The organism is Methylobacterium crusticola (assembly GCF_003574465.1).
GTDB lineage: Bacteria > Pseudomonadota > Alphaproteobacteria > Rhizobiales > Beijerinckiaceae > Methylobacterium > Methylobacterium crusticola.
Map to the genome: position 1 here is coordinate 1 of NZ_QOWC01000045.1, position 45,216 is coordinate 45,216.

Here is a 45,216-nt window from a genome sequence, read left to right on the forward strand (position 1 = left end):
CGCGGGGGCGCCCCGGTTTGACGGACCGCACCGCGTCGGGCCAAGTCCCGGCGACCGTTCGTCGTCCGCGCGGGCCGCGGCCGGAGGAGGCCGCGCTCCGCCGGGAACCACGCCGGAAAGGCCGGGGAAGCCATGGACCCTCGCGTGAGCCTGATCACCCTCGGCGTGACCGACCTCGCCCGCGCCGCGGCGTTCTACGAGGCCCTGGGCTGGCCCCGGCGGGTGCGCGCGGCGGAGGGCGTCGCGTTCTTCCAGCTCGGCGGCCTCGGCCTGTCGCTCTACCCGCGCGACGCGATGGCCCGCGACGCCGGCGTGCCCGCCGGCCCGCCGGGCGCGCAGGCCTTCACCCTGGCCTACAACGCCCGCAGCCGCCGCGAGGTCGACCTCGTGCTCGCGGCGGCCGCGGCCGCCGGCGCCCGGATCACCCGGGCCGCCCAGGATGCGGCCTGGGGCGGCTACCACGGCCACTTCGCGGATCCGGAGGGGTTCCTGTGGGAGGTCGCCTGGAATCCCGGCTTCGCCCTCGCGGCCGACGGCTGCCTGACCCTGCCCGACTGAGGCCGCGGCCCCGGCCGGCTCGGGCGCCCGGCGCGCTCACGGGTGCAGGGACGCGCCTTTCGTCGCCCGGTCGACCTCCTTGCGCGGCCCCCGCAGGGCGAGCCCGACGAGGTCGGGCGCGTCCGCCGGCTCGGCCCGGAAGGCGGCGCGGTTGGCGGCGTCGTGGCCGGTGGCGAACATCGCCCGGACGTAGACGGCGCGGGTCAGGTCGCGCGCGATCCCGGCGGCGTAGGCGCGCCGCAGGTCCTCGGGCCCGGCCGCGAAGACCAGCATGGGCTGGCCCAGCAGCCGGGCGTGCCGGCGGCCGGCCGCGTCCTCGTAGGGCTCGCCCAGGGCCTCGGGCGCCGCCGCGGCGATGCCGGTGGCGAGGAAGGCCGTGACGTTGAGCTTCTGCCAGACCGCCAGGTCCTCCAGGACCAGGATGGCCACCTTCGTGTCGAACACCATGACGTCGCTCCCTGACCCAGCGGAGTGTCAGGCCGGGCGGGGGCCGGTGTCTGGAACGCCCGTGCAGCAGGCGCGGTAGGCCGCGGGCGTGAGGCCGTAGGCGCGGCGGAACCAGCGGCCGAGATGGCTCTGGTCGGCGAACCCGCAGGCGGCCGCCACCGCGGCGGGGCGCTCCCCGGCGGCGAGCCGGCGGCGGGCCTGGACCAGCCGGGTCTGCACCAGGAAGGCGTGCGGCGAGGTGCCGTAGGCCGCCCGGAAGGCCCGGGCGAGCTGGAAGCGGTCCGCCGCGCCCGCGCACCGCGCCAGCGCGTCGGCGCCGATGTCCCGCGCGGGATCGTCCTGGAGCCGCTCGCGCGCCCGGCGCGCCACGGTGGCGTCGCCCGCCTGCGGCCGCGGCCGCAGGGGGCGGCCGAGATGCGGCCGCAGGCCGGCCAGCACCGCGTCGAGCGCCGCATCGCGGGCGAGCCGGCCCTCGGGCTCGGCCAGCACCGCGCGGGCGGCCCGGATGGCGGCCCCGAGCCCTGGGTCGTCCGCCAGGGTGCTGCGGAAGCCCGGATCCCCGTCGGGCCCGCCGGCGAGCCCGGCCCGCATCCAGGCGCCGGGCAGGTAGAGCATGCTGTAGGCGAAGCCTCCGGGATCGCCGGCCCGGCCGTCATGGGCCTCCTGCGGCTCGATCAGGATGACCCGGCCGGGCTGGCTGACCCGGCGGGCGCCGCGGCAGAAGAAGTCCTGGAGGCCCCGCTCCGTGACCCCGACCAGCCACTCGTCGTGACGGTGCAGGTCGTAGGCGTGCCCGCCGAAGCGGGCCCGGATCGCCTCGACGCCGCTGCCGTCCCGCACCAGGAGCACGCGGTCCCGCGGCGCCGGCACCGGTCCGCCTCACGCGCTCTTCGGGAAGGCGACGACGGTGTCGTCGCTCGCCGGCCCCCGCATCACCTCCGCGATCATCTCCGCGAGGGCGGCCTGGTCGAACGGCTTGCTCAGGCGCGGCAGCGCCGGCGCGGTCCCGCCCGCCAGCTCGGCGTAGCCGGTCGCCAGGATCACCCGCTGCCCGGGCCGCTCCGCCGCTATGCGCTCGGCGAGCTGCGCGCCGGTCATCTCCGGCATGGCCTGGTCCGTGACGACGAGGTCGAGCGTGCGCGCCCGCCGCAGCAGCTCGAGGGCCTCCTGGCCCGAGCGGGCCTCGATCACCCGGTGGCCGAGATCCTCCAGCATCGCGGCGGTGTTCTCGAGCACGAGCGGGTCGTCGTCGACCACGAGGACGATGAGCGACGGGAGCGCCCGGGCCGCGGCGGGCCGCCGGGGCGGGCCCTCCTCCCGGATCGCGCCCGCCTCGGCCACGGGCAGCCAGATCTCGGCCGTCGTGCCGGCATCCCTCCGGCTCCTCAGCACGAGGCGGCCCCGCGACTGCGCGGCGAGGCCCTGCACCATCGGCAGGCCGAGCCCGGTCCCCTTGCCGACGCCCTTCGTGGTGAAGAACGGCTCCTGGGCCTTGGCCAGGGTCGCCTCGTCCATCCCGCAGCCGCTGTCCGTGACCGACAGGCAGACGAAGCGGTCCTGCGGCAGCCCGCACCCCGCCTCGCCCCCGGCGCCCTCCCGCGCCGCCACCGCGATGGCGCCGCCCTCCGGCATGGCGTCCCGGGCGTTCACCACGAGGTTCAGGAGCGCCAGCTCGAGCTGGTGGGCGTCCACCAGCGCCGGCGGCAGGCCGAGGGGGAAGCGCGTCTCGATCCGCACCCCCGGGCCGATCGAGCGCTGCAGGAGGTCGGTCATGCCGCGCACGAGGGAGGGCAGGTCGACGGCCTCGGGGGTGAGCTCCTGGCGCCGCGCGAAGGCCAGCATGCGCTGCGTCAGGGCGGCGCCGCGCTGGGCGCCCTGGATCGCGTTCTCGACCAGCCGCACGAGCTTCGGGTCGTCGGGCAGCCGCCGGCGCAGCAGCTCCAGGCTGCCGAGCACCGCCATGAGCAGGTTGTTGAAGTCGTGCGCCACGCCCCCGGTGAGCTGCCCGATCGCCTCCATCTTCTGGGCCTGCGCGAGGGCGGACTGCGCCTGCTCCAGCGCCTCCTGGGCGCGCCTGCGCTCGGTGATGTCGCGGGTGACCTTGGCGAAGCCGACGAGCCGCCCCTCCTCGCCGATGATCGGGTCGACGACGACGCTCGCCCAGAACCGGGTGCCGTCCCGGCGCACGCGCCAGCCCTCGCCCGCGAACTTGCCCTCGCGGGCCGCCGTCGCCAGCGCCCGCGCCGGCAGGCCGGCCGCGCGGTCCTCGTCGGTGTAGAAGCGCGAGAAGTGACGGCCGACGATCTGCTCGGCCTCGTAGCCCTTGATGCGGCGCGCGCCCTCGTTCCAGTTCGCGACGATCCCGGCGGGATCGAGCATGTAGATCGCGTAGTCGGTCACGCTCTGGAGGAGCAGCCGGTAGCGCTCCTCGCTCTGGCGCAGGGCGGCGGCCTCCCGGGCGGCCCGCAGCGAGAGGCGGCGGTCGACCACGGCGGCCGCGAAGGCCAGGAGCAGGACCAGGAAGGTCGTGGCCGCGACCCAGGCCGCTAGCCTGTCCGGGTTCATGCCGGCGGCGGCGGAGGGCCGCGGCGCGGCGTGGGGCGCGAACCCGGCGCCCTGCATCGCCGCGTAGTGCATCCCCGCGATGGCGAGGCCCATGGCGACCGAGGCGGCGAGGCGCACCCCGGGGCCCGTGGTCCGGAGCGCGAGCCAGATCGCCACGGTGGCGGCCGCGATGGCGATCACGACCGAGACGACGACCCAGCCGGCGTCGTGATGCAGGTCGGCCGGCATCCGCATCGCCGCCATGCCGGTGTAGTGCATGGCGACGATCCCGAGCCCCGTCACGAGGCCGCTCACCGCGATGGCGCCGGGACCGGCCTCGGACCGGCCGGCGATCAGGAGCCCCGCGGCCGTGACGGCGACGGGCAGGCTGAGGGACAGGAGCGTCAGGCCGACATCGTAGCGGATGTCGGTCCCCGGCAGGCTGAAGGCCAGCATCGCCACGAAGTGCATGGCCCAGACGCCGCCGCCGAGGACGAGGGCCGCCGCGACGAGCCAGGCCCCGCGCACCCACCCCGACGCGGCGCGCATGCGGCCCGCGAGATCGAGGGAGACCCAGGAGGTCCCGGTCGCGATCAGGACGGAGAGCACGACCAGCGTTGCATCGTGGACGCCGCCATGCCCCATGCGCGTTCCCCCGGTCGATCACGCGGTCGCCGCAGCCGGATCGACGTTTCGATCGCCTTTGTTAACATTCCCTGTCGCCGGCGGCAGGTCCCGGACCGGAGGCCGGACCGCGAGCGCGCCCGTCGCCCTCGCCGGGTGCCGGTCCGGGGGCGCGGGGGAAGGGTCGTTGGCCGGTGGCGGACGGGGGCCGGCGCGCCTCCCCGGCCGGATGCCGTCCCGCCGGCCCGGGCCCGCCGGAGGGCGCCCGGGCCCGACGGGCGGTCACGCCGGGATCAGTAGGGATAGCCGTAATAGGGCGCCGGCACGCGGCCGTAGGGGTAGCCGACGGGCCGGCGGTCGGGCCCGTAGGCGCGCAGGTAGGGGTCGTATCGCGGCGCCCGGTAATTGCCGTTGTTCACGCCCGCCGACCGGTCGTTGCCGCTCAGCGCCGCGTACGGGGAGAGCCCGCTGCCGCTGTCGCTGTTGCGGGCGAGGGCCCCGCCGGCCGTCCCGCCGATGAGCGCCGCCGCGAGGGACGCCCCGATCACTGTCGCTCTCATGGTCATCTCCTGTCCCGGCCGGACGGCCGGGTTTCACGACGAACGGCGCCGCTTCGCCGAGGTTCCGTGGCGGCGTCGCGCCCGTCCGGCACCGGCGCCACCCGCTCGGGTCCCGGCGGGGGCCGGCCCCTTCGTGACGGGGGCAGCCGGCGCCGCGCCGGCAAGTCCCGGGCAACTCACGGCAAGTCGCGGGCAGGCCGGCAGGTCACGGACGGGCCGGCATCACCGGGCATGCCGGCGCCGGAGCGGGCCGGGCCCCCGCCCGGCAAGCACGCGGAAGGCCCGACCCGCCGCCTCGCTGCTGTCTTGAGGTGGGCAGCAGGTCGACGCCGCAGCTTGGCACGGCCGCGATCCGCGCGAGCGGCGCGCGCCTACCGCCTTGGGCGCAGGCGCGGCGCACACAAAAGGCGTAGGTGAGGGCGCGGGGCCGATCACGCCTCTTCCAGATGGTCCAAGATACGGGCATCCGGGACCCGAGTTGCCATCCGGATCGTCTCAGATCGGGACTCGGCCTCGTCCGTAATGCGCCTCGCGAAACCGAGGACGCTGCGCGCGGCGGCGCGGGCATTGGAGGCACGCAACTCCGCCTTCGGCATCCCGTCCCGCAGCGCCACGAAGGCCAGCGCCTTCAATTGCCGCGCGTTGGCAATGGCCCGGACGCGCAATTTCGCAATCTCGCTCGGCGAGCGGACAACCGTCAGGTAATCCTCCGGGGACGGGTGCATCTGCTTCATCCTGGGGCGTATGCCACAATCTATCCCGAATTAGGACAGATCACCACCACATTTGCTACGGCGACGCGAATCGCGTGCCCGGCCCGCTCCGGTGCGCCGCCCGGGGCGCGGCCCCGGCGGTTTCACCCGCGCGCCGATTCGTGCTCAATGCAGCGGCGCGGCGGCGCGCGCGGGCCTGCTTCCGAGGAGCTGACGCCAGTGCTTCGAAAAGCGCCCGGAGAGACCGACGAGGGCGCCGCGCTCGCACGCCTCGACGCGGAGATCGCCGTCGCCCGCGAGCGCATCGCCCGGCAGCTCGCGGCGATCGAGCTCAAGGAGCGGCAGGGCCTGGCGACGATGGACGAGAAGGCCGTCCTGCGCCAGATGCGCGTCACGCTGGACCTCGCCTGCGCCTACCACGCCATCATCGCCCTCACCCGGGAGTGAGCGGGCGCCGGGCCCGGAGCGCGGCCGGGCTACTCCGCCGCGGCGCCGTCGTCGTCCATCCCGGCCGGCGCGAGCCGGACCCAGGCGTCGAGCATCCAGCCGATGCCGCGCCCCGCGAGCACGACGAACACCAGGGATCCGGCGACGTGGAGGAAGAGGTTCGTGTTCGCCATGGCTCTGCTCGCATCCGGGCGGCCAGCAGACGGCCGAACCCGGCCGAGTCGCCAGTGCCAGGCTGCAACAGGCCGCGGGCCCGTCGGGGCCGCCCTGGAGGCGGCCGGGCGGATCGGCCGGGTGTGTTGCATGTCCGGGTCGGCCCCCCGCCTGCCGGGCGCCCGCCGGCCGGGCCGGCCAAGCGTTGCTTGTCACGGCTGCCGCCCTGGCCGATCATCACCCGGCGGACCGATTCGTCCGTCACCCGCGAACTGGTTCGTCCGTCACCCGGGCGGACCGGATCGTCCGTCACCCGCGGCGCGCCGCGCGCCCGACCCACGGTCCACGATGGCGATTGTTCTTCCCACGGCGCACCACCGCATCGTCGAGGTCGAGATCGAGTCGACCCGCGCCGAGGCGCTGCTGACGAGGGTCCGGCAGATGTTCGACCGGGTCGAGCTGCGCCAGGGCGAGCACTGGTCGTTCCAGGTCCTGGTGAAGGGCCAGCGCACGGTGCTGTTCTTCCGGATGTGCCGCGCCGACTTCGCGGACCTCCTGCGCAAGGCGATCCCGCTCCTCGCGAGGCCGGCGGATCTCCCGGCCAGGGGGTAGGGCGGGGCGCGCCGGCGCCCGGCCTCAGGCGAAGGCCGCCCGCAGGTAGGCCTGGACGAAGCCCGGCATCCGGGCGGGGTCGATGTCCCGGGGGCCGCGCACGGTGAGGATCCCGGCGAGCTCCGGCTCGGCCTCGGCCGCGAGGTGGGCGTCCACCCGCGCCAGCACCGTCGCGGCGTCGTCGGGCAGCGCCACCGGCTTCAGGAAGGCCGTGAGCCCCCCGTCGCGCACGACGACCCAGCCCGCGTCCGGGGCCCCGGTCGCGACGAGGCCGGTCTCCTCGCGCAGCTCGCGCAAGGCGCTCGCCGCGAGGTCGACGGTGCCGTCCGGCGCCACGTCGGCGTGGTCCGGCGTGCCGCACGGGAAGTAGACCTGGCCGGCGCTGGCGGTGTGCCGGTTCATCACGCCGAGCAGGTAGGCGCCGTCGGCCGTGCGCGGCACCGCCGCCGCGAAGGCGTTGGAGACACTCGGGTCCGGGAAGCCGAGATCCTTGAACGCCGTCAGGACGGCGTAGTCGGTCTCGAACAGCCAGGCGTGCAGGGTGCCGTCCGCCAGCGCCTGCCCGCTCATCATCAGCACCCGGCCGTTGAACATCGCGGGCCGCGCCGCGCGCCGCGCCGCCCAGTGGGCGTCGATCCGGGGGCGGTTCTCCCGGGCCCAGGCCCAGTCGTGGTCCCGCAGGGCGGCGGTGACCCGCGGCACCCGTGTGAGCGTCGCCGGCGCCATCAGACCCGGATCTCGCCCTCGGACACCACCACGGCGCTGCCGCCGATCTCGGCCGAGCGCAGGGCGCCCTCCGCGATGACGAGCTGCAGGGCGATCTCGCTCGGCCGGCCCATCTCGTAGCCCTGGGCCACCAGGACGTCGTGCGTGCCCGAGCCGAGGGGCTCGAACTGCATCAGGGCGCCCGCGAAGGCCGCGACGGCCCCGCCGGTGGCCGGGTCCTCCGGGATCCCGGCGCCGGGCGCGAACATGCGCGCCCGGAAGGAATGGGCCGGGTCCTCGGTCTCCCGGGTGTAGAGGAACACCTTGGCGCCGGGCCCGAAGGCGGCCTCCAGGGCCTCGGCGCCGGCGCGCGCCCGCCCGAGGGCGGCGAGCGTGCGCAGCGGCACGAAGTGGAAGGGCGTGCCGGCGCTGTGGCGGCTCGGGCGGTGGCGGTCGAAGCCGACTTCGCCCGGCGCGAGCCCGAGGGCGGCGGCCACCGACGCGGCGTCCGGCTCCTCGCCCTCGCCCCAGACCTCCGGCAGCCGCGGCAGGCGGAAGCGGGCCCGCCCGCGCCCGTCCCCGGTCTCGACCACGCACGGCACCGTGCCGACCGCCTCCTCGAGCCCGAACGCGATGGCGTCGGCCGCCCCGGCGCGCCGGTCGTGCAGGGCGAGCAGCACGGCGGTGCCCACCGTCGGGTGCCCCGCGAAGGCGAGCTCCTGCACGGGCGTGAAGATGCGCAGGCGCGCCCGGTGCCGTGCCTCGGCGGGCGGCAGCACGAACACCGTCTCGGAGAGGTTGAACTCCCGGGCGACCGCCTGCATGGCGCCGTCGTCCAGCCCCTCGGCCTCGAGCACCACCGCGAGCGGGTTGCCCGCGAGGGGGCGCTCGGTGAAGACGTCGAGGGTGACGAAGCGGCGTGCGGGCATCGTGTCGTCCTCTTGGGCAGGGGCCATTCGGGCAGGGGCCACTCGGGCAGGGGCCACTCGGGCAGGGGCCGCTCGGGAAGGGGCCGCTCGGGCGGGGGCCTGCTGCGACGCAGCACGGATCGGGCCAGCCGCGCAAGCCCCGGGGTCAGACCGCCTCGACCGGGAAGGTCCGGCTCGGCGACACGAACTCGTCCTGGGCCGCGACCGTCAGGATCTCGCGCGAGCCGGCCTCCGCGGTGCGGCGCAGCAGGCCGAACACCGAGGCCGCGGCGGCCCCGAGCGCCTCGCCCGCCGAGCGGCTGCGGGCGTAGTGGACCAGGAACAGGGCGGCCGTGGCGTCGCCCGCCCCGTTGACGCTGAGCGAGAGCCGCGGCGTGCGCAGGCGCCAGACGGTGCCGCCCTCGGCGGCCAGCATGTCGATGCTGTCGGGCGGCGTCTCGGCGGTGTGGAGCGAGGTCACCAGCACCACCCGCGGTCCCGTCGCCTGCACGGCCGCGACCGCGCGCTTGGCGTCCGCCAGGGTGCGGCTCGGCGTGCCCGCCAGGTAGTCGAGTTCGAACTGGTTCGGGGTGATCAGGTCGGCGGCCGGCACCGCCCGGTCGCGCATGAATTCCGGCACGCCCGGGCGCACGAACACGCCGCGGCCGACATCCCCGATGACCGGATCGCAGCAGTAGAGCGCCGCCGGGTTGGCCGCCCGCACCCGCGCCACCGCCGCCAGGATGGCGCCGCCGATGTCGGCCGAGCCCATGTAGCCGGACAGGACCCCGTCGCAGGAGGGCAGCACGCCGCGCTCGGCGATGCCCTCGACCAGTTCCTCGATCGCCGCGCCGTCGAACACCCGGCCGCGCCAGGCGCCGTAGCCCGTGTGGTTCGAGAACTGCACGGTGTGGATCGGCCAGACCTCGACGCCCAGGCGCTGCATCGGGAACACCGCCGAGGTGTTGCCGACATGCCCGTAGGCGACGTGGGACTGGATCGACAGGACGTTCATCGCGGGGCACCTCGACGGATCGCGCCGGTCCACGATCCCTAGAGCGATTTGCCGCGCGGAGGAAACCGGTTCGTCGCCGCCACGGCGACACCGCGGGGGCACGGCGACACGATCGAAGGCCCGGGGCCGCTCCGAGCGACGCGGGCCGGCGGGCGCGGCGATTGCGCGGGCGGACCGCTTGCCCCGCGCCCTGCGCCGCCCACATGTCGCGGAGGCTGACGCGGTCAAGGTTCCATGGATTTCGAGACGCTGCGCACGACGGTCCTGGACTTCCTGCGCGACCACCAGGCCTGGGCACCCGCCGTCACCGGGATCATCGCGTTCTGCGAATCCCTCGCGGTGCTGTCGCTGCTCGTCCCGGCGACCGTGATCCTGCTCGGCATCGGGGCCTTGATCGGGGCCGGCGGGCTGCCCTTCTGGCCGGTGATGCTCGGCGCCGCCCTCGGGGCGATCCTCGGGGACTGGCTCTCCTACGAGATCGGCCGCTACTTCCAGGAGGGCACCAAGCGGATCTGGCCGCTCACCCGCTACCCCGGGATGGTCGAGAAGGGCGAGGCGTTCTGCCGGCGCTGGGGGGCCTGGGGCATCTTCCTCGGCCGGTTCGTGGGCCCGGCCCGGGCGGTGGTGCCCCTGGTCGCCGGCGTGGCCGCGCTGCCCCGGCTGCCGTTCCAGGTCGCCAACCTCACCTCGGCCTTCGTCTGGGCCTTCGTCTGGCTCGCCCCGGGGGCGGGCCTCCTCGGCGTCCTGCGCCCGTCCTAGGGGCCGGGATCGCGGCCCGGCCCGGGCGCCGCCGCCGCGGCGGCCCCGGCCTGGGCGCCCTGCCGCGGCCGTGGGCCGGGGGCCTGGTCCCTCACCCCATGGCGCGCTTGATGAAGCGGTCCTCGACGGTGGCGGCGAGGTCGATCCGGGCGCCCTGCAGTTCCGGATCGAGGGTGCGGACGAGGTCGAGCACGCTCGCCATGCCCTCCTGCGTGGAGATGCCGGTGCGGGAGTAACTCTCGAGCGAATTCTTCACTGCCTGCACGTAGAGCGCGCGGTCGCCGAAATGGTAGGCCGGCGGGACCGTGTCGGCGATCTCCTCCGGGGTCGCGGAGGCCAGCCACTTCAGCGACTTGGCGAAGGCGTTGACGACCCGCTGGGTCGCCGCGGCGTGGTGCTCGATCCAGTCCTGCTTGGTGTAGACCACGGCCGCCGGGTTGGGGCCGCCGAACAGCGCCCGGGTGCCGGCCTCCGTGCGGGTGTCGACCAGCACCGCGATGTCGCCGTCCGCCTCCAGCTTGGCGATCACCGGGTCGAGGTGGGAGACCGCGTCGATCTCGCCCTTCTTCATCGCCGCGATGGCGCCGGCGCCGCCCCCGATGCCGATGAGGGCGGCGTCCGTCGCCTTCAGGCCGGCCTTGATCATCGCGTACTGCACCGCGAGGGCCGTCGAGGAGCCCGGCGCCGTGACGCCGATCTTCCGGCCCTTGAGGTCGGCCGCCGACTTCACGGTGCCGGCGAGGTCCTTGCGCACCGCGATCACGATGGCGGGATAGCGGCCGAGCTCGCACACCGCCCGCACGTCCTGGCCCTTGGCCTGCATCCGGATCGTGTGCTCGTAGGCGCCCGTGACCACGTCCACCGAGCCGCCGATCAGGGCCTGGAGCGAGCGCGCGCCGCCGCCGAAATCGTTGATGTCGGCCTCGACGCCCTCCTCCTTGAAGTAGCCCTTCCGCTCCGCGATGGTCAGCGGCAGGTAGTAGAGCAGGGGCTTGCCGCCGACGCCGATCCGGATCTTGACGGTCTCGGCCGCGCGGGCCGGGGCGGGGCCGAGGGCGAGCGCCGCGGCGGCGCCGGCGAGGAAGCTGCGGCGTTCCATCTCAGGGGGTTCCTCTCGTTTCTGGGATTCCGGCGGTCGACCGGATCCCGGGGGGCTCCGGGCCGCCGGGCCGGCTCCCTAGCCCGGGCCGCCCGAGGCCTGCGGGCGCCAGACCAGGAGCCGGTTCTCGATCAGGGTGACGACCGTGTCGATGACGATCACGAACACGGTGAGGATCAGCATGCCGGCGAACACGCCCGTGACGTCGAACACGCTCTCGGCCTCGTGGATCTTGTAGCCGAGCCCCGCCGAGGAGCCGAGATACTCCCCCACCACGGCGCCGACCAGCGCGAAGCCGACCGCGGTGTGCAGCGAGGAGAACATCCAGGTGAGCGCCGAGGGCCAGTAGACGTGCCGCAGGAGCCCGCGCTCGTTCATGCCGAGCATGCGGGCGTTGTTCAGCACCACCGGGCTCACCTCGCGCACGCCCTGGTAGACGTTGAAGAACACGATGAAGAACACGAGCGTGAAGCCGAGCGCCACCTTCGACCAGATGCCGAGCCCGAACCAGAGCGCGAAGATCGGCGCCAGCACCACGCGGGGCAGGGCGTTGGCGGCCTTGATGTAGGGGTCGAACACCGCGGCGAGCAGGGCGTTGCGGGCGAACAGGAAGCCGAACGCGATCCCGCCCGCGGCCCCCGTCACGAAGGCCAGCACGGTCTCCTGCAGGGTGATCCAGAGGTGGCCCCAGATCTCCGGGTTCGTCATCTCGGCCCAGGTCCGCGCCAGCACCGCGACCGGGGTCGAGAAGAAGAACTGGATCTGCTTGGGCGCGCCGAGCACGGGATAGACGGTGAGCACGTGCCAGACCGCGAAGCCGGCGAGGCCGACGAGGATCTGGAGCGCGAGCAGGCCGAGGCGGTTCACGGGCGGGTCTCCGGGGTGGGGGCGGCGCGGCGCGGGCTCACGCCGGCCCGCTCGCGTAGGCGCGCGAGACCTCGACCCTGAGGCACGCCCAGATCTCCTTGTAGAGGGCGTGGAAGAGCGGCTCGAGGCGGATCTCGCTGATGTCGCGCGGGCGGGGCAGCGGCACCGGGTACGCGCCGACGATCCGGGCCGCCGGACCGGCCGAGAGCACGATCACCCGGTCGGCGAGCGCGATCGCCTCCTCGAGGTCGTGGGTGACGAACATCACGGCCTTGCGGTTGGCCGCCCACAGCTCCAGCAGCAGGTTGCCCATGATCTGCCGGGTCTGCGCGTCGAGGGGCCCGAAGGGCTCGTCCATCAGCAGGATCTCGGGATCGCGGATCAGCATCTGGGCCAGCGCCACGCGCTTGCGCTGCCCGCCCGAGAGCATGTGGGGGTAGCGGTCGACGAAGGCCGAGAGCCCGACCCGGGCGAGCCAGTCCCGGGCCCGGCTCAGGGCCTCGCGGCGCGGGACGCCCTGCGGCTCCAGCGCCACCGCGACGTTGTCGAGGGCGGTCTTCCACGGCATCAGGGCGTCGGCCTGGAAGAGGTAGCCGGCCCGGCCGTTGAGGCCCGTGAGGGCGGCGTCGAACACCGCGACCTGCCCGGCCGCCGGCTTGAGCAGGCCGGCGGCGGCGTTGAGCAGCGTCGACTTGCCTGAGCCCGTGGGCCCGACCACGGCGACGAACTCGCCCGGCATCACCCCGAGGTCGATGCCCTCGACCGCGACGTAGCGCTCGCCCCCCTTCAGGCTGAACGCGATGGCGACGCCGTCGAGCCGCACCGCGGTGGCGTCCCGCGCGACCGCCGTCCCCCCGACGAGGCGGACGCCCCGGCCGTCCTTGCGGCCGCCCTTGCGTCCCTCGGCGAAGCCCTGCTGGCTCATGCCGTGCTCTCCTCCCGCGCCGGCCGTCGGGCGTCGCGGCGCTGTTCTCAAGCCGTTGCGCCGACGGACCGGTTCCGCCGGCGCGCCCGTGCCGGCCGGCGCCGGGCGCCGGGACGGCGGCCGGGTGCCGGCGCGGCGCCGAATGTCTGCGAGCGGACGCGGGAGATCAACCGGTTCCTTCGCGGCGGGACGCCGCTCCGCCTCGCCCGGCCGCCCGCCCGGGCCCGCTCCCGCGGGGCGCGAGGCCGCGCCAGAGGTGCCAGGCGACGAGGCCGAGGGGCAGGCTCAGGGTCGCCCACGACACCACCCAGCCGGTGCCCTCGAAGAACAGGGCGCTCGCGAGCCCGACCAGGGTGGCCGCGCCGACGAGGAGCGGCGCCCCGAACACCGTCCGCCAGGTGGCGGGGCGCCGGGCGCGCGCGGACGCCGCGCGCCGGGCGCTCATGCGGAGGCGGCGCCGGCCGCCGGGACGGCCCGCGCCGGCGCCGGCCGGCGCCGCCGCGACCACCAGAGGTAGAGGCCGCTGCCCAGGACCACGATGGTGACGAGGTCGAGGAGCGCCCAGATCACCTTCATGGGCATCCCGCCGTAATCGCCGAAATGCAGCGGCTGGGAGACCAGGAGCGTGGTGAGGTACCAGGGCAGGCGGCTCGTGTCGGCGACGGCGCCGGTCTCCCCGTCGAGGAGCACCGGCTGGAGCAGCCGCGCCGTGAAGGGCGCGGTGCCGCGCAGGAAGACCCCGTAATGGTGGGAGGTGGAGAACGGCGTGCCCGGGAAGGCGATGAAGCCCGGCGTCATCCCGGGCGCCGCCTCCCTGGCCCGCGCCACCGCGGCGTCCAGGGAGGCGAGGCGCGCCGGCGCCGGCCCCGCGTGGGCGGCGATCATCCGGCCGAGCTCCGTCGCCTTCCAGTGGTTGATCATCGGCTCGGACAGGGTGTTGATCACCCCGGTCGCCCCCACCACGGTGAGCCAGGCCACCGTGACGATGCCGAGGAGGTTGTGGAGGTCGAGCCACACCACCCGGCGCGCCCGCTCGGGCCGGACGGTCCCGAACGGCAGCCGCCGGGTGAAGGGCCAGTACAGCACCGCCCCGGACACGATCGCCGCGACGAGGAGCGTGCCCATCGCCCCCAGGAACAGCTTGCCGGGCAGCCTGGCGTACAGGTCGACGTGGAGCCGCAGCATCACCCCCATGAAGGCGCTGCCGGGCGGCCCGAGGCGCCGCGCGGTGTTGGCGTCGTAGACCGAGCTGACGGAGGCGTTCGGGTGCGAGCCCGCGGCGTCGTTGAGGATCACGAACACCGCGTCGGGCTCGTGCAGGTCCCAGCCGAGGTACTGGATCACCTTGCCGGGATGGTCGGCGAGGGCCGCCGCCGCGATGCGGTCGGTCGAGGCCCGGGCCTGCCCGGGCCGCACGGCGGCGGGACCCGCGCTCGCGCCGACCCACTCGTCGATCTCGTGCTGGAAGATCAGCGGCAGGCCGGTCAGGCACAGGAGCAGCATGAACAGGGTCGAGACGAGGCTCGTCCACTTGTGCACGAAGGCCCAGGCGCGGATGCGCGACGCGGTCATCCCCGGGCGGTCCTCAGGCGGCGGCGCCCGGGCGGGCGGCGATGCCCCCCGGGTCCTCGACGCGGGGGGCTGCGGGGCCCGCGGCCTCGTCGCACGGGGCGGGGGCTGCGGCCGGCGTAGATTTGAATCGTCCCAAAGTATTGATTTTCCAGCGATTTGCCGCCGACTGCTACGGCCGGCCGGGGCGTCGCGCAAGAGTTCTCGCGCAAGGGCTGCCGTGCAAGGAGCCGGGTCCCGCGCAAAGACCGCCGGCGCCCCGCTCCGGACCCGCGACCGACGGACGCCCCCGATCCCCGCGACGCCTCCCGCAGGTGACAATTCCGGCGCGACCTGCTCCGATGCCGTTCCCGATTCGGTCCCGCGCCACCCCCGATTCCGCGATCTCCACAGCCTTGTCCGCCGCCGTCGCCCTCTCGCTGCCCCTCGACCGCCGCCAGTCGCCGACCGCCCTCGGCGTGCAGCGCGGGGTCCGGCGCCTGTTCGCCGCGCTCGGGCACGTCACGATCCCCGAATTCACCCTGGCCAACGGGCGGCGGGCCGACCTGATCGCGCTCGGCCCGTGCGGCAAGCTGACGATCATCGAGATCAAGTCCAGCGTCGCCGACTTCCGGGCCGACCGGAAATGGCCGGATTACCGCGACTTCTGCGACCGCTTCTACTTCGCGGTGCCGGAGAGCCTGCCCACCGCGATCCTGCCCGAGGATACGGGCCTCATCGTCGCCGACGCGTTCGCGGCCGCGATCCTGCGCGACCCGCCCGAGCACCCCCTCGCCGGCGCCCGCCGCAAGGCCGTGACCCTGCGCTTCGCCCACGCGGCGGCGGGCCTGCTGCACGCGCTCGCCGATCCGGGCTCGATCCGCGAGGGAAGCCTCTGAGGGGGCCGCCCGGACGGGCCGCAGGGCGGGGACCCCGCGGCACCCCGCCGGCCCGCGGCCTCACAGGCCTCTCGCCCGCGCGGTGACCAGCGCCACGAAGGCCTCCACCACGGCCCGCGCCTCCGCGGGCCGGCTCACGAGGCTCATCTCGGCGAAGGGCCCCCCGCCGGCGATCGGCCGGTAGGTCACCCCTTGCGTGCGGATGTGGCTCATCGAGGCGGGCACGATGGAGATGCCGATGCCCGCCGCGATCAGGTTCACGGTCGAGGCCATCTGCGGCGCCTCCTGGCCGACCACGGGGCTGAAGCCCGCGTCCCGGCAGGCGCCGACGATGGAATCGTAGAGGCCGCGGCCGTTGCGGCGCGGGTAGAGGATGAAGGTCTCGCCCGCGAGCGCGGCGAGCGGCAGGGCCGCCTCCGGCCCCGCCAGCCGGTGGCCGGCCGGCAGGGCCACCACCATCGGCTCCCGGAAGAGCAGGTGCCGCGTCAGGTGCCCGGTCTCGCCCTCGGCGGGGCGCAGGAAGGCGACGTCGAGGCGGCGCAGCCGGAACAGCTCGAGGAGGTTGGCGGTGTTGTCCTCCAGGAGGTTCACCTCGACGTCCGGCGAGGCGGCGCGGTAGTCGCGGATCGTCCCGGTCACGAAGGGGTTGAAGGACGCCGAGGCGGTGAAGCCGATCCGGATCGAGCCGATCTCGCCCCGGGCCGCCCGCCGGGCGCTGACCAGCGCGGTCTCGGTCATCGCCAGGATCTCGCGGGCGTCGCGGGCGAGCCGCTGCCCGGCCTCGGTCAGGCTGACGCTGCGGGCCGAGCGCTGGAACAGGGGCGCGCCGACCTCGCGCTCGAGCTGCTGGATCTGCTGGCTCAGGGGCGGCTGGGCGATGCCGAGCCGGGCCGCGGCCCGGGTGAAGTGGAGCTCTTCCGCCACCGCCAGGAAGTAGCGCAGGTGCCGCAGTTCCATATGCTCAACGTCTCGACCACGGCAGAACTATATATTGGACAGCCGCCGCGCGCGACCGCATGATCGCCGCGATGCCGGCCGGAAGCGCCGGCGTCGCGGCCAGGCTCCCACGCCACCCTTCAGAGGAGCCGGCCGCAGCGCGAGCGCGAGGGAGGAATGCTCATGCCCGGGACAGGTCGTGGCGGCAGAGATGCCGGTGTCTGGACGCGGCGCGAGGCGCTGGCGGGAGCCGGCGCGACGGCGGGCAGCCTGCTGCTCTCCGGCCGCCCCGCGCAGGCGCAGGGCCAGAAGCCCGCCGAGATCAAGGTCGGCATCGCCACCTACCTGTCGGGCCCCGCCAGCGTGTTCGGCGTGCCGGGCCGCCAGACCGCCGAGATGCTGTTCGACGAGATCAACGCCGCCGGCGGCATCGCCGGGGTCAAGGTCCGGCCGATCTTCGTCGACGAGGGCCCGGGCGTCGACCACTTCGTCGGCGAGTACCGCCGCCTCGTGCAGAGCGAGGGCGTCCACCTGCTGTTCGCGGCGATCTCGTCGGCCGATTGCATCGCCTGCGCGCCCCTCTCGGACGAGCTGAAGCGCCCGACCCTGCTGTGGGATTGCGGCACCCAGCGGATCTTCGAGGAGAACCGCTACACCTACGCGTTCCGCACCCAGGCCAACGCCACGCCCGAGATCCTCTCGGCGCTGCTCTACCTCCTGAGGGCGAAGCCCGACTTCAAGTCGATCGCGGTCATCAACCAGGACTACGCCTGGGGGCGCGATTCCTGGGACATCTTCCGCACCGCCATGAACACCCTGAAGCCCGGGGTGAAGGTCGCGGCCGAGCTGTTCCCCCGCTTCGGCGCCACCGACTTCTCGACCGAGATCACCCGCGTGCTGGCCCTGCGGCCCGACGTGGTGCTGTCGACCTCCTGGGGCGGCGACCTCGACGCCCTGATCCGCCAGGCCTCCGACCGCAAGCTGTTCGAGCGCGCGACCTTCGTGATGCCGCTCGCCGAATCCTCGCTCCAGCGGGTGGGCAAGGCCCTGCCGCCCGGCCACATCGTGGGCGCCCGCGGCGACCACTGGTTCCTGCACCCGGCTCCCGCCGACCCCGAGCGCCTGAAGCGCTTCACCGAGAGCTACCGCAGCCGCTTCAACGCCTACCCGATCTATCCCTGCTTCCACATGGCCCAGGCCGTCTCGGCCATGAAGGCGGGCCTCGAGAAGGCGGTGGCCGCCAAGGGCGGCGGCTGGCCGACCGACGCCGAGCTCGCGGCCGCCTTCCGGGGGCTGGAATTCCCCTCGCCGACCGCGAGCGTGCGCATCCGCGAGGACGGGCAGGGCCTCGAGAACCAGATCATCGGCACGACGCTGCACAGCGAGCGCTACCCCTTCCCGGTGCTCACCGACATGGTGGTGTTCCCGGCCGAGACCGTGACCACGCCCGTCGGCCAGAAGAGCGCCGACTGGCTCAAGACGCTGACGCCCGAGATGGTGGCGAGGCTGCCCCAGGCGCTGGCGTTCCGGTAGCGGGCGGGCGGGCGCGATGTCCTGGCTCTCCGAGAACGGGCTCCTCGTCGGCCTCGCGCTCCTCGACGGCCTGTCCTACGCGGCGGCGGTGTTCATGGTCGCGGTGGGGCTGAACCTCGTGTTCGGCGTGCTGCGGGTGCTGAACGTCGCCCACGGCAGCCTCTACGCCATCGGCGGCTACGCGGCGGCCTCGCTCGGGCTGTTCGTCGCGTCGCTCGGGGCGCCGCCCTGGGCCGGCCTGCCGGTCCTGCTCGCGGCGGCGGTCCTCGTGGGGGCGATCCTCGGGCCGCTGATCGAGCGGCTGCTGCTGCGGCGCATGCAGGACCGGGAGCCGGTGCTCCAGCTCCTCGTCACCTTCGCGCTGTTCATGATCCTGGAGGATCTCCAGAAGCTCGTCTGGGGCGTGCAGCCGGTGGTGTTCGACGCGCCGCTGAAGTGGCTCGGCACCGTCGACGTGCCGTTCGGGACCGACGTGATCCCGTTCACCGCCTACCAGCTCTACGTGCTGCCCGGGGTGGCCCTGGCGACGCTCGCGGGCCTCGCCTACGTGCTGCGCTTCACCCTCGTCGGCCGCATGGTGGTGGCCGTGACGGTGGACCGCGAGGCGGCCCGCGCCCTCGGCATCGACGCCGCCAAGGTCACGCTCCTGACCTTCACGGCGGGCGCGGCGCTGGCGGCCCTCGGCGGCGCGCTCGCGGCCCCGACCGTGTCCCTGGTGCCGGGGGTCGGCGCCTCCACCATCGTGCTGTCCTTCGCGGTCGTGGCGACGGCGGGGCTCGGGCAGGTCGAGGGCGCGGCGGTGGCCGCCCTCCTGATCGGCCTCGGGCGCTCCTTCGCGGTCTACGTCGCGCCCGAGTTCGAGGTGGTGGTGCCCTACGCCATCATGGTGGCGGTGCTGCTGTTTCGCCCGCAAGGGCTGTTCGGCGTCGCGGAGACCCGGCGGATATGAGGGGCGGCCCGGCGCCCCCCGAGGAGGCACGATGACCCGCCTGGGCGAAACCCTCCTGGCCCTCGCCGGGGCCGCGGCGGTCCTGGCGCTGGCCTACGCGGTGCCGTGGCTGCGCTTCGTGCTCACCATCGCGCTCGCCAAGGGCCTGGCGGTCCTCGGCATCCTGCTCCTGCTGCGGGCCGGCCAGGTCAGCTTCGGGCACGCGCTCTACCTCGCGCTCGCCGCCTACGGGATCGCCTTCGGGACGATGGCGGTGCCCGAGGCCCTCGTGCTGATCCCGGGCGCGGCCCTGCTCTCCGGGCTCGTCGGCCTCGTGATCGGGCTGTTCGTGGTGCGCTACCGCGAGATCTTCTTCGGGATGCTCAACCTCGCCCTCAGCATGGTGTTCTACTCCGTCCTCGAGAAGTTCTACGCCGTCACGCACGGGGCGGACGGGATCCGGCTCGGCCCCGTGACCTATCTCGGCCGGCCGCTCGCCGGCGAGGCGGCGGAATGGGCCGTGCTCGCCGTCGCGCTCGGCCTCGCGCTCGCCTTCGGGGCGCTCGTGCGGGTGGCGCTGGCCTCGCCCCTCGGCGAGGCGCTCGCCGGCATCAAGACGCGGGAGACGCGGCTCGACTTCATGGGCGTGTCCCCGAGGCGCGTGCTGCTCGCCGCCTACGTGGCCTCCGCGGTGATGGCGGGCTGCGGCGGCGCCATCATCGCGCTCACCACCCGCCACGTCACCCCGGCCATCGCCTACTGGACGACCTCGGGCGAGCTCGTGTTCATCGCGATCCTGGGCGGGGCCGGCAGCGTGCTCGGGCCGTTCCTGGGCGCGGCCGCCTACGAGCTGACGCGGGTCTACGCCGCGGCCCTCGTGGCCAATGCCTGGCAGATGGTGCTGGGCCTCGTGCTCCTCGCGGTGATCGTGTTCGCGCCCGGCGGCCTCTGGGGCATGATCGCCCGGCGGAGGCCCGCATGAGCGTCCTGCTCGCGGCCCGGGGCCTGCGGCTCGCCTTCGGGGGATTGAGGGCCGCCGACGGCATCGACCTCGACGTCGAGGCGGGCGAGTTCCTGGCGATCATCGGCCCGAACGGGGCCGGCAAGACCACCTTCATCAACATGACGACGGGCTACCTGCGGCCCCAGGGCGGCAGCATCGCGTTCGAGGGCCGGCCGGTCCTCGGCCTGTCGCCGCGCCGGATCGTCGGCCTCGGCATCGCCCGCAGCTTCCAGCTGCCGCAGCTCTTCTCCGAGCACACGGTGCTCCAGAACGTGGCGCTGGCGGTGGCGGCCCGGGAGGGCGTGTGGTCGGCGCTGACGCCGCTCCTGCGCCCGCGCTACCGCGACGAGGCCGCGGAGCTGATCGGCCGCTTCGGCCTCTCGGGCATCGCCGGGGTGCGGGCGGACGCGCTGAACGAGGGCGCGCGCAAGCTCGTCGACATCGCCATGGCGGTGGCGCTGCGCCCCCGCCTGCTCCTGATGGACGAGCCGACGAGCGGCGTCGCGGCGGCGGAGAAGATGGCCATCGTCGAGACGCTGGTGCGGGTGCTGCGCGAGGCCGGGGTGACGGCGGTCTTCGTGGAGCACGACATGGAGGTGGTCGGGCGCTTCGCCGACCGGGTGGCGGTCTGGGGCCAGGGCCGCATCGCGGCGCTCGGGGACCCGGCGACGATCCTCAACGACCCGGAGGTGCAGCGCACGGTGATCGGCGTGGTGCCGGCGGGGGGCGCCCATGCTGCGGCTTGAGGCGGCGGCGGTCGAGATCGCGGGGACGCCCGTGCTGCGCGGCGTCGATCTCGCGGTGCCCCCAGGCGGGCGCGTGGCCCTGATCGGGCGCAACGGCGCGGGCAAGACCACCACATTGCGGGCCCTGATGGGCCTGCTGCCCCTGCGGGCAGGCCGGGTCGTGCTCGACGGGCGGGACGCCGGCGCCGTGCCGGCCCACCACCGGGCGCGGCTCGGCATCGGCTACGCCCCGGAGGAGCGCCGGCTGTTCGGGAGCTTCTCGGTGCGCGACAACCTGCTGCTGCCGGCCCAGGTCCTGGGCCTGCCGCGGGCGGAGGTGGAGCGCCGGCTCGACGCCGTCTACGGGCTCCTGCCGGAGCTGCGGGAGTTCGGGCCCCGCAAGGCGGCGGGCCTGTCGGGCGGCCAGGGCAAGATGGTGGCCCTCGGGCGCGCCCTGATGGTCGGCACGCGGGCGGTGCTGCTCGACGAGCCGTTCCAGGGCCTCGCCCCGGCGCTCGCCCTGCGCTACGCCGAGGCCCTGGCGCGCCTGCGCGCGGCGCTGCCCGACGTCGCGATCCTGATCACCGAGAGCAGCCCCGACCTGCTGCGCTCGCTCGTCGACAGCACGATCCAGATCGAGCGCGGGGAGATGACCTGCGCCTGATGTCCGGACGGAGGGGCGCGGGAGCGCGTCCTGCCGCCCGGGACCGCCCCGGGGGCCGCGAGGCCCCGGGCGGTCCCCGCACAGATTGGAGCTTTCCCATGACCATCCACCAGACCTTCACCACCCACCAGAACTTCATCGGCGGCGAGTGGCGCGGCACGGCCGAGAGCCTGGCCGTCCTCAACCCCTCCGACGGCCAGGAGATGGCCCGCATCGCCCGCGGGGGCGCGGCCGAGATCGACGCCGCCGTGGCGGCCGGGCAGGCGGCCCTCGACGGCGCCTGGGGCCGCCTCGACGCGGTCTCGCGGGGCCGCCTGCTCCTGCGCCTCGCCGACCTGATCCGCCGCGACGCCGAGACCCTGGCCCGGATGGAGAGCGAGGACGTCGGCAAGCCGCTCACCCTCGCGCGCAACGACGCGCAGGTCTGCGCGCGCTACTTCGAGTATTACGGCGGCGCCGCCGACAAGGTGCACGGCGACACCATCCCGTTCCAGGACGGCTTCACCGTCATGACCGTGTGGGAGCCCCACGGCGTCGTCGGCGTGATCGTGCCCTGGAACTATCCCCTGCAGATGACCGGGCGCTCCGTGGCGCCGGCGCTGGCCATGGGCAACGCCGTCGTGCTCAAGCCCGCCGAGGACACCTCGCTCACGGCGCTCCACCTCGCCAGGCTCGCCCAGGAGGCGGGCTTCCCGCCCGGCAGCCTCAACGTGGTCACGGGGCTCGGCGAGGAGGCGGGCGCGGCGCTCGCCGCGCATGCGGGCATCGCCCACGTCAGCTTCACGGGCTCGCCCGAGGTCGGCACGCTGATCCAGGCCGCGGCGGCCCGCAACACGATCCCGGTGACGCTCGAGCTCGGCGGCAAGTCCCCTCAGGTGGTCTTCGCCGACGCCGACCTCGACGACGCGGCGGCCACCATCGTGCGGGGCATCACCCAGAATGCCGGCCAGACCTGCTCGGCGGGCTCGCGGGTGCTGGTCGAGGCGCCGGTCTACGACAGCTTCACGGCCGACCTCGCGCGGCGCTTCGAGGCCCTGAAGGTCGGGGCGGGCTCCCAGGACCTCGACCTCGGCCCGGTCGTGAACGCGCAGCAGAAGCGCCGGATCGAGGGCTACCTCGCGCTCGCCGGCCGCGACGGCCCGCGCATCCTGGCCCAGGGCGCGCTCGGCACCAACCTGCCGGAGGCCGGCTACTACGTGCGCCCGACCTTGATCGGCGACGTCGGTCCCGATCACCGCCTCGCCCAGGAGGAGATCTTCGGGCCCGTGCTGGTGGCGATCCGGGTGCGGGACGAGGCCGAGGCGCTCCGCATCGCCAACAACACCCAGTACGGCCTCGTCGCCGGCGTGTGGACGCGCGACATCGGCAAGGCGATGCGCCTCGCCAGGGGGATCCGGTCGGGCCAGGTCTTCATCAACAATTACGGCGCGGGGGGCGGCGTCGAGCTCCCCTTCGGCGGCGTGAAGCGCTCGGGCCACGGCCGCGAGAAGGGCTTCGAGGCGCTCTACGGCTTCGGCGCCCTCAAGACCATCGCGATCAAGCACGGCGCGTAGGCGCCCCACCCGCTGCGTCCGCCGGGGGCGGAGCCCGACGACGCGCTCACACAGGGAGAACGAACATGAGGCTCGAAGGCAAGGTCGCGATCGTGACGGGCGCCGGCGGCGGCTTCGGCGAGGGCATCGCCAGGCGCTACGCGCAGGAGGGCGCCCGGGTGGCGGTGCTCGACCTGCGGGGCGACGCCGCCGAGCGGGTCGCGCGCGAGATCGGCCCGAACGCCATCGCGATCGCGGCCGATGTCGGCGTCGAGGCGGACGTGAACGCCGCGGTCCGGCGTACCACCGAGGCCTTCGGGGTGCCCCACATCCTGGTCAACAACGCCGGCACGACGCACCGGAACCAGCCGCTGATGGACGTGGACGAGGAGGCCTTCGACCGGGTCTTCCGCGTCAACGTGAAGTCGATCTTCTACTTCGTGCGCGCGATCGCGCCGGCCATGCGCGACAACGGCGGCGGGGTCATCCTCAACGTCGGCTCGACGGCCGGCATCCGGCCGCGGCCCGGCCTGACCTGGTACAACGCCTCCAAGGGGGCGGTGAACCTGATGTCGAAGTCCCTCGCCGTGGAGCTGGCGCCCTGGAAGATCCGGGTCAACGCCCTCTGCCCGGTGATGGGCGAGACCGGCCTGCTCGAGGCCTTCATGGGCGTGCCGGACACCCCCGAGAACCGGGCGAAGTTCATCGCCACGATCCCCCTCGGCCGCATGTCCCGGGCCGAGGACATCGCCGCCGTGGCGCTGTTCCTCGCCTCCGACGAGGCGGCGTTCGTCACCGGCGTCGAGATGCCGATCGACGGCGGCCGCACCGTGTAGGCGGCCTCAGGCCGGCGCCCCCGCGTCCTCCTGCGCGAGGGTGCGCCGCAGCCAGTCGACGAAGGCCGCCGCCGCGGGCGCGAGCCCGCGCTCGGCGGCCGGGACGGCCGCGAAGCCGCCGGCGAAGCGGTGGAAGCCGCACGGGGCGACAAGGCGGCCCGCCGCCAGCTCCTCGCGCACGAGTCGGCGCTCGACAAGGGCGAGCCCGAGGCCCGACAGGGCCGCCTCGATGCACAGGCCGGTATGCGGGAACGTCAGGTCCCGGTCGGCCCGGACCTCCCAGCCGGTGCGCGCCTCCCAGGTCGGCCAGGACCCGGGCGTGTACTCGTGGCCGATCCGGGTCGCGACGCGGCAGCACCCGGCCGCGAGGGCCGCCGGATAGGCCGGCGCGCAGACGGCCCCGAACGCCACGTCGCCGAGGTGGATCGCCCGCGCCTCGTCCCGGACCGGGTGGTCGAGGCGGTCCCAGGTGAGCGTGAGGTCGGCCCCCTCGTCCCGGACCTCGCGGGCCGAGGTCATGGTGAGCCGGACCTGCACGGTCGGCCGCTCCCGGTAGAAGCCCGCGAGGCGGGGCACGAGCCAGCGCATCGCGAAGGTCGCCCCGCAGGCGAGGTGGACGTTCGGCCCGCGCCCCGCATCCCGCAGGCGGCGGTAGCCGCGCTCGATCTCGTCGAGGGCGCCCGCCACCACGCCCCGGAAGGCCTCGCCCCCGGGCGTCAGGCGCAGGCCCGTGCCGGCCTTCTCGAACAGCGCGACGCCGGCATGGTCCTGGAGCGCCCGAACCTGGCGCGACACCGCCCCGTGGGTGCGCCCGAGCTCCTCCGCCGCCCGGGTGACCGAGCCGAGGCGCGCGGCGGCCTCGAAGGCGCGCAGCGCGGACAGGGGCGGCAGGTTCCGGGGCATGGGCGCATTCGTGAGTTTCGTGCACGCAGCACGCTGAAGAACTCACTATACGGCCGGCGGGCGCCGGACTAGAGCCATGTTCCGACGCCGTGGCCGCCGGACCGGCCGACCAGGTGCCGCCCGCGCAGGAAGCCCGGTCCCGAAGCGCCAGGAGACCGTCCGTGACCGCCACCGTGATCCCGTTCCCCTCCGGCCCCGGCCCGGTCGCGCCCGCGCGGGCGCAATGCGTGAGTCCCGCGCACGAAGCACGGCCCCCGGAGGACCGGCGCCCGGCCCTCTGGTGGCGGCGCTGGTCGGCGCGCCGCCGGCTCGCCCGCGAGCTCGACGGGATGTCCGAGGCGGCCCTGGCCGATGTCGGGCTCACCCGCGCCGAGGCCCGGGCCGAGGTGCGCCGGCCGTTCTGGCGGGGCGGGGCGCACGACGGGGGGTGACGCGGGGGGGCTCCCCCAGGGCCCCGCTCGCGCGAGCCCCGCTCGCCCGGAGGACCGCGCCGCGCCGGCGCCGGAACGCGGCGCGACCCGGTTGACCGGCCGGGCCGCCGCTGCCAGCGTGACGGCAACGAGGGCCGCGCGCGCCCTCCCGGGAGGACGATCGTGACGATGCGAGTTCGCGCAGCCGTGCTGCACCACGCCCCCGTCGCGCGGCCCTACGCGACGAGCAGGCCCCTGACGATCGAGACCGTCGACCTCGCGCCCCCCGGGCCGGACGAGGTGCTGGTCAAGATCGCGGGCGCGGGCCTGTGCCACTCCGACCTCTCGGTCATCAACGGCGACCGGCAGCGCCCCGTCCCGGTGGCGCTCGGGCACGAGGCCTCGGCCGTGGTGGAGGAGTGCGGCCCCGGTGTCGCCGATCTCGCCCGCGGCGACCACGTGGTGATGTCCTTCGTGCCGACCTGCGGCGGCTGCATGCCGTGCCGGGAGGGGAGGGGGGCGCTGTGCGAGCCCGGCAACGCCGCCAACGGCCTCGGCACCCTGCTCTCGGGCGCGCGGCGCATCCGCTGCGACGGCGTCGAGGTCCACCACCACAGCGGCGTCTCCGCCTTCGGCGAGTACGCGGTGGTCTCCCGCCGCTCCATCGTGAGGATCGACCCGGAGATCCCGCTGCTCGAGGCCGCCCTGTTCGGCTGCGCGGTGATGACCGGGGTCGGCGCCGTGGTGAACACCTGCGGGGTGCGGATGGGCCAGAGCGTCGCGGTGGTGGGCCTCGGCGGCGTCGGCCTCTCGGCCCTGCTCGGGGCGGTCGCGTCCGGGGCGGGCCGGGTCGTCGCCGTCGACCTCTCGGAGGACAAGCTCCGGATCGCCCGGGAGCTCGGCGCCACCGACACCTACCTCGCCTCCGACCCCGACGCCGTCGCGCAGATCCGCAGCGCCACGCAGGGCGGCGTCGACCACGCCCTGGAGATGGCCGGCTCCGTGAAGGCCTTCGACACCGCCTACCGGATCACCCGCCGCGGCGGCACGACCGCGACCGCCGGGCTCGCCAACCCCAGCCAGGTCCTCACCCTGCCGCCCGTGGGCCTCGTCGGCGAGGAGCGGGTGGTGCGCGGCAGCTACATGGGGAGCTGTGTCCCGGCCCGGGACATCCCGCGCTACATCGCCCTCTACCGGCAGGGTCGGCTGCCGGTGGACAAGCTGATGACCGGGACCCTGACGCTCGACGCCATCAACGAGGGCTTCGACCGCCTGGACCAGGGCCAGGCGATCCGGCAGGTGATCGCCATGTGATCGCCAGGCGATCGCCATGTGAGGACGGTCCCGCGGGGCCCGTCGCGACGAGCCCCGCCGGGTGATCCCGGGAGCGGCGCGCGCCCTGCGGGGCGGGGGCTCGCCACGGGTAGCGGATGCCGGCCCGGCCGCCGCCCACCGGGTCGCCGCCGATGCGGTGATCCGCCCGCACGAGGCCCGGCAGCCCCGTCTCGATGGTGACCGCCGTGCCGGCGTCGCTCACGTTGACGGCGCCTTAGCCGAGTTGCGCGATCGCCCGGGCCGGTCGCGGCCCGCCGGAGGGGTCCGCCGCACGCGGCCGCCCGCCGTCACATCCCTGCACTTGCCGGCCACGGCGCAGTTGTGCATCGATTCGGCCTCGATCTCGAGGCGCGGGCGACCTTTCTTGGCGTCGCCGGCCCGCTCCGCACGCCGCGCTCAAGGACCACACCATGGGGATTTTTCAGGATGCGTTCACCCGGTTCGGCCGGGTCGTCATGTCGTACGCCGGCGACACCGTGTTCCTGCACGCGGCCTGCTCGGCGGCCGCCAACGTGATCCTGGCCGACCGGGAGATCGACGAGGAGGAGATCGAGACGGCCCTGAGCGACCTCGGCAACAACCCGATCCTGCAGAAATCCTACAGCGTCCTGAAGCTGGAGCAGGAGCTGCACGAGGCCATCGCGCGGGCCAAGAGCCGGGCCGGGCGGCTCGAGAACCTGCGCCTCGTGCAGGCCATCGCGCCCCGGGCGCTGGAGCAGCGCCAGGACGTCTTCCTGATCGCCGCCGACGTGGCCGACCAGGGCGGCATCAGCGAGCTGGAGCACAAGGTGCTCGACGAGGTCGCCGAGGCGCTCGGCGTCGAGAAGACGGTGCTGCTGGGGGTCTGAGACCCCCGCGGGAACGCCCGGCTCCCGGCGGGCCGCGTCGCCGAAGGGGGCGGGGTCACGCCCCCGGGTCGTTCGCCAGCGTGATCGGCTGGCCGTGCGGGGTCGCGGCGGCGGCCCGGGCGAAGGCGGCGCGGCGCTCCGCCAGGGCCGCCGCGCTGGTGAGCCCGCGGGCGGCGAGCAGCCCCTCGATCGCCTCGAGCCAGAGGGCGTAATCCGCCGGGCGCTCGCCCCCCCGGCTCGCCGCCCCGAGGGCCTCGGCCCACTCGCCCCAGGTGAACAGGCCGGCATCGTGCAGCGACACCACCAGGGCGAAGGTCTGCGCCTCCCAGGGAGCCGCGAAGACCGGGGGCTCGGGCGGCCGGCTCACGCGGCGGGCTCCGCCCGCGGGGGCTCCGCCCGCGGGGGCTCCAGGTAGCTCTCGAAAGCGTTGACGGAGACCGCGAGGTTGGGGTCGGCCTCCTCGCCCCAGAGCGCGATGCCGGAGAAGCGCACGGTGTAGAGCCATTGCGGGGCCTCGCCGGCGAAGTGCGCGTTCGAATCCGGGAACACGAAGCCGCCGTGCACCCGCTCGACCACGCCGGTGCGGCCGCGGACGTAGCGCGGCAGCCGGGTGTGGCCGCGCGGGTTGATCAGCCGGGCCGTGACCTCGTCGCCGACCGCGAAGCGGGCCGGCTGGGCCACCGCGCGGTCGCTCGGGAAGCCGCGGGCGAACAGGGGGGCGACCTCCTCGGCCTTGAGCACCCGGGCGACCGCCGCCGGAGGCGCGAGCGCGGCGCCGGCCGCGAGCTCGCCGGCCTCCACGAGGCCGTGCCGCTGCACCTGCCGCTCCAGGGCCTTGAACCAGATCGCGTAGTAGCTCGACGTCAGGTACTCGCCGGGTGGGAGCGATTCGCGGGCGGCGCGGCTGGCGTCGAGGTTCCAGGTGCCGGTGAGGCCGAGCGCCATGGCCATGGCGAAGACCCGGCGCTCCCAGTCCGCGTGGAACCAGGGCTCGTCGGCCTCGTGCCCGACCGGCCCGAAGCCCTGCATGCCGCCGAGATCCTGTCCGCCGTTCATGAGCGCACCACCTGGTCGGGGGCGAGGGGCAGGCCGGTGCCGATCATCGCGTCCCGGGTCACGAGGTCGGCCAGGGAGGCCTCGTCCAGCCCCTCGGTGCCGGGCGGGCGCATGGGCAGCACCATGTAGCGCAGCTCCGCGGTCGAGTCCCAGACCCGGATGCGTGTCGTCTCCGGCAGGACGGTGCCGAACTCGGCCAGCACGCCCCGCGGTTCGATCACGGCGCGGGAGCGGTAGGGCGGCGACTTGTACCAGACCGGCGGCAGGCCGAGCACCGGCCAGGGGTAGCAGGAGCACAAAGTGCACACGACGAGATTGTGCTCCTCGGGCGTGTTCTCCACCACCACCATGTGCTCGCCGCCGCGGCCGCCGACGTCGAGCTCCCGCATCGCCGCGCTGCCGTCGGCCAGGAGCCGGGACCGGAAGCCGGGATCGACCCAGGCCCGGGCCACCACCCGGGCGCCGTTGTGCGGCCCGACCTTGGTCTCGTAGGTCTCGATCAGGGTGTCGAGGGCGGCGGGGTCGACGTAGCCCTTCTCGACGAGGACCGATTCGAGCGCCCGCACCCGCAGCTCCATCGGCGACAGCTCGCTGCCGTGGCGATGGTCGTGGTCGTGATCGTGGTCGTGGTGGTGATCCTGCGCCATGCCGCGCCTCCCTGTGCCCCGAGGATTAGCGCGCGGGCGCGTCGGCGTCACCTCACGGGCGCACCGCCGGCGTCTCGACCGGCAGGGGCGCGGCCCGCTGCATCAGGTAGAGGGTCAGCGCGACGGTCTCGGGGCCCCCCTCGGGCAGGGGCTCGGCGCGCATGCCCGCCAGGCAGTTGCGCAGGCGGCGCTCGAGCGAGCCGAGCCCCTGCCACTCGAGCCGGTAGAGCGGGTAGCCGTTCGGGTGGCCCTGCGGGATCGGGCTGGCGCCGAGGTGGCGGCCCCAATGGGCGTCGTGGCAGGCCGCGCAGGAGAAGCCGAGCTGGCCCCGCGGCGTCGCGAACAGGGCGCGGCCCTCGGCCCGGGCGGCGTCGAGGCGCGGGTCGGCGGGCGGGGCGAGGGGCAGCCCGCGCGACTGGTTGCCGAGGAAGGCCGTGAGCGCCAGGAGGTCGTGCCCCTCGCGGGCGAGCGGCGCGGCGCCCTGGTGGCGGGTGCGGCAGAGGTTGACCCGGTCCTCGAGGTCGACCGGGCGTCCCGCCGCCGCGTCGAAGGCCGGGTAGCGCGCCGCGACGCCGCGCATCGTCCCGTCCCGGTGGCAGCCGGCGCAGGCCGGCCGGCCCGCCGGCGCCGCCGCCCAGAGTTCCGCCCCGTCCTGGACCCAGAGCATCCCCGGATTGGCGGCGTCGTCCAGCTGCATGCTCCGCGTCCCGGGCGCCAGGGCGTCGAGGCCCGAGCGCCGCTCCCCGGGCGGGATCTCCTGCGCCGGGGTCTCCCGCGCCGGAGCCTCCTGCGCCGGGGTCTCCCGCGCCGGGACCGGCGCGGCGAGGAGCCCGGCCGCGAGGGCGAGCCCGAGGACCCGCCCGGCCGGCGGGCGTGTCGCGCGGGCGGCCGCCCCCCGGCCGGGCGGGCGGCCCGTGCCGGAGGCCCTCACGTCACCTCGATGGCGACGTCCTGCGTCTGCGAGAAGCCGTTGTCGCCCGTCCAGGTGAAGCTCAGGGTGCCGCTGCGGGTCGCCACCGTGGTGAAGGTCAGGTAGGGGTTGGCGGCGGTGGCCGGGAAGAACTCGGCCCGGAAGACCTCCTCGCCGTCGTAGCGGCAGACGAACTCCGTGACGATGTCCCGGGGCAGGAGGCGCCCGGCCGGGCCGGGGCGGTAGCCGGTCTCCATCGGGTGGGAGAGCAGCGTCTTGATCTCGATCACCGCACCGGCCCTGGCGGTCCTGGGCAGGTTGATCAGCGCGCGCGCCATGGCGGGTCAGCCCTCCACGCAGGCCGCGAGGGTCACGATCGCGTCGGCGGTCGCGGACCAGTAGCTGCCGTCGCTCATCTCCGCGACGGCCGTGACGGTCTGCGAATCCGACAGCCGGATGCGGGTCGCCACCGCGGCGCGCCCGGCCCGGGGGCCGAGATGGAGCGTGACCACGTTCGGCTGCGGGTTCTTGTCGTTGAACACCGCGATGCGGCGCACGTGGTCCGCCTCCGTCATCGGGCTCTCGACCGTGATGGCGAGCGGCACCGAGTTGCCGTTCTCGACGAGCGGCGGCATGTCGAGGGCGACGCGGCCGGGCCGGACCGCCGCCTCGCCGGCGAAGCGCCGGATCGCGGCGGCGGTCGCCTCCCGGGGCGCGCGGGCCGCGGCCGGGCGCACCAGCAGGACGCCGAGGAGGCCGGCCCCGCCGGACAGGACCGCGCGGCGGTCGGGAGGTGGCGTCATGGCGTGTCTCTCCTGGCGCCGGGCGATCCCTCGCCGGGCGGATCGCCGCCGGCCGGACCGCCCCGGAGGGTGGCGAGGTAGGCGACCACGTCCTCGATCTCGCCGGCATCGAGGATCGGCCGGCCGCGCCAGGCGCTCGCGACCCCGTCCGACCCGTCGACCCGGTAATACGATGGCATCAGGGTGTCGGGATTCAAGACGCGCCCGTCGACGAGCCGCAGCCGGAGCTGCCCGGCCGTGAGCCGCGCCCCGGCCGCGGCGAGGTTCGGCCCGAGATCGCCCTCCGGCCGGCCGCCGAGGCCGGCGTGGCACAGGTTGCAGAGCCCCTTGCGGGCGTCGCGCGCGATGGCGGCGCCGCGGCGCGGGTCGCCGGCGGCCCCGGCGAGGGGCTCCGGGATCGCGTCGCCCGCCACCGTGTAGGGGGCGAGCGCCGGCTGGGTCAGGGCGAGGAGGACGGCGAGGCACCGGCGCGCCCGCACGGCTCAGGTCTCCACCAGGCCCGCGCTGCTGCCCGAGGCCTCCGAGTCCGCCCGGCCGTGGGGCCGCGCCAGGTAGGCGTCCGAGCGCATCTCGATCAGGCGCGACACCGTGCGCTCGAACTCGAACGCCTCGCGGCCGAACTCCGCCGCGTAGAGGTCCTGGGGCTCGGCCGCCGCGGAGGCCAGGAGCTTGACGCCGGTGTCGTAGAGCGCGTCGATCAGGATGATGAAGCGCTTGGCCTCGTTGCGCTGCGCCAGCCCCATCACCGGGATGTTCTCCACGACGAGGGTGTGGAAGCGCTGGGCGAGGGCGAGGTAGTCGGCCGCGCCGAGGGGGCGGGCGCACAGGTCCGCGAAGGTGAAGCGCGCCACGCCCCCGGCGGCCTCCGGGATCGAGACGTCGTGGCCCTTGACCTGGAACGTCGTCGGGCGGCCCTCGGCCACGCCGGAGAGCGACCGGAAGGCCCGGGTCAGGGCCTCGGCCGCGGCCGCGTCCGCCGGCACGTGGTAGACCGGGCTGCCGCCGAGCTTCTCCAGGCGGAAATCCGTGCGCGCGTCGAGCCGCACCACCGCGACCCGCTCGAGCAGCAGGCCGATGAAGGGCAGGAACAGCGCCCGGTTGAGGCCGCCCTCGTAGAGCCGGTCGGGCGCGACGTTCGAGGTCGCCACCATCACGACGCCGTGCCCGAACAGGGCCGTGAACAGCCGCCCGAGGATCATCGCGTCGGCGATGTCCGTGACGGTGAACTCGTCGAAGCAGAGCAGGCGCGCCTCCGCGGCGAGCCCCTCCGCCACGGGGGCGATCGGGTCGTCGCCCTTGGCCGTGCCCTGCTTCACCGCCTGCCGGTGGCGGTGGATGCGGTCGTGCACGTCGCCCATGAAGGCGTGGAAGTGGACCCGGCGCTTGGCGCCCGGCGCGGCCTCGTAGAACAGGTCCATCAGCATGGTCTTGCCGCGGCCGACGAGGCCCCAGACGTAGAGCCCGAGGGGGCCCGAAGCGGGCTCGGGCCGGCGGCCGAACAGGCGGCTCAAGGGGCCGGGCTTCGCCGGCGGCGCAACCGCGTCGAGGTCCCGGATCAGCCCGTCGAAGCGGGCGACGAGGTCGGCCTGGGCGGCGTCGCGCTCGATCGCGCCCGCCTCCACCAGGGCGTCGTAGCGGTGGGCGACCGGGCCGCGGGCGGCGGAAACGGGGCTGTGCGTCACGGGCCCCCGCTTAGAGCATTTTTCCGCGAAGGGGAAACCGGTCCGGCGGAGAAAGGCCGGCGCCGCGCCGAAGCCGTCCGGGCGGGAGGGCCCGCCGCGCGGGCAATGCGGTCATCTCGTGGCGGCGCCATGCGCCGGCGGCACGGCCGGCCCGCGGGCCCGCTCCGGAACGGCGGGGCGCTTTGCTGCATTGCACAATCCGGGTGCGCAACCTCAGATCGCACCGGGTCAGGAAGGAAGCGTCCGGGACGGCGAAGCCACCCCGCATCCGGAGCACACGCGAACCATGCCCCATCACGAACCGGCGGGAGCCACGATCCGGCGCCTGTGGCCGAGCGACCGCGCCGCGATCGAGACCCATTTCCGCTCCCTCGACCAGGACTCCCGCTTCAACCGCTTCATGGGCGCGGTGAGCGCGGCCGGGGCCGGGGCCTACGCGGCCCGCTCGCTCCAGGCCGAGGGCCTGGTCTTCGGCGCCTTCGTGGACGGCACCCTGCGGGGCGTCGGCGAGGTGCGCCCGACGGCGGCCGGCGGCCTCGGGAGCGACGCCGAGGCGGCCTTCACGGTCGAGCGCGACTTCCGCTGCCGCGGCCTCGGCACCGCGCTCGCCGGGCGCCTGTCGCACGCTTCCCGCAACGCCGGCGTGAAGCGGCTGCACGTGCGCTGCCTCTCCCACAACCACCCGATGCGCGGGCTCGCCCTCAAGCTCGGCGCGGACCTCGCCGTCTCGGGCCGGGAACTCCACGCCACCCTGGCGCTGGCGCCGCCGACCCTGTTCTCGCTCTGGAGCGAGGGGATGGAGAGCCTGCTCGACGTGGCGCTCGCGGCCCTCGCGCCGCGCCGGGCCGCCGCGCCGGCCTGACCGGGCCGCCCGCCCGGACGGGGCCGGAAGATGGCGGACTGCCACGGTCCGGCCCTGCCCGCGCCGGAATCCTCCGCTCAAAGCCTCCGGGGACGAAAAGCCTTCGGGGGCGAGAGGAGTGCTTCGGATGCAGGCCAGCCAGACGACGCGCATCGGCGACGCCGGCCGCGACGCCGCCGCCGACCTCGAGCAGTCGGTCGCCGCCACCCTGCGCACCATCGCGGCGGTCCAGGCGGAGCGCGTCGCCCCGCCGGTGCGCTCGGCCCGGCTCACCCTCGCGACGCTCTACGGCGTGAGCCGCCTCCAGCGCCGCCTCGAGCGCGAGCGCGAGCTCCCGGGCTGAGGGCCGGGTCCGGACCCGCGCCCTGCGGGGAGAGCCGGCGACGGGCCGGCACGCCGGGATTCCTGCCGGCGCCGGGATCTTGCGGTCGCCCGGGCGCCCCGGGCCGCCGATGCGCCCCGGTCCCTCAGCCCCGCGCCAGCTCCCAGCCCCGCTCGGCGAGCGCGATGCCGAGCGCGCCCTTCTGGGCCGCCTCGTCGCTCGAGGCATTGCCGGCGACGGAGCGGGCGAGCACGCCCTCCAGGATCACCGCGAGGCGAAACAGCGCGAAGGCGACGTGGAAGGGCGTGATGCCGTCCGCCCGCCCGGTCCGCTCGCAGTAGCGCCGCACGTACTCGTCCTGGCTCGGGATGCCGAGGGCGGCGAGGTCCCGCCCGAGCATGCCCCGGTAGGCCCGCGGGTCGGTGTTGTAGGCGATGCAGTTGTAGCCGAGGTCGGCGAGCGGGTGGCCGAGCGTCGCCAGCTCCCAGTCGATGATGCCGATCACCCGCGGCTCGGTCTCGTGGAAGATCATGTTGTCGAGCCGGAAGTCGCCGTGGCAGATCCGGGTCTCGTCGCTGTCCGGCACGTGGGCGGGCAGCCACTCCGCGAGGCGGTCGATGGCCCGGTTCTCGCGGGTCTTCGAGGCCGCCCACTGCTTCGACCAGCGCTCGGTCTGGCGCCGGAAGTAGTTGCCGGCCCGGCCGAAATCCGCGAGGCCGATCGCCCCCGGATCGACCCGGTGGAGGCGGGCCAGGGCCTCGTTCATGCCGTAGTAGATCGGCGCCCGCTCCTCGCGCGCCAGCTCCGGCAGGGCCGGGTCCCAGAACACGCGGCCGTGCAGCCGCTCCATCAGGTAGAACGGCGTGCCGACGACGCCCGGGTCGGCGCAGTACGCCACGGCCCGGGGCACCGGCACGTCCGTGCGGGCGAGCGCCTGCAGCACCCGGAACTCGCGGTCGACCGCGTGGGCGGAGGGCAGGAGCTTGCCGGGGGGCTGCTTGCGCAGCACGTACTCGCCCGTCTCCCCCACCACCAGGAAGGTCGGGTTCGACTGACCGCCCCGCATCTGGCGCAGCTCGCGCATGGCGCCGAGGCCCTGCTCCGCCAGGAAGCCCTCCAGCGCCTCGGTGGGGAAGCGATGCGCCTCGCGCACCGGGATGGTCTCGGGCAGGTCAGACATTCAGGGACCGTCGCGTCGGGCTCATGGAGGGCAGGACCATGCCCCGGGACCATGCCCCAAGCGGGAGCGCCGGTCATTCGTGCAGCGCAGCAATTCGCCGCTCCCCCGCGAGGGCGCGCATGACCCGGTCCGGGACGTGCGCGCCCGGCGCCGCACCCGCTCGCGCCGCGAGCGGGTGCGGCTCTCAGCCCCGGTTCCGGGGCGCTCGCGCGCGCCGAAACTGGCGTCCCATCGGCGCGGAGCGCCCTAGCAAGGCGCCGTCGAGGGGATCCAGTAAGGCTGGAGTGGGGAGATCCAGGTCGTGAGATTGACCCCGCAGCCCTTGTCCTTCTCCTTCATGAAGTAGAGTTCCGCCGCGAGCCAGGCCGCGAAGATCGCCAGCCCGGCCGCGGCCGCGATCGCGAGCGGCCCCACCGCCATCCCGGGATTGACGATGTACGCGGCGAGTGCCGCGCAGGCCTTGGCGACATTCTTCGCCGCGCCGAGCTGGACCATGACCCGGTGCGGAACATGGACCGTGTAGCGCGGGACGAAGCCGAAGGTCGTGTCCGCCTTGAACGTCACGCCGGTGAAATCCAGATCCTCTTCCGCTGCCGCTCGTTCAGTCATGGGATGGAACTCCGATCGAAGATGCAAGCATGGTATGTCCAGTTCCGTGAGGTGGTGGGGTGATCACGCGCGGCGCTGGTGCGCCGGGACGGTTCGGGTCATTCGGTGATCAGCGTCGTGACCTTGAACTGGCAGTACGGATCGATCTTCTGCTTGGCGGCCTCGATCGGGTTGCGGTCGCCGCGGTCGATCCGGCTGAGATACAGGCCGTTGGCGGCGCGCAGGGCGACGACGCCCGGTGAGATGTTCTCGACCGTGAACACGCTCGCTCCTTCGATATTGGGATGCTGTATCTCGATTGTTTGCGTGCTGCCTCGGTTGATCCAGCCCAGGTAGCGGCCGGTATCGCCTTGCAGCGCGATCTGATTGGTGCCCAATGAATGTACGGTGAAGCTGTTGAACCGGTTGATTTCCGGATGGGCTGACTCGAGCGGATTGGTATCGCCCCGATTGACTCGACCGAGATAAAGTCCCTTATCGCCCTGCAGCACGATTTTGATCTGTGGGAGCTGTGCCATGACTGTCTATCGTCTCCGTGATTTGCTCAAGGATGGATCTCTATCGCCACTGGAAGTTATGTCAACATGGCACTCCGTTGGGTAAGTAGAGTAAGTGATTGAGATATCACCGCTTAGTGAAAGCGACTTGTTTTGGAAAATTGATTTCGATCGCGACCGCGACCGCGACCGCAGTCCCGGATCGGTCGGGCGCGCGGCGCCGGGCCGCCCCGCCCGACGGCGTCGCCGCGGGGCATCCACGGGCATCGCCATCAAGAGGCACGGGCCGCGCTTCAACCGGCGCGCCGCCTGCTCTAAAGTGCCCGCATGATGCGCGCATTCCTCCCCACCCTCGCCTGCCTGTCCGTCCTCGTCGTCCCGGCCGCGGCCCGGCCGAAGCCCCGGGCGGAGGCCGCGCCCGCGAGCCTCCAGGCGAGCCCCGTCGGCACCTTCGGCGAGTGGAACGTCTTCGCCGCCGGCGAGGGCAAGGGCCGGATCTGCTACGCCATCAGCCAGCCCCAGGCCCGGCTGCCCAAGACCCTCAAGCGCGACCCCGCCTACCTGTTCGTGACCGTGCGCAAGGGCGAGAAGGCCGGCAACGAGGTCGCCCTCATGCTGGGCTTCGCCCCCAGGCCCGGCAGCGCCCAGGCCGGCGCGCCCACCGCCACGGCGGCGGCCAACGGCGCCGTGCCGGCCGCCCCGGTCTCGGCGGCGAACGACCCGACGCTGTCGATCGGCCCGGCCCGCTACGCCCTCGTGGTGAAGGGCAGCAACGCCTGGGTCCAGAACCCGGCCGACGAGGGCCGGGTGGTCGCCGAGATGAGCCGGGGCAAGAAGGTCGTCGTCAAGGCGGTGTCCCAGCGCGGCAACGCCTCGACCGACGAGTACGGGCTCGAGGGCTTCGGCGAGGCGCTGAAGCGCACCCGCGAGGAGTGCAAGTAGGCCCACGGGCGCCAGGAGGCCCGTGGGCGCGAGGAGGCCCGCGGGAGGGCGGGCCGCGGCGGCCGCCCCCGGAGCCGGGGAGCATTGCGGCGGCGGCGGTCGCGTTCCGGCGCGAAACTCCCTATATGCCTCGAGATATCCGCACACCCTCAGGGCACAGGCACAGCATGGCGACGGGGTCGATCGACACCGCCCGGCGCGGGGACCGCGTCATCCCGGCTCCCCTCGACGCGATCGAGAAGACGCCCGAGGTGCGCCCCGAGGCGCTCGCGCCCGCGGGCCCGGCCTCCCTGGTCGGCCTGACCCGGGCCGCCCTGAAGGCGCGGCTCGCCGGGATGGGCGTGCCGGAGCGCGAGCAGCGCATGCGCGCCGGCCAGCTCTGGCACTGGATCAACGTCCGGGGCGCGGGCGCCTTCGACGAGATGACCAACGTGGGCAAGGCCCTGAAGGCGCAGCTCGCCGAGACCTTCACGCTCGACCGCCCCGAGGTGGTGAGCGAGCAGGTTTCCCGCGACGGGACCCGCAAGTGGCTGCTGCGGATGCCGCCGACCGGCCCGCACGACCACAACCGCGGCGCCGAGATCGAGTGCGTCTACATCCCGGCCAACGACCGGGGCACGCTCTGCGTCTCGAGCCAGGTCGGCTGCACGCTGACGTGCTCGTTCTGCCACACGGGCACGCAGCGGCTCGTGCGCAACCTCTCGGCCGCCGAGATCGTCGCGCAGCTCGTCGTCGCCCGCGACCGCCTCGGCGACTGGCCCGGGCGCACGCCGCCCAAGGGCGCCTTCGTGCCGGTGGACGGCTCGCGCTTCGTCTCCAACATCGTCTTCATGGGCATGGGCGAGCCGCTCTACAACGTCGAGAACGTGATCGACGCCGTGGGGGTGATGAGCGACAACGAGGGCCTCGGGCTCTCGCGCCGGCGCATCACGGTCTCGACCTCCGGGGTGGTGCCGCGCTTCGAGCGCCTCGGCCTCGAGGCGAACGCCATGCTGGCGATCTCCCTGCACGCCGTGCGCGACGACCTGCGGGACGAGCTGGTGCCGCTCAACCGCAAGTACCCGATCCGGGACCTGCTCCAGGCCTGCCGCACCTATCCGGGCGTCTCGAACGCCCGGCGCATCACCTTCGAGTACGTGATGCTGAAGGGCGTCAACGACGCGGACGCGGACGCGCGCGAGCTGGTGCGCCTGCTCAAGGGCATCCCGGCCAAGATCAACCTGATCCCGTTCAATCCCTGGCCGGGCTCGCGCTACGCCTGCTCGGACTGGGAGCGGATCGAGCGCTTCTCCGAGATCGTGTTCAACGCCGGCTACGCCTCGCCGGTGCGCACGCCGCGGGGCCGCGACATCCTGGCGGCCTGCGGCCAGCTCAAGAGCGAGACCGAGAAGCTGCGGGCCCGCGCCCGGCTGATGCTGGAGGACGGCATCGGCGCCGAGGGCGTCTACGGCGCGCGCGACGACGCGTGAGGGGAGCGCCGGCGCGCGCGCCGCCGTCCGGCCGTCCGCCCATTGGCCCTGCGGGCTCGCGCGCCTATAAGCGTCCGGGAGACGCGCCACCAACGAGAGCCGCAGGCCGATGACCCGCATCCCGGATTTCGCGGAGATCGCTTACGCTCCGGCCGCCGCCGGGCCGGCAGGCACGGGGGGGACCGCCTCCTCGGGCGAGCCCTGGATGACGCCCGAGGGCATCCCGGTGAGGGGCGCCTACGGCCCGCACGACCGGGAGGGCCTCGACCTCGCCGGCTCCTACCCGGGCATCGCGCCCTTCCTGCGCGGCCCCTACCCGACCATGTACGCGACCCAGCCCTGGACGATCCGGCAATATGCCGGCTTCTCCACGGCCGAGGATTCGAACGCCTTCTACCGGCGCAACCTCGCGGCCGGGCAGAAGGGCCTCTCGGTGGCCTTCGACCTCGCCACCCACCGCGGCTACGATTCCGACCACCCGCGGGTCTCGGGCGACGTCGGCATGGCGGGCGTCGCGATCGACTCGATCTACGACATGCGCACCCTGTTCTCGGGCATCCCGCTCGACCAGATGACCGTGTCGATGACCATGAACGGCGCCGTGCTGCCGATCCTGGCGCTCTACATCGTGGCGGCCGAGGAGCAGGGCGTGCCGCCGGAGAAGCTCGCCGGCACGATCCAGAACGACATCCTCAAGGAGTTCATGGTCCGCAACACCTACATCTACCCGCCGGCCGGGTCGATGCGGATCATCTCGGACATCTTCTCCTACACCTCGGCGCACATGCCGAAGTTCAACTCGATCTCGATCTCCGGCTACCACATGCAGGAGGCGGGCGCGACGCAGGACCTCGAGCTCGCCTACACGCTGGCCGACGGCGTCGAGTACATCCGGGCCGGGCTCGCCGCCGGCCTGACCATCGACCAGTTCGCCCCCCGCCTGTCGTTCTTCTGGGCGATCGGCATGAACTTCTTCATGGAGGTGGCGAAGATGCGGGCGGCGCGCCTGCTCTGGGCCTCCCTGGTCCGGGATTTCGCGCCGCGCTCCGACAAGTCGCTCGCCCTGCGCACCCACTCGCAGACGAGCGGCTGGTCGCTCACCGCCCAGGACGTGTTCAACAACGTCACCCGCACCTGCCTCGAGGCCATGGCGGCGACGCAAGGGGGCACGCAGTCGCTGCACACCAACGCCCTCGACGAGGCGCTGGCGCTGCCGACCGACTTCTCCGCCCGCATCGCCCGCAACACCCAGCTCTTCCTCCAGCAGGAGAGCGGCACCACCCGAATCATCGATCCGTGGGGCGGCTCCTACTACGTCGAGCGCCTCACCCGGGACCTCGCCGCCCGGGCCTCGGCCCACATCCGCGAGGTCGAGGCGCTCGGCGGCATGGCCAAGGCGATCGAGGCCGGCATCCCGAAGCTGCGCATCGAGGAGGCGGCGGCCCGCACCCAGGCGCGGATCGATTCCGGCCAGCAGACCATCGTGGGCGTGAACAAGTACAAGCCCGTCGCCGACCGGGCGATCGAGCTCCTGCGGGTCGACAACGGCAACGTGCGCAGCCTCCAGATCGACAAGCTCCGGCGCCTGCGGTCCGAGCGCGACCAGGCGGCCGTGGACGCGCGCCTCGACGCGCTCGCGGCGGCGGCGGCGCGCCAGGAGGGCAACCTGCTCGCGCTCGCCGTCGAGGCGGCCCGGGCCAAGGCCACGGTCGGCGAGATCTCGGAGGCGCTCGAGCGCGCCTGGGGCCGGCACCGGGCCGAGATCCGCTCGATCTCGGGCGTCTACAAGCGGGAGATGGGCGGCATGTCGGGCGCGGTCGAGCGGGTGCGGGGCCTCGTCGAGGCCTTCGAGGAGGCGGACGGGCGCCGGCCCCGCATCCTGGTCGCCAAGATGGGCCAGGACGGGCACGACCGGGGCCAGAAGGTGATCGCCTCGGCCTTCGCGGATCTCGGCTTCGACGTCGACATCGGCCCGCTCTTCGCCACGCCCGACGAGGCGGCCCGGCAGGCGGTGGAGAACGACGTCCACATCGTCGGGGTGTCGTCCCTCGCGGCCGGCCACCTGACGCTGGTGCCGGAGCTGAAGGCCGCCCTGACGGCGGCCGGGCGGCCGGACGTGATGATCGTGGTCGGCGGCGTGATCCCGCCGGGGGATTTCGACGCCCTGCGGCAGGCCGGCGCCTCGGCGATCTTCCCGCCCGGCACCGTGATCGCGGAGGCCGCCGCGACGCTGATCGACGAGCTCGGCCGGCGTCTCGGCTACGGGGCCCGCGAGGCCGCGGAATAGGCCGGCGGTCTCAAAACCGTCACGGTTCTGGGGCCTCAGGCGGCTCTCCCCCGTCTCACAGGCCGTGCCGAGTGTCCGCCGACGCGCATTTCCTCCGCGACGCCTCCCGTCCGGCCCCGCCGCCCCGGCAGGCGCTCAACCTGCGCTGGCTCGCCGCGAGCCTGCTCACCGGCGTCGCGGGCGCCGGGCTGATCGGGGTCGCGCTGATCCTGGCGGCCAACGACGGCATCGTGGCGACGCTCCCCGAGCGGGCGGTGCTGCCCCGCCAGGACGGCCTCGCGGCCGACGCCGCCCGCAAGGGCGACCGGCTGGTGCGCGACGAGATGATCGTGGCGGCCCGGACGCAGTTCCGGGCGCCGATGACCGAGCAGGCCGGCGACCGCGAGGTGATCAAGGTCCACGCCTACGTGCAGATCGCCACCGATCTGCCGCTGCGGGCCCCCGACGTGCCGGTCCCGCCCTTCGATCCCCTGCGCAGCGCCCGCAGCGACGCCCTGCCGGCCGAGGACGCCGATTCGGACCCGGCCGAGACCGCCGTGAGCCTGGTGCGCGGCCCCCTCGCCGACGCCGCCCTCGACGCCGCGGCGCCCGCCCTCTCCGATGCCGAGGTCGACGCCCTGGTGACCGAGACCCGGCGCCTGACGGGCGGGACGGACACCCTGCCGCCGGCCTTCTCGCCGGAGCGCCTGCTCTCGCGCGCCCTGCGGCCGGGCGCCGGCGAGGGGGCGGGCGAGGGCACCAGTGCCGGTGCCGATGCTGGTGCTGGTGCCGAGGCCGGTGTCGGCCGGGAGGGGCGCTTCGGGTCGATCGAGGTGCGCATCCTGCCCGAGAACCTGACCGCGGTCCCGGAGGCCTTCGCGGCCCCGGCCCCGCCCCTGTTCGAGGAGCGCGACCTCGTCCTCGGCAAGGATCAGGGCCTGGCGGGCCTGCTGCGGGCGAACGGCGCCGGGCCGGACCGGCTCGCCGCGATGCTGGCGAGCTTCAGCGCCCGGGCGCGGGGCGAGCTGAGCCAGGGCCAGCACGTGCGCCTGCTCGTCGCGCCCGAGGGCGAGGGCCGGGGCATCGCGCGGGTCACGCTCTACGGCGAGGAGGGGATCGAGGAGATCGTGGCCGCCAACGACCGGGGCGGCTTCGTCTCGGTGGCGCCGCCGCGGCCCGGCACCGCCCCGGCCGACGAGGAGGATGCCGGCGTCAGCCTGTACGAGAGCCTCTACGGCACGGCGCTGAAGAACGGCGTGCCGCGCCCGATCATCGAGGAGCTGGTGCTCGCCTTCGCGTACGGGATCGACCTCCAGCAGCGCACCGCCTCCGGCGACCGGGTCGAGCTGTTCTTCACCGAGGACGAGGATGCCCGGCCGGAGCTCCTCTACGCGGGCCTGCGCATCCACGGCGAGACCCTCGGCCTCTACCGCTACCGGGTCCCGGGCACCGGGGAGATCGACTACCTCGATCCCGCCGGGCGCTCGAGCCAGAAGTTCCTGATGCGCCGCCCGGTGGCGGAGGGGCGGATCAGCTCGCCCTTCGGGGCGCGGCTGCACCCGATCCTGGGCTATTACCGCCCCCACAACGGCGTCGACTGGGCCTCCACCCGCGGCACCCCGATCATGGCGACGGGCGACGGCACCGTGGTGTCGGCCGGGGCCCGCTCGGGCTACGGCAACCGCGTCGAGATCCAGCACGCCAACGGCTACTCCACGGCCTACAACCACATGGCCCGGATCGGGCGCGGCATCGTGCCGGGCGCCCACGTCCGCCTGGGCCAGGTGATCGGGGCGGTGGGCACCACCGGGCTCTCGACCGGGCCGCACGTCCACTACGAGGTGGCGATCAACGGCCGCTTCGTCGACCCGATGAAGATCCGCCTGCCGAGCGCCCGCGAGCTGGCGGGCGGCGGCCTCGCGGCCTTCCGGCAGGCCGAGGAGCAGATCGACGCCCTGCGCCGGCGCCACGGCGGCAGGGCGCTGGCGGCCCGGACCTGAGGGGCGCGGCCCGCGCCGCGAGGTCATGCGACTCCCGCGTGCGGTTGCCCGCTCGCGCATCCGTCAATTGACAGTCCCGCCGCCCTGGCTTGAATTGCTCCAGGTCCCGGCTGCCCGTTCGCGGCGGTCCCCGGCGGCGCGGCACGCTCCCGGCGCCTTCCCCCAACCGGAACGGAAACGCCCATGATACGCCTGAACGTGAACGGGTCCGTGCGCGAGGTCGAGGCGGAGCCCGACACGCCCCTGCTCTGGGTCATCCGCGAGCAGGTCGGGCTCACCGGCACCAAGTACGGCTGCGGCATCGCCCAGTGCGGCGCCTGCACGGTCCATCTCGACGGGCAGGCGGTGCGCGCCTGCTCGCTGCCGGTCTCGGCGGTCGAGCCCGGCCAGAAGATCGTGACCATCGAGGGCCTGAGCCCGGACCGCTCGCACCCGGTCCAGAAGGCCTGGGCCGAGCTCGACGTGCCGCAATGCGGCTTCTGCCAGTCCGGCATGATCATGGCGGCCGCGGCCCTGCTCGCGCAGAACCCCAGGCCGAGCGAGGCGGACATCCGCCAGGAGATCACCAACATCTGCCGCTGCGGCACCTACAACCGGGTGCTCGCCGGCATCACCCTCGCCGCCCAGGGCGGCGAGTCCGGCCGCGGCTGACGGGAGACGCCCCCATGACCCTCGCGCTCTCCCGCCGCGGCTTCCTCGCCGGCTCGGCCGCCGCCGCCGGCGGCCTCACCCTCGGCTTCCACGTCCCGGCGCAGGCGCAGGCCGCCCCGGCGGCCTCCCCCGAGATCAACGCCTGGGTGGTGGTGCGCCCGGACGACACCGTGGTGATCCGCATCGCCCGCTCCGAGATGGGCCAGGGCACCCTCACGGGCCTCGCCCAGCTCGTCGCCGAGGAGCTCGGCTGCGACTGGGCCAAGGTGACGACGGAGTACCCGACCCCGGGGGAGAACCTCGCCCGCAACCGCGTCTGGGGCGACTTCTCCACCGGCGGCAGCCGCGGCATCCGCGAATCCTACGTCGCGGTGCGCCAGGGCGGGGCCGCCGCCCGCACCATGCTGGTCGCGGCCGCCGCCCGGGAATGGGGCGTCCCGGCGGGCGAGTGCCGCGCCGAGAAGAGCGTGATCAGCCATCCGGACTCGGGCCGCAGCACGACCTACGGCCGGGTCGCGGCGGCCGCCGGCGCCATGGCGCCCCCGGCGGAGGTGGCGCTCCGGGACCCCAGGGACTGGACCATCGCCGGCAAGCCGCTGAAGCGCCTCGACACGGCCCCGAAGCTCGACGGCTCCCAGGTCTACGGCATCGACCTCGCGCTGCCCGGGATGCTCAGCGCCGCGATCCGGGACTGCCCGGTCGTCGGCGGCACCGTGAGGAGCTTCGACGCCGCGGCCGTCGAGAGGATGCCGGGCGTGCGCAAGGTCGTGCAGGTCGGCGAGACCGGCGTCGCGGTGGTGGCCGACACGTTCTGGCGCGCCAAGACCGCCGTCGAGGCGCTCCCGGTCGTCTGGGACGAGGGCCCGAACGCCGCGGTCTCGAGCGAGACCATCGCCCGGATGCTGCGCGAGGGGCTCGACGCCGACGAGGCCTTCGTCGGCAACAAGGCCGGCGACGTGCAGGCGGCGCTCAAGGGGGCCGCCAAGGTGGTGGAGGCGACCTACGCCTACCCGTTCCAGAACCACGCCACCATGGAGCCGATGAACGCCACCGCGCGCTGGACGCCGGAGAGGTGCGAGGTCTGGACGCCGACCCAGAACGGCGAGGCGGCGCTCGCCGCCGCCGCCGAGGCCGCCGGCCTCTCGGCCCGCAACTGCGAGGTCTACAAGATCCACCTCGGCGGCGGGTTCGGGCGCCGCGGCGCCACCCACGACTGGGTGCGCCAGGCGGTGCTGATCGCCCGCGAGCTCCCCGGCACCCCGGTCAAGCTGATCTGGACCCGCGAGGAGGACATGACCCACGGCCGCTACCATCCGGTCACGCAGTGCCGGATGCGGGCGGCCCTCGACCAGGACGGCAACCTGACCGGGCTGCACATGCGCATCTCCGGCCAGTCGATCCTGGCCGGGATCATCCCGGGGCGGCTCGGGCCCGACGGCAAGGACCCGGTGACCTTCCAGGGCCTCAACCCGGGCGGGGCGGAGGCGGCGATCGGCTACGGCATCCCGAACCTGCTGATCGACCACGCCATGCGCAACCCGCACATCATCCCGGGCTTCTGGCGGGGCGTGAACACCAACCCGAACGCGATCTACCTCGAATCCTTCATGGACGAGGTGGCGCACGCGGCCGGGCAGGACCCGCTCGCCTTCCGGCGCAAGCTGATGGCCCGGCACCCCAAGCACCTCGCGGTGCTGAACGCGGTCGCCGAGCGGATCGGCTGGGAGAGCACGAAGCCGCCCGCCGGCGTGCATCGCGGCCTCGCCCAGATCATGGGCTTCGGCAGCTACGTCGCGGCCGCCGCCGAGGTCTCGGTGGCCGACGACGGCAAGGTGCGGGTCCACCGCATCGTGGCGGCGACCGACCCGGGCGTCGCCGTCAACCCGCAGCAGATCGACGCCCAGGTCGCCGGCTCCTTCGTGTACGGCCTCTCGGCGGCGCTCTACGGCGAGTGCACGGTGAAGGACGGCCGCATCGAGCAGACGAACTTCGACACCTACCCGGTGCTGCGCCTCGACGAGATGCCGGCGGTGGAGACGATCCTGCTGCCCTCCGGCGGCTTCATCGGGGGCGTCGGCGAGCCGACCATCGCGGTCGCCGCGCCCGCGGTGCTCAACGCGATCTTCGCCGCCACCGGCAAGCGGGTGCGCCGGATCCCGGTGCGCCACACCGACCTGAAGCGCGCGTGAGGCGCCGTCCCGTCCTCCTCGCGGCGGCTGCCGCCGCGGCGGCCGCTGTCGCGGCGGCAGCCGCCGCGGCCTCGGCGGCCGCGGCGGCACCGGGC

At 74.5% G+C, this 45,216-nt stretch carries 50 protein-coding genes; 23 read left to right on the forward strand and 27 right to left on the reverse strand.

Annotated features, from left to right (window positions below; all coding sequences use genetic code 11):
- The first annotated feature begins 132 nt into the window (after positions 1 to 132).
- Entirely contained in the window at positions 133 to 558 is a 426-nt protein-coding gene (locus DT057_RS17960; protein WP_128563476.1) for a VOC family protein, read from the forward strand.
- A 36-nt stretch (positions 559 to 594) separates the two neighbouring features.
- On the opposite strand, the gene DT057_RS17965 is transcribed toward DT057_RS17960, so the two are convergent.
- The 5 genes from DT057_RS17965 to DT057_RS17985 all read right to left on the reverse strand — a co-directional run bounded on the left by DT057_RS17965 (position 595) and on the right by DT057_RS17985 (position 5,467).
- Positions 595 to 1,005: a DUF2000 domain-containing protein gene (locus tag DT057_RS17965; RefSeq protein WP_128563477.1), complete on the reverse strand. Its 411-nt coding sequence runs from the start codon at positions 1,003 to 1,005 to the stop codon at positions 595 to 597.
- Between the two features lie 27 nt (positions 1,006 to 1,032).
- On the reverse strand, positions 1,033 to 1,875 hold the full coding sequence (locus DT057_RS17970; protein WP_128563478.1) for an AraC family transcriptional regulator: 843 nt from the start codon (positions 1,873 to 1,875) through the stop codon (positions 1,033 to 1,035).
- Between the two features lie 9 nt (positions 1,876 to 1,884).
- A complete protein-coding gene (locus tag DT057_RS17975; RefSeq protein WP_128563479.1) occupies positions 1,885 to 4,194 on the reverse strand; it encodes an MHYT domain-containing protein in 2,310 nt (769 codons plus the stop codon).
- 272 nt (positions 4,195 to 4,466) lie between these two features.
- Complete coding sequence (locus DT057_RS17980; protein ID WP_238313768.1) at positions 4,467 to 4,739, reverse strand: hypothetical protein; 273 nt, start codon at positions 4,737 to 4,739, stop codon at positions 4,467 to 4,469.
- Positions 4,740 to 5,164: 425 nt separating this feature from the next.
- Positions 5,165 to 5,467 (reverse strand): hypothetical protein, encoded by a 303-nt coding sequence (locus DT057_RS17985; protein ID WP_128563481.1) that lies wholly within the window; start codon positions 5,465 to 5,467, stop codon positions 5,165 to 5,167.
- A 198-nt stretch (positions 5,468 to 5,665) separates the two neighbouring features.
- Here DT057_RS17985 and DT057_RS17990 point away from each other — a divergent pair, with 198 nt between their 5' ends.
- Positions 5,666 to 5,893 carry a hypothetical protein gene (locus tag DT057_RS17990; RefSeq protein WP_128563482.1) on the forward strand — a complete coding sequence of 76 codons (228 nt, stop codon included), beginning with the start codon at positions 5,666 to 5,668 and terminating at the stop codon, positions 5,891 to 5,893.
- Between the two features lie 29 nt (positions 5,894 to 5,922).
- Here the strand turns inward: DT057_RS17990 and DT057_RS36175 are convergent, their stop codons facing one another.
- Positions 5,923 to 6,066, reverse strand: a complete 144-nt coding sequence (locus DT057_RS36175; protein WP_203236306.1) for a hypothetical protein — start codon at positions 6,064 to 6,066, stop codon at positions 5,923 to 5,925.
- A 328-nt stretch (positions 6,067 to 6,394) separates the two neighbouring features.
- Between DT057_RS36175 and DT057_RS17995 the strand changes: the two genes are divergently transcribed.
- Positions 6,395 to 6,658, forward strand: coding sequence for a hypothetical protein (locus DT057_RS17995; RefSeq protein ID WP_128563483.1), 264 nt, complete (start codon positions 6,395 to 6,397; stop codon positions 6,656 to 6,658).
- 24 nt (positions 6,659 to 6,682) lie between these two features.
- Here the strand turns inward: DT057_RS17995 and DT057_RS18000 are convergent, their stop codons facing one another.
- The 3 genes from DT057_RS18000 to pdxY form a co-directional block, all read right to left on the reverse strand.
- On the reverse strand, positions 6,683 to 7,384 hold the full coding sequence (locus DT057_RS18000; RefSeq protein WP_203236307.1) for an NUDIX hydrolase: 702 nt from the start codon (positions 7,382 to 7,384) through the stop codon (positions 6,683 to 6,685).
- Positions 7,384 to 8,292, reverse strand: coding sequence for a PhzF family phenazine biosynthesis protein (locus tag DT057_RS18005; protein WP_128563484.1), 909 nt, complete (start codon positions 8,290 to 8,292; stop codon positions 7,384 to 7,386). The genes DT057_RS18000 and DT057_RS18005 overlap by 1 nt, the downstream gene beginning before the upstream one ends.
- A gap of 145 nt (positions 8,293 to 8,437) precedes the next feature.
- Positions 8,438 to 9,286, reverse strand: a complete 849-nt coding sequence (gene pdxY / locus DT057_RS18010) for a pyridoxal kinase PdxY (RefSeq protein WP_128563485.1) — start codon at positions 9,284 to 9,286, stop codon at positions 8,438 to 8,440.
- Positions 9,287 to 9,520: 234 nt separating this feature from the next.
- Here pdxY and DT057_RS18015 point away from each other — a divergent pair, with 234 nt between their 5' ends.
- Positions 9,521 to 10,045 (forward strand): DedA family protein, encoded by a 525-nt coding sequence (locus DT057_RS18015; RefSeq protein WP_128563486.1) that lies wholly within the window; start codon positions 9,521 to 9,523, stop codon positions 10,043 to 10,045.
- A 91-nt stretch (positions 10,046 to 10,136) separates the two neighbouring features.
- Here DT057_RS18015 and DT057_RS18020 read toward each other — a convergent pair whose 3' ends face one another.
- The 5 genes from DT057_RS18020 to DT057_RS18040 all read right to left on the reverse strand — a co-directional run bounded on the left by DT057_RS18020 (position 10,137) and on the right by DT057_RS18040 (position 14,508).
- Positions 10,137 to 11,144 (reverse strand): ABC transporter substrate-binding protein, encoded by a 1,008-nt coding sequence (locus DT057_RS18020; RefSeq protein WP_128563487.1) that lies wholly within the window; start codon positions 11,142 to 11,144, stop codon positions 10,137 to 10,139.
- Between the two features lie 78 nt (positions 11,145 to 11,222).
- Positions 11,223 to 12,011, reverse strand: a complete 789-nt coding sequence (locus DT057_RS18025; protein ID WP_128563488.1) for an ABC transporter permease — start codon at positions 12,009 to 12,011, stop codon at positions 11,223 to 11,225.
- A gap of 37 nt (positions 12,012 to 12,048) precedes the next feature.
- Positions 12,049 to 12,936, reverse strand: coding sequence for an ABC transporter ATP-binding protein (locus DT057_RS18030; RefSeq protein ID WP_128563489.1), 888 nt, complete (start codon positions 12,934 to 12,936; stop codon positions 12,049 to 12,051).
- 166 nt (positions 12,937 to 13,102) lie between these two features.
- On the reverse strand, positions 13,103 to 13,381 hold the full coding sequence (locus tag DT057_RS18035) for a hypothetical protein (RefSeq protein WP_128563490.1): 279 nt from the start codon (positions 13,379 to 13,381) through the stop codon (positions 13,103 to 13,105).
- Positions 13,378 to 14,508, reverse strand: a complete 1,131-nt coding sequence (locus tag DT057_RS18040; protein ID WP_128563491.1) for a PepSY-associated TM helix domain-containing protein — start codon at positions 14,506 to 14,508, stop codon at positions 13,378 to 13,380. The genes DT057_RS18035 and DT057_RS18040 overlap by 4 nt, the downstream gene beginning before the upstream one ends.
- 338 nt (positions 14,509 to 14,846) lie before the next feature.
- On the opposite strand from DT057_RS18040, the gene DT057_RS18045 reads away from it, so the two are divergent.
- Positions 14,847 to 15,383 (forward strand): MmcB family DNA repair protein, encoded by a 537-nt coding sequence (locus DT057_RS18045; protein WP_128563492.1) that lies wholly within the window; start codon positions 14,847 to 14,849, stop codon positions 15,381 to 15,383.
- A gap of 60 nt (positions 15,384 to 15,443) precedes the next feature.
- Here the strand turns inward: DT057_RS18045 and DT057_RS18050 are convergent, their stop codons facing one another.
- A complete protein-coding gene (locus DT057_RS18050) occupies positions 15,444 to 16,340 on the reverse strand; it encodes a LysR family transcriptional regulator (protein WP_128563493.1) in 897 nt (298 codons plus the stop codon).
- Positions 16,341 to 16,502: 162 nt separating this feature from the next.
- Between DT057_RS18050 and DT057_RS18055 the strand changes: the two genes are divergently transcribed.
- The 7 genes from DT057_RS18055 (at position 16,503) to DT057_RS18085 (ending at position 23,540) form a co-directional block, all read left to right on the forward strand.
- Positions 16,503 to 17,852, forward strand: a complete 1,350-nt coding sequence (locus DT057_RS18055) for an ABC transporter substrate-binding protein (RefSeq protein ID WP_128563494.1) — start codon at positions 16,503 to 16,505, stop codon at positions 17,850 to 17,852.
- 16 nt (positions 17,853 to 17,868) lie between these two features.
- On the forward strand, positions 17,869 to 18,801 hold the full coding sequence (locus DT057_RS18060; RefSeq protein WP_128563495.1) for a branched-chain amino acid ABC transporter permease: 933 nt from the start codon (positions 17,869 to 17,871) through the stop codon (positions 18,799 to 18,801).
- A gap of 31 nt (positions 18,802 to 18,832) precedes the next feature.
- Positions 18,833 to 19,762, forward strand: a complete 930-nt coding sequence (locus DT057_RS18065) for a branched-chain amino acid ABC transporter permease (protein ID WP_128563496.1) — start codon at positions 18,833 to 18,835, stop codon at positions 19,760 to 19,762.
- Positions 19,759 to 20,529 (forward strand): ABC transporter ATP-binding protein, encoded by a 771-nt coding sequence (locus DT057_RS18070; protein WP_128563497.1) that lies wholly within the window; start codon positions 19,759 to 19,761, stop codon positions 20,527 to 20,529. The genes DT057_RS18065 and DT057_RS18070 overlap by 4 nt, the downstream gene beginning before the upstream one ends.
- Positions 20,516 to 21,172, forward strand: a complete 657-nt coding sequence (locus DT057_RS18075; RefSeq protein ID WP_128563498.1) for an ABC transporter ATP-binding protein — start codon at positions 20,516 to 20,518, stop codon at positions 21,170 to 21,172. The genes DT057_RS18070 and DT057_RS18075 overlap by 14 nt, the downstream gene beginning before the upstream one ends.
- 98 nt (positions 21,173 to 21,270) lie before the next feature.
- The gene (locus DT057_RS18080; protein WP_128563499.1) at positions 21,271 to 22,725 is read left to right on the forward strand and encodes an aldehyde dehydrogenase family protein; all 1,455 of its coding nucleotides are present in this window, start codon (positions 21,271 to 21,273) and stop codon (positions 22,723 to 22,725) included.
- 65 nt (positions 22,726 to 22,790) lie between these two features.
- Positions 22,791 to 23,540 (forward strand): SDR family oxidoreductase, encoded by a 750-nt coding sequence (locus DT057_RS18085; protein WP_128563500.1) that lies wholly within the window; start codon positions 22,791 to 22,793, stop codon positions 23,538 to 23,540.
- 6 nt (positions 23,541 to 23,546) lie between these two features.
- On the opposite strand, the gene DT057_RS18090 is transcribed toward DT057_RS18085, so the two are convergent.
- Positions 23,547 to 24,443, reverse strand: a complete 897-nt coding sequence (locus DT057_RS18090; RefSeq protein ID WP_128563501.1) for a LysR substrate-binding domain-containing protein — start codon at positions 24,441 to 24,443, stop codon at positions 23,547 to 23,549.
- 161 nt (positions 24,444 to 24,604) lie between these two features.
- Here DT057_RS18090 and DT057_RS18095 point away from each other — a divergent pair, with 161 nt between their 5' ends.
- The 3 genes from DT057_RS18095 (at position 24,605) to DT057_RS18105 (ending at position 27,036) form a co-directional block, all read left to right on the forward strand.
- Positions 24,605 to 24,874: a DUF1127 domain-containing protein gene (locus tag DT057_RS18095; RefSeq protein ID WP_203236308.1), complete on the forward strand. Its 270-nt coding sequence runs from the start codon at positions 24,605 to 24,607 to the stop codon at positions 24,872 to 24,874.
- Positions 24,875 to 25,042: 168 nt separating this feature from the next.
- Positions 25,043 to 26,167 carry a zinc-dependent alcohol dehydrogenase family protein gene (locus DT057_RS18100; RefSeq protein ID WP_128563502.1) on the forward strand — a complete coding sequence of 375 codons (1,125 nt, stop codon included), beginning with the start codon at positions 25,043 to 25,045 and terminating at the stop codon, positions 26,165 to 26,167.
- Between the two features lie 431 nt (positions 26,168 to 26,598).
- Positions 26,599 to 27,036 (forward strand): tellurite resistance TerB family protein, encoded by a 438-nt coding sequence (locus tag DT057_RS18105; protein WP_128563503.1) that lies wholly within the window; start codon positions 26,599 to 26,601, stop codon positions 27,034 to 27,036.
- A 55-nt stretch (positions 27,037 to 27,091) separates the two neighbouring features.
- Here the strand turns inward: DT057_RS18105 and DT057_RS18110 are convergent, their stop codons facing one another.
- From DT057_RS18110 to zapE, 8 genes are all read right to left on the reverse strand, one after another.
- The gene (locus tag DT057_RS18110) at positions 27,092 to 27,403 is read right to left on the reverse strand and encodes a nitrile hydratase accessory protein (RefSeq protein WP_203236310.1); all 312 of its coding nucleotides are present in this window, start codon (positions 27,401 to 27,403) and stop codon (positions 27,092 to 27,094) included.
- Positions 27,400 to 28,092: a nitrile hydratase subunit beta gene (gene nthB / locus DT057_RS18115; RefSeq protein ID WP_203236309.1), complete on the reverse strand. Its 693-nt coding sequence runs from the start codon at positions 28,090 to 28,092 to the stop codon at positions 27,400 to 27,402. Before nthB ends, DT057_RS18110 begins: the two co-directional genes overlap by 4 nt.
- Positions 28,089 to 28,739, reverse strand: coding sequence for a nitrile hydratase subunit alpha (gene nthA / locus DT057_RS18120; RefSeq protein WP_128563505.1), 651 nt, complete (start codon positions 28,737 to 28,739; stop codon positions 28,089 to 28,091). Before nthA ends, nthB begins: the two co-directional genes overlap by 4 nt.
- Before the next feature lie 52 nt (positions 28,740 to 28,791).
- The gene (soxA, locus tag DT057_RS18125; RefSeq protein ID WP_238313794.1) at positions 28,792 to 29,493 is read right to left on the reverse strand and encodes a sulfur oxidation c-type cytochrome SoxA; all 702 of its coding nucleotides are present in this window, start codon (positions 29,491 to 29,493) and stop codon (positions 28,792 to 28,794) included.
- 173 nt (positions 29,494 to 29,666) lie between these two features.
- Positions 29,667 to 29,987 (reverse strand): thiosulfate oxidation carrier complex protein SoxZ, encoded by a 321-nt coding sequence (gene soxZ, locus DT057_RS18130; protein ID WP_128563506.1) that lies wholly within the window; start codon positions 29,985 to 29,987, stop codon positions 29,667 to 29,669.
- A gap of 6 nt (positions 29,988 to 29,993) precedes the next feature.
- Complete coding sequence (locus DT057_RS18135) at positions 29,994 to 30,452, reverse strand: SoxY-related AACIE arm protein (RefSeq protein ID WP_128563507.1); 459 nt, start codon at positions 30,450 to 30,452, stop codon at positions 29,994 to 29,996.
- Positions 30,449 to 30,931 (reverse strand): sulfur oxidation c-type cytochrome SoxX, encoded by a 483-nt coding sequence (gene soxX / locus DT057_RS18140; RefSeq protein ID WP_128563508.1) that lies wholly within the window; start codon positions 30,929 to 30,931, stop codon positions 30,449 to 30,451. The genes DT057_RS18135 and soxX overlap by 4 nt, the downstream gene beginning before the upstream one ends.
- A 3-nt stretch (positions 30,932 to 30,934) precedes the next feature.
- Complete coding sequence (gene zapE, locus DT057_RS18145; protein ID WP_128563509.1) at positions 30,935 to 32,134, reverse strand: cell division protein ZapE; 1,200 nt, start codon at positions 32,132 to 32,134, stop codon at positions 30,935 to 30,937.
- 286 nt (positions 32,135 to 32,420) lie between these two features.
- On the opposite strand from zapE, the gene DT057_RS18150 reads away from it, so the two are divergent.
- Positions 32,421 to 32,996: a GNAT family N-acetyltransferase gene (locus tag DT057_RS18150; RefSeq protein WP_128563510.1), complete on the forward strand. Its 576-nt coding sequence runs from the start codon at positions 32,421 to 32,423 to the stop codon at positions 32,994 to 32,996.
- A 127-nt stretch (positions 32,997 to 33,123) separates the two neighbouring features.
- Complete coding sequence (locus DT057_RS18155; RefSeq protein WP_128563511.1) at positions 33,124 to 33,339, forward strand: hypothetical protein; 216 nt, start codon at positions 33,124 to 33,126, stop codon at positions 33,337 to 33,339.
- Positions 33,340 to 33,463: 124 nt separating this feature from the next.
- On the opposite strand, the gene DT057_RS18160 is transcribed toward DT057_RS18155, so the two are convergent.
- From DT057_RS18160 to DT057_RS18170, 3 genes are all read right to left on the reverse strand, one after another.
- The gene (locus tag DT057_RS18160) at positions 33,464 to 34,498 is read right to left on the reverse strand and encodes a phosphotransferase (protein WP_128563512.1); all 1,035 of its coding nucleotides are present in this window, start codon (positions 34,496 to 34,498) and stop codon (positions 33,464 to 33,466) included.
- A gap of 246 nt (positions 34,499 to 34,744) precedes the next feature.
- The gene (locus DT057_RS18165) at positions 34,745 to 35,062 is read right to left on the reverse strand and encodes a hypothetical protein (protein WP_128563513.1); all 318 of its coding nucleotides are present in this window, start codon (positions 35,060 to 35,062) and stop codon (positions 34,745 to 34,747) included.
- Between the two features lie 143 nt (positions 35,063 to 35,205).
- The gene (locus tag DT057_RS18170) at positions 35,206 to 35,625 is read right to left on the reverse strand and encodes a fascin domain-containing protein (RefSeq protein WP_128563514.1); all 420 of its coding nucleotides are present in this window, start codon (positions 35,623 to 35,625) and stop codon (positions 35,206 to 35,208) included.
- Positions 35,626 to 35,931: 306 nt separating this feature from the next.
- On the opposite strand from DT057_RS18170, the gene DT057_RS18175 reads away from it, so the two are divergent.
- The 6 genes from DT057_RS18175 to DT057_RS18200 all read left to right on the forward strand — a co-directional run bounded on the left by DT057_RS18175 (position 35,932) and on the right by DT057_RS18200 (position 45,121).
- The gene (locus DT057_RS18175; RefSeq protein ID WP_128563515.1) at positions 35,932 to 36,546 is read left to right on the forward strand and encodes an invasion associated locus B family protein; all 615 of its coding nucleotides are present in this window, start codon (positions 35,932 to 35,934) and stop codon (positions 36,544 to 36,546) included.
- Between the two features lie 167 nt (positions 36,547 to 36,713).
- On the forward strand, positions 36,714 to 38,015 hold the full coding sequence (gene rlmN, locus DT057_RS18180) for a dual-specificity RNA methyltransferase RlmN (protein WP_128563516.1): 1,302 nt from the start codon (positions 36,714 to 36,716) through the stop codon (positions 38,013 to 38,015).
- Positions 38,016 to 38,124: 109 nt separating this feature from the next.
- A complete protein-coding gene (scpA, locus tag DT057_RS18185; RefSeq protein WP_128563517.1) occupies positions 38,125 to 40,302 on the forward strand; it encodes a methylmalonyl-CoA mutase in 2,178 nt (725 codons plus the stop codon).
- Positions 40,303 to 40,373: 71 nt separating this feature from the next.
- Positions 40,374 to 42,281, forward strand: a complete 1,908-nt coding sequence (locus DT057_RS18190; RefSeq protein WP_128563518.1) for a M23 family metallopeptidase — start codon at positions 40,374 to 40,376, stop codon at positions 42,279 to 42,281.
- Positions 42,282 to 42,464: 183 nt separating this feature from the next.
- Entirely contained in the window at positions 42,465 to 42,932 is a 468-nt protein-coding gene (locus DT057_RS18195) for a (2Fe-2S)-binding protein (RefSeq protein ID WP_128563519.1), read from the forward strand.
- A 14-nt stretch (positions 42,933 to 42,946) separates the two neighbouring features.
- Entirely contained in the window at positions 42,947 to 45,121 is a 2,175-nt protein-coding gene (locus DT057_RS18200) for a xanthine dehydrogenase family protein molybdopterin-binding subunit (RefSeq protein ID WP_128563520.1), read from the forward strand.
- The last annotated feature ends 95 nt before the right edge of the window (positions 45,122 to 45,216 follow it).

What these genes read in the sequence shown, in the direction of transcription:
- pdxY (WP_128563485.1), bottom strand. Translation starts at nt 9,286, where the DNA reads ATGAACGTCCTGTCGATCCAGTCCCACGTCGCCTACGGGCATGTCGGC.
- DT057_RS18060 (WP_128563495.1), top strand. Translation starts at nt 17,869, where the DNA reads ATGTCCTGGCTCTCCGAGAACGGGCTCCTCGTCGGCCTCGCGCTCCTC.
- DT057_RS18035 (WP_128563490.1), bottom strand. Translation starts at nt 13,381, where the DNA reads ATGAGCGCCCGGCGCGCGGCGTCCGCGCGCGCCCGGCGCCCCGCCACC.
- nthA (WP_128563505.1), bottom strand. Translation starts at nt 28,739, where the DNA reads ATGGCGCAGGATCACCACCACGACCACGATCACGACCACGACCATCGC.
- DT057_RS18135 (WP_128563507.1), bottom strand. Translation starts at nt 30,452, where the DNA reads ATGACGCCACCTCCCGACCGCCGCGCGGTCCTGTCCGGCGGGGCCGGC.
- DT057_RS18155 (WP_128563511.1), top strand. Translation starts at nt 33,124, where the DNA reads ATGCAGGCCAGCCAGACGACGCGCATCGGCGACGCCGGCCGCGACGCC.
- DT057_RS18045 (WP_128563492.1), top strand. Translation starts at nt 14,847, where the DNA reads ATGCCGTTCCCGATTCGGTCCCGCGCCACCCCCGATTCCGCGATCTCC.
- DT057_RS17975 (WP_128563479.1), bottom strand. Translation starts at nt 4,194, where the DNA reads ATGGGGCATGGCGGCGTCCACGATGCAACGCTGGTCGTGCTCTCCGTC.
- DT057_RS18065 (WP_128563496.1), top strand. Translation starts at nt 18,833, where the DNA reads ATGACCCGCCTGGGCGAAACCCTCCTGGCCCTCGCCGGGGCCGCGGCG.
- DT057_RS18160 (WP_128563512.1), bottom strand. Translation starts at nt 34,498, where the DNA reads ATGTCTGACCTGCCCGAGACCATCCCGGTGCGCGAGGCGCATCGCTTC.
- DT057_RS18195 (WP_128563519.1), top strand. Translation starts at nt 42,465, where the DNA reads ATGATACGCCTGAACGTGAACGGGTCCGTGCGCGAGGTCGAGGCGGAG.
- DT057_RS17965 (WP_128563477.1), bottom strand. Translation starts at nt 1,005, where the DNA reads ATGGTGTTCGACACGAAGGTGGCCATCCTGGTCCTGGAGGACCTGGCG.
- DT057_RS18020 (WP_128563487.1), bottom strand. Translation starts at nt 11,144, where the DNA reads ATGGAACGCCGCAGCTTCCTCGCCGGCGCCGCCGCGGCGCTCGCCCTC.
- DT057_RS18050 (WP_128563493.1), bottom strand. Translation starts at nt 16,340, where the DNA reads ATGGAACTGCGGCACCTGCGCTACTTCCTGGCGGTGGCGGAAGAGCTC.
- DT057_RS18105 (WP_128563503.1), top strand. Translation starts at nt 26,599, where the DNA reads ATGGGGATTTTTCAGGATGCGTTCACCCGGTTCGGCCGGGTCGTCATG.
- DT057_RS17980 (WP_238313768.1), bottom strand. Translation starts at nt 4,739, where the DNA reads ATGACCATGAGAGCGACAGTGATCGGGGCGTCCCTCGCGGCGGCGCTC.
- DT057_RS18015 (WP_128563486.1), top strand. Translation starts at nt 9,521, where the DNA reads ATGGATTTCGAGACGCTGCGCACGACGGTCCTGGACTTCCTGCGCGAC.
- DT057_RS18075 (WP_128563498.1), top strand. Translation starts at nt 20,516, where the DNA reads ATGCTGCGGCTTGAGGCGGCGGCGGTCGAGATCGCGGGGACGCCCGTG.
- rlmN (WP_128563516.1), top strand. Translation starts at nt 36,714, where the DNA reads ATGGCGACGGGGTCGATCGACACCGCCCGGCGCGGGGACCGCGTCATC.
- soxZ (WP_128563506.1), bottom strand. Translation starts at nt 29,987, where the DNA reads ATGGCGCGCGCGCTGATCAACCTGCCCAGGACCGCCAGGGCCGGTGCG.
- DT057_RS18000 (WP_203236307.1), bottom strand. Translation starts at nt 7,384, where the DNA reads ATGGCGCCGGCGACGCTCACACGGGTGCCGCGGGTCACCGCCGCCCTG.
- DT057_RS18005 (WP_128563484.1), bottom strand. Translation starts at nt 8,292, where the DNA reads ATGCCCGCACGCCGCTTCGTCACCCTCGACGTCTTCACCGAGCGCCCC.
- DT057_RS18175 (WP_128563515.1), top strand. Translation starts at nt 35,932, where the DNA reads ATGATGCGCGCATTCCTCCCCACCCTCGCCTGCCTGTCCGTCCTCGTC.
- nthB (WP_203236309.1), bottom strand. Translation starts at nt 28,092, where the DNA reads ATGAACGGCGGACAGGATCTCGGCGGCATGCAGGGCTTCGGGCCGGTC.
- DT057_RS18070 (WP_128563497.1), top strand. Translation starts at nt 19,759, where the DNA reads ATGAGCGTCCTGCTCGCGGCCCGGGGCCTGCGGCTCGCCTTCGGGGGA.
- DT057_RS17985 (WP_128563481.1), bottom strand. Translation starts at nt 5,467, where the DNA reads ATGAAGCAGATGCACCCGTCCCCGGAGGATTACCTGACGGTTGTCCGC.
- DT057_RS18080 (WP_128563499.1), top strand. Translation starts at nt 21,271, where the DNA reads ATGACCATCCACCAGACCTTCACCACCCACCAGAACTTCATCGGCGGC.
- DT057_RS18200 (WP_128563520.1), top strand. Translation starts at nt 42,947, where the DNA reads ATGACCCTCGCGCTCTCCCGCCGCGGCTTCCTCGCCGGCTCGGCCGCC.
- DT057_RS18055 (WP_128563494.1), top strand. Translation starts at nt 16,503, where the DNA reads ATGCCCGGGACAGGTCGTGGCGGCAGAGATGCCGGTGTCTGGACGCGG.
- DT057_RS18030 (WP_128563489.1), bottom strand. Translation starts at nt 12,936, where the DNA reads ATGAGCCAGCAGGGCTTCGCCGAGGGACGCAAGGGCGGCCGCAAGGAC.
- DT057_RS18085 (WP_128563500.1), top strand. Translation starts at nt 22,791, where the DNA reads ATGAGGCTCGAAGGCAAGGTCGCGATCGTGACGGGCGCCGGCGGCGGC.
- DT057_RS17995 (WP_128563483.1), top strand. Translation starts at nt 6,395, where the DNA reads ATGGCGATTGTTCTTCCCACGGCGCACCACCGCATCGTCGAGGTCGAG.
- DT057_RS17960 (WP_128563476.1), top strand. Translation starts at nt 133, where the DNA reads ATGGACCCTCGCGTGAGCCTGATCACCCTCGGCGTGACCGACCTCGCC.
- DT057_RS18090 (WP_128563501.1), bottom strand. Translation starts at nt 24,443, where the DNA reads ATGCCCCGGAACCTGCCGCCCCTGTCCGCGCTGCGCGCCTTCGAGGCC.
- DT057_RS18040 (WP_128563491.1), bottom strand. Translation starts at nt 14,508, where the DNA reads ATGACCGCGTCGCGCATCCGCGCCTGGGCCTTCGTGCACAAGTGGACG.
- scpA (WP_128563517.1), top strand. Translation starts at nt 38,125, where the DNA reads ATGACCCGCATCCCGGATTTCGCGGAGATCGCTTACGCTCCGGCCGCC.
- DT057_RS18150 (WP_128563510.1), top strand. Translation starts at nt 32,421, where the DNA reads ATGCCCCATCACGAACCGGCGGGAGCCACGATCCGGCGCCTGTGGCCG.
- DT057_RS36175 (WP_203236306.1), bottom strand. Translation starts at nt 6,066, where the DNA reads ATGGCGAACACGAACCTCTTCCTCCACGTCGCCGGATCCCTGGTGTTC.
- DT057_RS18100 (WP_128563502.1), top strand. Translation starts at nt 25,043, where the DNA reads ATGCGAGTTCGCGCAGCCGTGCTGCACCACGCCCCCGTCGCGCGGCCC.
- DT057_RS18170 (WP_128563514.1), bottom strand. Translation starts at nt 35,625, where the DNA reads ATGGCACAGCTCCCACAGATCAAAATCGTGCTGCAGGGCGATAAGGGA.